This window comes from Streptomyces sp. NPDC047072, assembly GCF_040643855.1.
Classification (GTDB): Bacteria; Actinomycetota; Actinomycetes; order Streptomycetales; family Streptomycetaceae; genus Streptomyces.
In genome coordinates, this window is record NZ_JBEYVC010000082.1 from 1 (window position 1) to 43159 (window position 43159).

Genomic DNA, 43159 nt, shown 5'->3' on the forward strand with positions numbered 1-43159 from the left:
TTACGTCAAGGACGTGAGAATGGGGGAAGGGGCTCCGGTAGAGCATGCGTATAGAAATGTGAATGATGGAACCCTCGCTCTTTACGTCCCCAACCCACTTGTCGGTGTCGTCCTTCTTGTCGTCGTCCGACTCTTCGCCCTCGATCACGGGGATCAGGGAGAGCTTGCCGCGGGAGTCGATCTCGGCGATCTCGACCTGGACCTTCTGGCCCACACCGAGGACGTCCTCGACGTTCTCCACGCGCTTGCCGCCCGCGAGCTTGCGGATCTGCGAGATGTGCAGCAGACCGTCCTTGCCCGGGAGCAGCGACACGAACGCGCCGAAGGTGGTGGTCTTGACGACCGTACCCAGGTAGCGCTCGCCGACCTCCGGCATGGTCGGGTTGGCGATGCCGTTGATCGTGGTGCGGGCGGCCTCGGCGGCCGGGCCGTCGGCGGCACCGATGTAGATGGTGCCGTCGTCCTCGATCGTGATCTCGGCGCCGGTGTCCTCCTGGATCTGGTTGATCATCTTGCCCTTGGGGCCGATGACCTCACCGATCTTGTCCACGGGGATCTTGACGGTGATGATCCGCGGGGCGTTCGGGGACATCTCGTCCGGGGTGTCGATCGCTTCCATCATCACGTCGAGGATGTGGAGGCGGGCGTCACGGGCCTGCTTGAGGGCCGCGGCCAGGACGGAGGCCGGGATGCCGTCCAGCTTGGTGTCGAGCTGGAGGGCGGTGACGAACTCCTTGGTGCCGGCGACCTTGAAGTCCATGTCGCCGAAGGCGTCCTCCGCACCGAGGATGTCGGTGAGGGTGACGTAGTGCGTCTCGCCGTCGATGTCCTGGGAGATCAGGCCCATGGCGATACCGGCGACGGGGGCCTTCAGCGGCACACCGGCGTTCAGCAGCGACATGGTGGACGCGCAGACCGAGCCCATGGACGTGGAGCCGTTGGAGCTCAGCGCCTCGGAGACCTGGCGGATCGCGTAGGGGAACTCCTCGCGGGTCGGCAGGACCGGGACCAGGGCGCGCTCGGCGAGGGCGCCGTGGCCGATCTCGCGGCGCTTCGGGGAGCCGACGCGGCCGGTCTCGCCGGTGGAGTACGGCGGGAAGTTGTAGTTGTGCATGTAGCGCTTGCGGGTCACCGGGGAGAGGGTGTCCAGCTGCTGCTCCATGCGGAGCATGTTGAGGGTGGTGACGCCCAGGATCTGGGTCTCGCCACGCTCGAACACCGCGGAGCCGTGCACGCGCGGGATGGCCTCGACCTCGGCGGCGAGCGTACGGATGTCCGTGACGCCACGGCCGTCGATGCGCTTCTTCTCCTTGATCACGCGCTCGCGGACGAGCTGCTTGGTCAGGGAGCGGTACGCGGCGGAGATCTCCTTCTCGCGGCCCTCGAACTCCGGGAGGAGCTTCTCGGCGGCGAGCGCCTTGACGCGGTCCAGCTCGGACTCGCGCTCCTGCTTGCCCGCGATGGTCAGCGCGGAGGCGAGCTCCGGGCGGACGGCGGCGGAGAGCGCCTCCAGGACGTCGTCCTGGTAGTCGAGGAAGATCGGGAACTCGCCGGTCGGCTTGGCGGCCTTGGCGGCGAGGTCGGCCTGGGCCTTGCAGAGGACCTTGATGAAGGGCTTCGCGGCTTCCAGACCGGCGGCGACGACCTCCTCGGTCGGGGCCTCGGCGCCGCCCTTGACCAGCTGGATGGTCTTCTCGGTGGCCTCGGCCTCGACCATCATGATCGCGACGTCGCCGTCCTCCAGGGTGCGGCCCGCGACGACCATGTCGAAGACGGCGTCCTCGAGCTCGGAGTGCGTCGGGAAGGCGACCCACTGGCCGTTGATCAGCGCGACGCGGACGCCGCCGATCGGGCCGGAGAAGGGCAGACCGGCCAGCTGGGTGGACGCGGAGGCGGCGTTGATCGCCACGACGTCGTACAGGTGGTCGGGGTTGAGCGCCATGATGGTGGCGACGACCTGGATCTCGTTGCGCAGGCCCTTCTTGAAGGACGGGCGCAGCGGGCGGTCGATGAGGCGGCACGTGAGGATCGCGTCCTCGGAGGGCCGGCCCTCACGGCGGAAGAAGCTGCCGGGGATCTTGCCGGCGGCGTACATCCGCTCCTCGACGTCCACCGTCAGGGGGAAGAAGTCGAGCTGGTCCTTGGGGTTCTTCGAGGCGGTGGTCGCCGACAGCACCATGGTGTCGTCGTCCAGGTAGGCCACGGCGGAGCCGGCGGCCTGCTTGGCGAGGCGGCCCGTCTCGAAGCGGATGGTGCGGGTGCCGAAGGAGCCGTTGTCGATGACGGCCTCGGCGTAGTGGGTCTCGTTCTCCACTAGGTGCTCTCCGTTACTTTTCGTCTGCGTATCGTCTTTTGTCCCGATCCGCCCGTGTGGCAGGGGGACATGGGCGGAGAAGCGCTCCGTCTGGTGCGGGCCGGTCTTCGATCGAAGCACCCGGGTTCGCATTGCCCGGGGGCCACTACCGAGGACCGGCGGCGGCGAGGTGCACTTCTCCTCGTGTTACTGCGTTGTGCTACCACACTACAAAGCAGGTGTGACACTCCGCACGTTTCCGTACGTACGGCAAAGGGAGCGATCCCCGATCGTTTCGGGAACCGCTCCCTTCGTCACGTCTTACTTGGCGCCCGCCGCACCGCGGCGGATGCCGAGGCGGTCGACCAGCGTACGGAAGCGCTGGATGTCCTTCTTCGCCAGGTACTGGAGAAGGCGGCGGCGCTGACCGACGAGGATCAGCAGGCCACGACGGGAGTGGTGGTCGTGCTTGTGGGTCTTGAGGTGCTCGGTCAGGTCGGAGATCCGACGCGAGAGCATGGCGACCTGGACCTCGGGGGAGCCGGTGTCGCCCTCCTTCTGGCCGAACTCGGAGATGATCTGCTTCTTCGTAGCGGCGTCGAGCGACACGCTTACTCCTCAGGATCTGTGGTTGCCGCCGAGTGCCCCTGGTCTGCTTCTCAGGGATGCTTCCGTGACTCGGGAGGCGGAGGCCGGCGGGCGTGAACACACACGGCCGCCGACCAGGATAGCAGCCTTGTCAGCTGGTCATGCCCCGGGCGGCCGCGTACAGGTCGAGGACCGCGAGGCAGAGCGGGACCAGGGAGAGCAGGACCGCGCCCTCGCTCAGGTCGAGCATGCGGCCCCAGAAGGGGGTCACGCCCTTGCGCGGCACGATCAGGGCGATGGCCACCAGGAGCATCGCGCCGAAGGCGACCGCGGCGGCGAGCCAGACGGTGCGGATGTCCAGCGGGGCGCTGTTGTGGTTGTAGAGGAGCTCCTCCATGACGTCGGCCGGCGGGTTCAGCGCGAGGCCGAGCACCAGCAGGCTGAGCGTGACGATGCCCGAGACCATCAGGGTGACGACCTGGGAGGTGTAGAGGAACAGCCGGGCCCGCATCAGCATGGCGAGGCCGGCGGCGAGCGCCATCAGCTGGGCCCAGCCGTTGCTGGAGAAGCCGAGCACCACACCGGCGGAGGCGACCCCGCCGACCGCGCAGCCGCCGACGAGGCCGAGCAGCAGCTCGTGGCCGCGGCGGGCCTGGTCGGTGATGATCCGGAAGTCGACCGGCTCCTGCTCCTGCTGCTCGTCCGGGCGGTTGCGCTTGGCGATCTGGTCGGGCGAGCGGAAGCCGATGGGCAGCCGGGCGAAGCGGGCGGACCAGCCGGGCAGGAAGCCGATGACGGCGACCATGACGACGGCGGTGCAGGCGGCGCTCTCGCGGGGCTCGGCCTCGGTGACGATCGCGGCGAAGGTGGCGAGGACGCCGATGCCGGCGGCGAACGCGGCGGCGATGAAGGGGGCGTCGTTCTGCGGCAGCATCAGGACGAGCAGCACGGAGGCGACGAGCAGGACGGCGAAGCCGACGAGGAGGTGCAGCCGTCCGGGGCCCTCGCCCGCGTCGACGCCGAGGATTCCGGAGCCGCCGACCATCAGGTGCGGCAGCGAGGCGAGGCCGAGGGCGACGGCCGCGTGGTGGTCGTCGTAGACACGCGCGCGTACGGCGGCCAGGGCGACGAGGACGATGCCGGTGACGCCGGCGATGATGCCCGGCAGGCCGTGCATGTCGTGGCGGATCGGCTCCGAGAACCACAGCGCCAGCGCCATCATCGTCAGCAGCAGCGCCCCGGCGAGCAGGCCGACGGTGCGCATCATGCCGTCGTTCCAGCTGCGGCGGTCGGCCTCGACGGCGGCGGCCACGGCGTCCACGACGTCGTCGAAGACGGCGGGCGGCAGCGAGTCCGCGAACGGTCGCAGAAGCAAAAGTTCGCCGTCGCGTATCTGCTGCTCGGCGAGCGAGCGGCCGTCGTCGAGGACGGAGCCGTCCCTGCGCACCAGGTTGTACCCGGTGGGCGCCGTCTCCTCGGGCGTCTGACCCGACAGCCTCAGGATCTCCGGGTACACGTCAGAGAGCGGCACGTCCTCGGGGAGTGCCACATCGATCCGGCTGTTCGGTGCCGCCACCGTGACCCGGCAGAACCCGGTTGCTGAAACCGTACTCACCTGACGGTTCCCCCTCGTCCAGTACTGGTGATTTCGTCGCGGTTTGCCAGGGCGATTCCCGCTCCGCGCTTGGTTCGGTGCGTCACCCTACCGTCCCCACCCGGCATCTCCTCATCCCCTCCCGGCTCAATCGCCGCGGAGAACAGTAGGATCAACGCCCGGCTCATGGGCTGGCAGAGCCAGCGGAGTTGACGAACGTACGGGGGCCGTCACAACGGGGGCGGTTCAAGATTGCGATTGCGTGAAGGACTGGTGGATCGGTGAGCGTCGTCATCGTCAAACGCCCCCCGCGGGTGTTCCCGCCGGAGGTGCCCAGTGAGGAGGTCAGACTCGAAGCGCCTCCCGAACTGCCGCGCACCGAGGACGACAGCCTGCTGATGAACCTGCTGCCCATGCTGGGCATGGGGTCGTCGGCGGCGTTCTTCTTCATGCCGGGCGCGCAGGGTTTCATGAAGATCATGGGCATGCTGATGATGGTGTCCACCGTCGCCATGCTCGTGGCCCAGATCGTCCGGGCCCGCAAGGGACCTTCCGGCCAGATGGCCGAGGCGCGGCGCGACTACCTCAAGTACCTGGCGCAGAAGCGGCGGGAGATCCGCCGTACCGCGCACAAGCAGAGCGACGCCCAGCACTATCTGCACCCCGCGCCCGAACAGCTGTGGGCGCTGGTCGCGGAGGGCTCGCGGCTGTGGGAACGGCGGTCCACGGACCAGGACTTCGCGCAGGTGCGCATCGGCCTCGGCCCGCAGCAGCTGGCGACTCCGCTGGTCGCGCCGGACACCGCGCCGGTGGACGAGCTGGAGCCGCTGACCGCGCACGCGATGCAGCAGTTCATCGCGGGCTACGGCACGTTGGGCGAGCTGCCGCTGGCGATCGGGTTGCGCTCCTTCTACCACGTGACGATCTCCGGGGATCCCGAGACGGTCTACGGCCAGACGCGCTCCGTGGTCGGCCAGCTGGCCTCGCTGCACTCCCCCGAGGACGTGCTGATCGCGGTCGTGGCCGCGCCGGGCGCCGCGGTGGAGTGGGAGTGGACCAAGTGGCTGCCGCACATGCAGCACAAGGAGTCCGACGGCGCGGGCTCGCGCCGGATGCTCTGCCAGGACCTGGGCGAGCTGGAGGAGATGATCGCCCAGCAGCTGGAGGGCCGCCCCCGGTGGAGCCGGGACGGACAGCCGGTCCTCGACCAGCCGCACGTGGTCGTCGTCCTGGACGGCGGCGGGGTGCCCGCGGACTCGCAGCTCGCCTCCTCGGAGGGGCTGCAGGGCGTGACCATCGTCGAGGTGGTCCCCGGTGAACTGGACGAGCCGCGCGGCTCGTTGATGGTGCGGGTGTGGCCCGAGGCGATGGAGCTGGAGGCGGGCACGGGTGTCTTCACCGGCACGCCCGACGTGCTCTCGCTGGCCCAGGCGGAGTCGCTGGCCCGCCAGTTGGCGCCGCTGCGTCTCGGTGCGGCGGACGCGGACGAACCGCTCCTCGCGAACCTGGACTTCACCGACCTGATGCAGATCGGCGACGCGGGCAGCGTGGACGTCTCGCGCACCTGGCGGCCGCGCACCCTGCACGAGCGGCTGCGCGTCCCGATCGGCCTCGGCGAGAACGGCGAGCCGGTCATGCTGGACATCAAGGAGGCCTCGCAGGAGGGCATGGGCCCGCACGGCCTGTGCGTCGGCGCCACCGGTTCCGGAAAGTCGGAGCTGCTGCGCACGCTGGTGCTGGGCCTCGCGGTCACGCACTCCTCCGAGACGCTCAACTTCGTCCTCGCGGACTTCAAGGGCGGCGCCACCTTCACCGGCATGGGCTCCATGCCGCACGTCTCCGCGGTCATCACCAACCTGGCCGACGAGCTCACCCTCGTGGACCGCATGCGCGACTCCATCACCGGTGAGCTGAACCGCCGCCAGGAGCTGCTGCGGCAGACGGGCAACTACCAGAACATCACCGACTACGAGAAGGCCCGCGCGGCCGGCGCCCCGCTGGACCCGCTGCCCTCGCTCGTCCTGATCATCGACGAGTTCAGCGAACTCCTCGCCGCCAAGCCCGACTTCATCGAGATGTTCATCCAGATCGGCCGCATCGGCCGTTCGCTGGGTGTGCACATGCTGCTCGCCTCGCAGCGCCTGGAGGAGGGCAAGCTGCGCGGCCTCGACACCTTCCTGTCGTACCGCATCGGCCTCAGGACCTTCTCCGCGGCCGAGTCGCGTACGGCGATCGGGGTGCCCGACGCCTACCACCTGCCGAACGTCCCCGGCGCGGGCATCCTGAAGTACGGCACCGACACGATGGTGCAGTTCAAGGCCGCGTACGTGTCCGGCACCTACCGGCCCAACGGCCCGGTGGCGCAGGGCGGCGGGCGGATCGACCGCTCCCCCGTGCTGTTCACCGCGGCGCCGGTGCCGGTGCGGATCCTCGCCGAGCCGGAGCCGGAGACCCGGGTCAACCAGGTCGACGACGCGCTCGCCGACACCGTCCTCGACGTCATCGTCAGCCGCCTCGACGGACAGGGTCCGCCCGCCCACCAGGTGTGGCTGCCGCCGCTGGACGAGCCGTTCAGCCTCGACCAGGTGCTGCCGGTGCTGGGTGTCAGCCCGGAGCGCGGTCTGCACGCCGAGGGCTACCACGCGCAGGGCAAGCTGATCGTCCCGGTCGGTCTGGTCGACAAGCCGTTCGAGCAGCGCCGTGACGTGATGTACGCGGACCTGTCCGGGTCCGCCGGTCACGCGCTGATCGTGGGTGGTCCGCAGTCCGGCAAGTCGACGCTCGTCCGGACGATGATCACGTCGTTCGCGCTCACCCACACCCCGGCCGAAGTGCAGTTCTACGCGCTCGACTTCGGCGGTGGCGGCATGCTCGCGCTGGAGAACCTGGCCCATGTGGGCGGCGCGGCCTCCCGGTTGGACCAGGAGAAGGTGCGCCGGACGGTCGCGGAGGTGCACGGGATCCTCAACGCCCGTGAGGAGTTCTTCCGTTCCAAGAGCATCGACTCCATGAACACCTTCCGCACCCGCCGGGCCCAGGGGCACTACCCCGACCAGCAGTGGGGCGACGTCTTCCTGGTCATCGACGGCTGGGGGACGTTCAAGAACGACTACGAGATGCTCGACCCGGTCATCGCGGACATCGCCCAGCGCGGTCTCGGCTTCGGTATCCACCTGGTCATCACCGCGACCCGCTACACCGAGATGCGGCCGGCGCTGCGCGACCAGATCCTCAGCCGGCTCGAACTGCGCCTCGGTGACGCGATGGAGTCGGAGTTCGACCGCAAGCGGGCCGAGAACGTGCCGATGGGCAAGCCCGGTCGCGGTCTGTCCCCGGAGAAGCTGGACTACCTCGCCGCGACGCCCCGGATCGACGGGTCGACGGCGGTGGAGGACCTCGCCGACGGCATGGCCAACCTCGTCCAGAGCGTCAACAACGCCTGGCAGGGCCCGGCGGCGCCCAAGGTGCGGATGCTCCCGACCATGCTGCACGCCTCCGAGCTGCCCGGCGGCGGCGACTTCGGCAGCCGCGGCATCGCGGTCGGCGTCGACGAGCTCACCCTGTCCCCGGTCTTCGTGGACTTCGAGACCGACCCGCTGTTCGTCATCTACGGCGAGAGCGAGTCCGGCAAGTCCTCGCTGCTGCGGTTCATCGCCAAGCAGGTCGCGGAGCGGTACCCGGCCAACAAGGCGCTGTTCGTGGTCTCGGACTTCCGGCGCGCGCTGCTCGGCCAGGTGCCCGAGAGCCACATGTACAAGTACTGCGCCTCGGGTCCGCAGCTCCAGGAGGTCATGGAGTCGCTGGCCGGTTCGATGAGCCGCCGTATGCCGGGTCCTGACGTGACGCCGGACCAGCTGCGCAACCGGTCCTGGTACAACGAGCCGGACGCGTTCATCTTCATCGACGACTACGACCTGGTCGCGACGTCGATGGGCAACCCGATGTCGGTGCTCCTGGAGTACCTGCCGTTCGCGCGTGACCTCGGTCTGCGCATCATCCTGGCCCGCACCACCTCGGGTGCCTCCCGCTCGTCCTTCGAGCCGGTGCTCACCCGGATCAAGGAGCTGGGCGCGCAGGGCATCGTGCTGTCCGGCGATCCGTCGGAGGGGCCGGTGTTCAACAACATCAAGGCGACGCCGCAGCCGCAGGGCCGCGGGCAGTTCATCTCGCGCCGGGCCAGCGGGCAGCTGGTCCAGACGGGTTACCTGCCGGAGAGCTGAGCCGGGTACGACGGAGGGGGCGGACCGGGTTTCCGGTCCGCCCCCTCCGTACGAGGTGGGTCAAAGAGGTCGGTCGAGCAACTTCCGCAGCGGCGGGGAGAGTTCTCGTACGACGGCGCCGGCGGCCTGTGCCGCGGTCAGCTCGCCGAGATACTGGCGGGCCTGCCCCGACAGCAGCCGCTGCCGCTTGCCGAGGCGATGGCCCGCCACCCACGTCCAGACGCCGAGGACAGGCAGCAGGGCCGCCGCGAAGGCCACCGGGATGTCCTTGACCACGGCGTACCCGACCCCGACCGCACCGGCGACGACGAGGATCCAGCCCGCCTCGTCGTGCCAGCCGCCCCGGTCGGCGATCCGCTCGTACTCCTCGACCTCCGGGGGCTTCGGCGGCAGCGGTACGGCGCTCCTGGCGTCCTGCGAGGGGCCCGCGGAGAGCGCGGTGTACGACGGCAGGGGCGCCGCCTGGAGTTCGCCGCCGCCCTTGCCGGTCAGCCAGGCGGGGACGAAGCTCACGGGGGCGCCGTACGCCAGCGCCGCCGCGAGGACGTACCGGTACCCCTCCAGGAAGGGGTGGTGGAGCTTGCGTCGGCCCACGAGGTTCACGCGGACGAATCCGGCGACCGCGAGGGCCAGCACCGCGGCGGGCGGCACCACGGCGACGCCGAGGTTCTCCGGCCTGCGGTACAGGACCCACACCAGCCAGCTGAGTCCGACGGTGGCCGCCAGAGAGGCGGCCCAGACCAGCGGGCCGAGCCCGGTCCGCCGTACGGACTCCTCGTGCTCGGCCAGCTGGCGCCGTACGGCGGAGTCGTCGAAGTAGTCGTAGCCGTACGTCCGGCCGAACTCCCGTACGGCGTCGGCGAGCCGGGGCTGTGCGGACAGCGCGGCCGCGCCCACCGGCAGGAGGTCAGGGGTGTCAGTGTCCATGATGGGGCCGCCTCCTCGGGTCGGCCGCCGCTAGCCGAAGACGGAGTCGCCGGGGCCGCGGACGATTCGGGTGCAGGGGGCGACGACCTCGACGACGAGACGGCGTCGGCCCTCGATCAGCGTGACGGTGATCCGGTGGCCCGAACCGCCGTCCGCGGCCAGGGAGGCACTGCGGCCGGGGACGCCCGCGAGCTTGATCCAGCCCTGGGCCTGGAACGCCTCGTCGAGGCGTCCGACGGCGGCGGCCAGCGGGGGCTCGTCCACGTCGTCGATCTGCCACTGGTGACGGGCCGTGCATACCGAGGTCAGCCCCCGGGACCAGCAGTCCGCGCAGGCGACGGCGGAGACCGCGTTGCCCTCGTCCATCCGTCCGCGCACGCCCAGGGCGTCGAGGATCCGGCTGGAGTGGGCGTACAGCTCCTGGACGACGGCAGGGTCGGGCGTGACGTCCGGGACGGGCTGGGCCTGGGAGAGCGCGGCGGCCATCTCGGCCTCCTCCTCCGTGGCCCAGTCCAGCGTCCTGAGGATCGTCGCGAAGAGCTCCGAGTAGAGGTCCCAGTCCTGCATGCTGGGCGTGGAGAGCTCGAAGACCAGCAGGTCGGCGTCGTTGGGCAGCGGTATGTAGACCTGGATCTGACCGCGCGGCACCTCCAGGGGCTCCCCGGTGGGGGACGCCTCGGCGGTGAGCGTGAAGGGCGCGTCGCCGATCCGGACGACGGCCTGGGAGTCGCCCCGGCCACAGGGCAGGGTGCTGATCCGGACCTCGTCGTCGGGATAGGCCCGCTGGAGGGCCGAGAGCGCCTCCGTGAGGACGTCGGCGGCCGTGATGCCCTGGAGCGGGGTGCGGTAGACGGCGACGGTCGCGGTGCTGGCGCGGCCGTCCACGTCCAGGTTGCAGAAGCCCGCGTACACGGCGCCCGCGTTGCGCAGGTCGTCGATGATCGAGGCGTAGGTGACGAACATCCGGAAGCGGTCGTCCTCGGTGCCGCCGGGCAGGACCTGGCGGACCGTCTCGTAGAGCCGCTCGCCGGCCTCCTCGACGTCCTCGGTGTCCACGGGGAGTTCGTGGAAGAACGGCGGCAGGACCCAGCCGACGTGCAGGCCGGGCGTCCTGGTGACCGCGGTGGTGGTCTCGGTCATCGTGCTCAGGCCGCCAGGGTCTGGAGGAACCTGTCACCGGTGGCCGCCGGGTACGGCATCGTCGTGACTGCGGGCTGCGGCATGGGCGTGTTCGGGTTCGCCGGGGTCGGGTGGGTCGAGTACTCCGGCGTGGGCGAGGGTGCGGGTGCGGGCTGGGGCGCCGGTGCGCTGCTGCCGCCCTCGTCACCGCCGGTGATCAGGTGACCGATGCCGAAGCCGGTGGAGAAGCCCTTGACGGCACCGGTGATGAGCGACGGGTCGACGGCCTTGCCGAACTTGCCGAGGCCCCAGTTGATGATCTTCGTGCTCATGGGGTTCTTGATCTGGTTCATCATGACCTTGGCGCCCGAGGCGAGCGCGCCCGCCTCCCGGGCTCCGGTGAACAGCGCCTTCCCGCCGGAGAACAGGGCCTTGCCCGCGCCGCCCACACCGGGGATCACGCCGAGCGCGTCGAGGCCGACCTTCCACATCGGGGCGCCGCCCATCCAGTGGCCCGCCATCGCGGCACCGGCGAAGGCGACCGAGCCCGCGCCCAGGATGGCCGAGGCGACCTGGCCGCCGACCGGGATGACGTTGACCACGATGGCGGCCGCGGCGAGCGCGGCGGAGATGGTGGAGAACAGGTCCGCGTTGTCGATGAGGAAGTTCTTGAAGCCGTCCCAGGCGCCCTTGAGACCGTCCGTGATCTTGTCCCAGATGCTGATGTCCGGCGGCCTGTTGTTCGCGGCCTCGCGAATGGCCTTCTCGGCCTTGGCGGCCTGCTCCTCCCAGTACTTGCGCAGCGCCTCGCCGTTCTCGATGAGCATCTTGAGGTCGGTCGCGGCGTCCTGTGCGGCCCGGGAGGCGGAGTCGGCCTCCTCGGAGAGGGCCTTGGCCTGCTGCTCGGTGAGCTGCTGGAACTGCGCGCCCTCGATCTTGACGTTGACCCGGTCGACGTCGGCGTTCTTCTGGTCGAGCCGCTTGCGGGCCTCGACCGCGCGCTCCTCCAGGTTCTTCGCCTGGCGCTGCATGGTCTCCAGCTCGTCGTGCCAGCCGCGCAGCGCGCGGGAGCAGGCGTTCATCGACTCGTGGCCCTGCTGAAGGTACTTGGGCAGCTCGCCGACCTTCGCCTGGAACTTCTTGGCGGCCTCGCCGTCCCAGATCCCGTCGGTCTTGCCGATGTTGACCAGCATCTCGCGCATCTCGTCGAGCTCGTCGCCGACGGTCTTCACGTCGTACGCGAGCGACTCGATCGTGTGCAGGTCGCCCTTGGCCGGGTTGAACGTCAGTCCTGGCCAGCTGGGATCGTCGAACATTCCCATCGTCTTCTCCCCGTTGTGTGCGTTTGCGAGGTGGTGTGCGTCTGCGAGTCGCCGGAGCCCCGATGGCCGGAACTACGCCTGGCTGAAGCCCTTCTGAAGGTCGCGGTCCGTCGACTCGTACGACTCAAGCGTCTTCTGGAGGCCCTCGTGCAGCTGCTTCGCGCCGTCGGCGATGCGCTTGATGCCGTCGCCCCAGTCGTCCTGGAAGTCGTCACAGGCGTTGTCGAGGCCGTCGGTGCCCAGACCCTTGGGTCCCACCTTGTTGAGCCGCTCCTGAGCGCCCCGCATGCGGTCGCCCACCTGGTCCAGCCTGTTGATCAGTGTCTTCATGCGATCGGTGTCGATCTGGAAGTCCGCCATCCCCGTGCCTCCCCGTACCGTGATCGGATGACCGGCGGTCAGACTATAGGAGCGGCAACTTCCGGCCTACAGGGCGATGTTCGCTGTCGCCAATTCGTGGCAGGGACGCGACGTGGCTGGTCACGCCCGGTCCCACACATGCAGGACGGCCTGCGCGTACGCCAGGCGGGGATCCGGTCCGGTCGTGGAGAAACGGTAGACACGGCCCGTCTGGTACTCGATGGCGGCGTCCGACCCACCGTCCGCGCGCCACCGCGTCCACGTCGGGGGCTCCAGCTCCCAGGCGGCCTCCTTCTTCGCCTCGCCCTTCTCGCCGAGCAGCAGCCAGATCGCGCCCTGCGCGGCCATGACCGCCCAGCACAGGAAGTACAGCGGGGAGATCAGGACCATCACCGCCCATGCCTTACGGGTGCCCACCTCGCCGTCCAGCGGCCGGCCGCCCTGAGCGGACCGCACGCTCCAGCGCACCCGACGGGGCCAGGGCAGGAAGCGGCCGCCGCGCCGGGTGATCCGGCCGACCGGGACGCCGTCGGCGCCGTACACCTCGTAGACGCCGTCACCCACGGGCCGTACCGAGCACAGCGGTTCACCGGCCGCGCCGCCGACGGTGAACGGCGGGCGAGCCTGACGGCCGCCCTTGGGGGCGTCCTGCGGCACGTGGACGTACGCGAGCGGGTGGCCCTTCGTCGCCTCGTCCGCCGAGAGAAGGGTGACCGTCGGCTCGCCGGGCCCGACCTTGTCGTACCGCCGCAGGCGCTTGTGGTGGGAGACCTCGACGGCGGTCCTCGCGACGGGGGGCTGCGGCTGGTGCTGCTGTTGATACTGGTGTTGATAATGCGGCTGGTATTGCGGCTGGTATTGCGGCTGTCCCGGTGCCTGGCCCTGCGGGGCCCCATCCTGGCTGCTGTGGTTCATGGCCGCCCAACTGTCGATGCCGATGCCGATGACGATGACGATCGACAGACTCTCAAAGGTGGGTCGGGTGTGTCGCGGGGCGGGTGGGGGTGGACGGGCCGGCGCCGCGACGTCCACAGAACATTCACGCGACAGGGCCACCCGGAGAGGGCCGTCCCGAGGGGCCCACAACATCTCCACCAGGCCTTTTCGCGACGTCCGCGGTGTCCGGTGATCCGTGTCGGCGGGCGGCCGGCGTGCTTGTAGGGTGTCATGTGCATAACGGGGAGGCTGGGGCATGAGCGGTGGGTCACCGCTCGTGCGGACACGCTGAAGTTGATCGTCTGAGCGAAACGCTCCATTTCACTGCCGGCTTGGCGGCCATGGGCTCCCCTGTGCCCGCGCGGACACGTCCTCGTCCCGCGCGCCATCGATGTTCAGGGGGAGTGGGAGTCCATGTCGTATCCTCCGCCGCCCGGAGGGCCGGGCGGCGCGTATCCGCAAGGACAGCAGGGGCAGTACCCGCAAGGGGCGTATCCGCAAACGCCGTATCCACAGGCGCCGTATCCGTCGCAGACGCAGGGCGTGCCGGGACAGTACGGCTATCCGCCCGCCCAGGGCTGGCCCGCGCCCCCGACGTACCCGCAGCCTCCCGGCGGAGGCGGTGGCGGTGGCGGCCAGGGCAAGGGCGGGCTGAAGAAGGCCGTCATCGGCGTGGTCGTCCTCGCCGTGCTGGCCGTGCTCGGCGTCGGCGGGCTCGCCGCGTACCGGGCGCTCGGCGGCGGCGACCTGCCCACCGCGTCCGACGGCTCCCAGGGCGAACAGCTGCTCGGCTCGAAGGACATCGAGGCGCTGCTGGACGGCCGTACGGAGGCGTTGCGCGGCGGTGACGAGGACGCGTACCTCGCCCCCTTCACCGGAAAGGCGAAGGAGACCCAGAAGAACCTCTACGAGAACCTGCGGAAGATCCCGTTCGCGCAGGCCGAGTACGCGGTCCTCAAGACCAGCGGCACCAGCACCGACGAGTACGGCGACGGCGCGACCATCGCCCTCGACGTGGCGTTCGTGCACAAGATCCAGGACGTGGACGTCCGCCCGGTCTCCGAGTGGTACCGCTGGATCATCAAGCGGGAGTCGAAGGACGCCGAGCCGCGGATCACCAGGGTCGGCCCGTCCCCCGGCGCCTACGGCTCCAAGGGGTACGTCTTCTATCCGGCGCCGTGGGACCTCTACGAGGACATGCACGTCGTCAAGAAGGACCACACGCTCACCATCTCGGACAAGAAGTACGCGGCCGACACGGACCGCTTCGCGCCGTACATCGAGAAGGCGGCGAAGGACGACATCGAGATGTGGAAGGCGAACGGTCCCGAGGGCACCGAGACGCCGACCGGGTTCGTGGCGGTCCTGGAGCGGGACCGCGCGACCTACTCCTCTCTCTACGGCTCGGAGTCCGCGGAGTGGGAGGCCGGCCAGAGCGTGCCGATGCCTACCTTCAACGCCGGGTTCGCCGGGACGGAGAAGGACCTGGAGTACGGCGGTGCGCGGATCAAGATGGACATGACCGGGAGCCGGTTCACCAACGAGACGTACTGGCCCCAGCTCGTCCAGGAGATCTCGCACCACGAGTTCGCGCACGCCATCGTCCAGCCGCTGGAGGCGTCCGCGGGCGGGTTCGCCGAGGAGTCGCGGACGCGGTGGTGGGTCGTGGAGGGCTTCGCCGACTACGTCGCCTTCCGCTTCGACAGCGAGCTCGGGGCGTGGAACGTCAAGAACGACGTCACCGGCAAGGAGTTCAGCGGCACGCTGCCCGCGGATCCGGGGGTCGGCGACGAGGTCTCGACCAACTACTCGGTCAGCTATCTGGCGATCCGCTTCATCGCCGAGAAGAACGGCGAGGCCGCGGCTCTCCGCTTCGTCACCGACCACTACCGCCATCCCGACCGCCTCGACGCCCAGTTGCGCACGGCCACGGGGATGGGGGAGAGCGAGTTCCAGGCGGCCTGGGCGAGTTACGTGAGGAGCAACAGCTGATGACGACGGGAGACGGGATGCAGGGGGGTGGCGGACCCCAGGGCGGTGCCGGCGCGTATGGCGGTGGCGGCGCGTGGGGGAGCGGCTCGGGGCAGGGGGGTGGCGGGGCGCCGGGGGACGGCAGGGCGCCGGGGAACGGCGGTGTGCTGGGGAGCGGCGGTGTGTCGGGGAACGGGGTGCCGGAGAACGGGGTGCCGGGGCAGCAGCCTCCGGTTGGGTCGCCGCCGGTTCCGGGGCAGGCGCCTTCGGCCGGGCCGCCGTCGGTGCAGGGGCCGTCGCAACAACCCCTCGTCGGGTCGCCGCCGGTTCAAGGGCAGCCGTTGCAGCCCCCGTTGGGTCCACCGCCGGTCCCGGGGCCACCCCAACAGCCCCCGGTCGGGTCCGCGTCGGCGTACGGGCAGTCGCAGCCGTCCTCGCCCGTGCCCGGGTACGGGTATCCGCCGCCGGGGGCACCCGCGCCCGCGCCGGGCTACGGCTACCCGCAGCCGCCGGCTCCCCCGCAGGGACCCGCGCCGCAGCAGCACGGCTACGGATACGGCGGCGCCCCTCAGCCGACCCCGCCGGGAGGGCTGGGCGGACCGGGCGGACCGGGAGGGCCCCAGCCGGTCGGCGTGCCACCACAGAACCCGCCCGGCCCGCCACCCCACACCCCCACGCCGTACGGCACACCGCAGGGGTACGGGTTCCCGCAGCAGGCCCCGCCGCAAGGCGCCCCGCAGCAGTCGTACGGCATCCCGCAGCACCCCCAGCCCTACGGTCACGCCGGTCATGTCGGTCCCGTCGGCCCGATCGGCGCGCCCCCGCCGGGCGGCGCGCGCAAGAAGCCGGTCGGGATGGTCATCCTGCTCGTGATGGCCGTACTCGTGCTGAGCGGGGCCGGATTCGGAGCCTGGTACCTGCTCGTCGGCTCGGCGAGCAACAACGTGCTGTGGAGCGTCGCCGCCCCCAAGCGGGACGGAGACGCCAACGACGCGATCCTGGGCGCGAAGACGCGCGGCACCTGGTTCACCGACAAGGCCGTGGTCCAGACCCTGACCGACGGCGTGAAGGCGTACGACCTCGCCGGCGGCAAGCAGTTGTGGGCCACCGCGCTGCCCGGCGACAGCAGCGAGGCGTGCGTCGCGCCGGAGAACTCCTCCGGGAACGTCGGGATCGTCGCGTACGGCGAGGGGAAGGCGTGCGACCACCTCGTGGCGTACGACCTGGACACCGGCGAGGAACTCTGGAACAAGGACCTGAAGCCAGGTGACTCCACGTCCAAGGAGGACGTGTCGGTCGCGCGGGCCGGCGACGTCGTGGTCGTCAGCGCCGGCAAGGTGACGCTGGCGCTGAAGGCGGCCGACGGCTCCACGGCCTGGAACCCGGGCCGCTTCGCGACGGAGGACTGCGGCACCGGCCGGTTCACCGGCGGCAAGGCGCTGATCCGGGTCCGCGGCTGCCAGGTCAACGACTTCGACGACCCCGACTGGGGCCAGAACTGGGACGAGGTCTCCCTGATCGACCCGGCCACCGGGGAACCGCGCTGGACGTACCACCACAAGGTCCCCGAGGACAGCTTCGGCGAGATCGACGGCGGCGACGTCATCTCGACCTCCCCGATCGTCCTGATCCGGCACGGCGACGACGGGGACGCCCTCTTCTCCCTCGACGACGAGACGGGGAAGGTGCGCAGCCAGTTCTCCCCCGCCAAGCCGGCGGAGTACGTCACGACCGGCGACTCCGAGGGCGGCCCCTGGTCGGAGGCCGGCGTCTTCGGCGACACGTTCGTCATCGGGGTGTCCGAGGCGAAGGAGAAAGGGCTGCTGGTCGCCTACGACCTCGACAGCGGCAAGCAGCTCTGGAAGACCGAGCCGGTCGAGTGGCGGCACTTCTACCCGCTGCCCGCCGCGGGCGGCGACCGGATCCTCGCCTACATGACGAACAACGACAACGACAAGGGACCCGAGCTGGTCGAACTCGGCGCGAAGGACGGTGCGTTGAAGACGCTCGTCGAGTACCCGTCGGACGTCGACAAGGGGATGTCCGTGTTCGCCAGGCCCTACTGGAACGACGACCGGCTCTACGTCTCCGAGCCCAACCCGTACGTCTCCTACGGCGAGAAGGCGTACTCGCTGGCGGCGCTCCCGACGAGCGACTAGCGACGATTGGCGACTAGCGACGCGACGGTGCCCGACTCTCAAGTGAGGGTCGGGCACGGTCCGTTCGGGCGGGCACCCGGTGATTCAGACCAGGCGCAGGACAACGACCGCGACGGCACTGCCCAACGCGCACGCGAGCGCAAGGGAGTTGAGCCTGCCGCCGGGGTGGTTACGGGCGCGCAGGGCGGCCCGGACTCCGGCGGCGGCGACCACGGCCAGCGCGCCGTTCACCGCGACCATGGTGGAACTCTGACCCGGCATGGTCGCCACAGCGAGGGCGGCCAGGACGACGAGTGCGGAGAGGACGGCGAGAAGGGTCGCCGGGGTCCGGGAAGGGGCAGGTGAGGGGGTACTCGTGGCCAGGTTCTCCTGGCTGCTGTCCCCCGTGTCGTTCATCAGCATGCGCGCCAGGCTACAAGATCATCGCGATGGCGCCTCTCGACGCGAAACGCCCCCATCGCCTCCCCCTCAACTCCCTTCACAGAGCCCTCTCGTGCTCCCACGCCCCCCTCCCGATCCCACTGGTACCTTGCCTTTCCTGCGCCTTTCAGCCATCGGGGGATCCAGTGAGCCAACCGCCGTACCAGCCACCGCCACAGCCGGGTCAACCGCCGTGGCCAGGCCAGCCTGCACAGAACCCGTACAACCCGTACGCGCAACCTGTCCCTCCACAGCCGCAGCAACAGCCGTACCAGCCACCGCCGTTCCAGGCGCAGCCTCTCGGTCAACTGGCGAACGCCGGTGAGGGCGGCGGCGGAAACCCAGTCGGCGCGCTCTTCCTAGGACTCTTCGCATCAGTCCTCGTGTCGCTGCTCTACAGCGGTCTCATCGTGGCCACGTACAAGGACCAGTCCGTCACCACGGCCAACGTCCTCTACCTGGCCCACGCGCTGCTCAATGGCGCGGTCGTCGGCCTCCTCGTCGGCTCGGTGGCCCGTCGTAACGCCGGCGCGAGGATCGGCGGATCGATCATCGCGGCGCTGGGCGCGCTCTTCGGCTACACCAACGCCCTCCCACTGATCTTCGCGTGGGAACAAACCCCCAAGGCCGCCATCGACCTGTTCACCGCCGAGCCCCTCCTCCCCCTCAAGACCTGGTGGAACGACGAATCATCCGGCGGCATCGACTGGTTCTCCCCCCTGGGCCTACTGCTCGCGGCGGCCACGGCATGGGGATTGGCGTACGCGACGGGTAACAGGCACCGCCACCCCTGACGTTCGCTGTCCAAGGACGACCGGCGGCGCGCTCCGGCTGTGGGGGCGCGCCGCCGGTCGGGCGTGGGGGGCGCTCACCTGCTCGACGGTACGACTACCTCGCCGCCATGACTCTGACTGTCGCCGTCGCTCTCACCAAGGCGAGCCATCGCCTGCACGGTGAACCCGACTCCGGGGGCCAGCACACCCGCCGCCGCGACCCACCACCGCCAAGCACCACCGTCCGGGACGAGCAGCAGAGCGGCAAGACAGCCGAACGCGGCCGCGAACCCCAGGACCCCCGGCAGGGACGCGGTGACAAGCCACCCCGCCCCGAGGTCCAGCGTCCGGACCCGCCGTTCGGGGTCCGGGTCCGCGGGCTCGGCGATCCCGTCCGCTACGACCTCCTCGGCAACCCGAACCGGCACCGCCCCCGGCAACTGCCAGCCGTCGTCACTCACCAACTCGGCGAGGACGTCCCGGCCTCGACGCCGGCCAGGATCCCAGAGCAACAACCCCTGCGCACCGGCCAGCACCTCTCCGGCCACGTCAACGCCCATCTGCGAGTGAAAGGGAATCACCCGCCCACCCCCCTCCAGCACAAGTCCCCGCACCCGCCGGGTGTTCTCCCGCCGCTTCTCTTCATCAGCCGCCTCAGGACTACCGGGCGGGGGCACTTCGGTGTGCTGTCCAATACCAGTGACGGCGACTCGTAGGGTGCGCCAGGCGGGGGTGACGGTGCGGGCGGGGCGACGGATGCTCTCGGTCCGCCATGCGCCGATGAGCAGAGCGAGGGTGATCAGCGCCCAGAAGCCACCGATCACCCAGCCGTTCCCGAACTGCACTGCACGACCCGCGAGTTGACGCTCCACGTCCTCACGCTGATCGTCACCGATGGCCCCTAGCTCCGGGCGCTCCGGTACGTACGCCACGTACAGTTCGCTGCCGATCGACTTCCGCCGGTTGGTGGCCGCCTCGAATGTCGCGGGCACCGTGTCTCGTACCTTCCCCGAAGGGAGCAGGACGGTGTAGTCAGCCGTAGCGGAGGAACGAGGGCTCCAGCCCGCGTCCTCGTTCTCGATCCTCACGATGGGGCGCTTCTCGATCACTGCGCCCGCTTCGGCCAGAACGGCGCTCGTTCCGGTGCCCCGCGCGTCTGCGGCGGCAAGCGCCACCCACAGAGCCGCCAATGTGGGCACCGTGACCAACAAGCTGCTCAGTCGGCCCCAGGGCCAGCGTGCTCCGCCCAATCGCGACGGCACGGCGCCCTCGCTGTGTCCCGGAGTCGCCGAGGCGGCCTGAACAGCCCATCGATAGGTCTCGCGACGGGATCGGCCTCCCCCGAGAACCACCGCCACGCCCCACACCACGACGCATACGGCCAGCGTCGTCAGCGAACACCCCAGGACGACTGCGTGCACTGGGGTGGCTCCCAGGAACAGCGAGGCCACGATCAGCACGACAAGAGCCACCGGAGCGGCCACGGCGACGAACCTGCCGCACCGCGGAAAGTGACGGTCGCCGGTCCCTGGTTCGGCCTCGTTCCACTTACTTCTCATCCGAACGCCCCGTACTTCTGTGGATCCGGCCGCTCCCGCAGGGATCTGGCATCCTCACCCGCACTCTTCCTTGCTCCAGCGGCCGCCCCGGGCTTGTCCTTGTCCGCGTCCGCGTTGGGATTGCCGTTGACCGTGGCATCGCTGGACTTGGCAAGGTTGCCGACGGCTCCCAGACCGAAGCCGATGGGGGCATTGGTGGCCAGGTCCCCCGTGAGACTGTGGGCCCGAGACAGTGACCGGCCGTCTGTGGCCCGGTGAACTGCCGTGCTTCCCGCTCCGCCGCTGAGGCCTCCCGTCATGGCTCCGAGTGCCATCTGTGAAGCGTCGAACTGCTGCCTGTTGTGGAGGTTGTTGAGGGTATCCCCGGTCGCAGAGGAAAGGCCGCCCACCACCGTGCCGTCCACGGCCGTCGCGATCAGACCCCCGCCGAGCCGCGAAGCCAGGTGACCTGACAGGAACTGCCCGCCGAGGGCGCCGACCGCGCCGTTGACGGCGTTGTTCGCGAATTCGGGATCCTCCCCGGTAGCGAGGTTCGTGACGACTCCGGACCCCGTTCCGGCAGCCCACTGCGCTCCCAACTCGACGACCAGGCCCACCGCCTTCTTGTCTCTCACAAAGGTGCGGAGGCCCCGGAAAATACGAGCCGCGGCAGCCAACAGCCGCCCCAACTTCGTCGCCGCTTCGGCGGCTTCCGCCGCCAACCGCAGAGCGTTCGCCACCCCAGCCGCCGCCGAGAACCCGACCGTGACGAAGGACAAGAGCACGGACGCCCCGATCGAGACCCCGATCTCGAGGTAGATCTGGTGGATCTCCTCGTTGATCTCCTCGATGTTGTCGGCGGCCTCCTCCAGCCCCTTCGCCGCCCGCTCGAACAACGGCAGCGTCTCCTCGACCGCCGCCCCGATCTTCTCCCAGTGCTCACGGAACGCGTCGGCGGACTCCCCCCTCCACTCCTCCCCCAGCACCACCCGCACCTGCCGGTCGAGCGCGCCGTACGCCTCCTCCAGTTCCTCCCCGACGACCCGCCAGCCCTTGGCCGCCGCACGCAGCACGTCCGGCCGCCCGCCCGGGTTCACGACCTCGATCCCGGCCTCGTAGAGCTTCTCGGCAGCCCCCTCCCCACTCACCGCGCCCCACCACGGAACAGCTCGGCGAGCGCGTCGTCGGACGCCTCGGAGTTCCGCGCGTTGGTCTTGAGCGCCTGGCCGATCTCGTCGAAGTGACGCGCCAGGTTCCCCAACGTCGAGGCCATCTCCGCGGCCAACTCGACGTACGCGGACGTCACTTCCTCGGACTCCGTCAGAAACCCGAAGCCGTCATGGATCTGCTCGGCCCCCGTCCTCCCCTCAAAACTCCGAACCGCTCCGGCCAGGTCGTACGCCCTCGACCCGAACGCGTTCCCCAACCGGCCCAACGCCTGCGCATGTAAGAAGAAGTCACGAGACACGCGACCCTCAACCGCCCACCGCCCGAAGAGTCACGGAGCGGCACACGATGGAGGGACACGAGCCGAACCCGCCGGTGGTCACAGCCACGCATGCGGCCGCTGCGGTCTACGGAAGCGCGGCCGGTTTCCGGCATCCGTGGCGGGAAGCCGACTCCGCGGCGAAGTGCTGGAGATCGGCCCGTTCGCTCGGGGTGAGGGGCTTCGAGGTGAACCGGCGGTCGCTCTCCTCGACCGGGGTGGCGTGGTAGTACCCGATCCCCAGGGCGCCCTTGCACGTTGCCGACGCCCACGCCGTGTCGCTGTCGATCCCGGAAGGGGTGTCGTGACCCCCGTACTCGCCATCGACGACCGCGTCGGACACATCGCTGAAGGGGCCGTACGCGGCGGTGAGTTGAAGACCACCGACGAGGAGGCACTCTTCGACCGGTGACTTTCCTACGTCGGTCTCGCGCACCGTCCGCGCGGAGGTCATCCCCTCACAGGTCCCCGTGGCCTCACCTGCCGGCACGGTCCTGGCGGCGGCAGAAGGCGCGGTGAGACCGTCCGCGTCTCCCGGCTCCGACACGCACCCGGTCTTCTCCGCCGCACGCTGCGCCGTTCCGGTGACCACGCGGGCGAGCTTGAGGCGTACGGCTTCAGTGACTTCGGTGTCGTAGGGCGACCCGGCTTCGACCAGTATTCCGGTGCCCTCCTCCGGCCCCCAGTTCTTGCAGTTGAGCAGCACTGATGCGGTGGCTTCCTCGTCGTCAGTGACCATCAGGCCCTGCCAACCCGCGTTCAGTGGTGCGGGAAAGCTCTTCTGATCTCTCTGGAACGTATAGGCGCCATAGGCGCTGAGGGCGCCTGCCGAAGTCTCGACAGCGATCTCGGCGCCGCCGACTTTGCACCGCGTGGCCAGACCGGGAGGCTCCGCCACGTCGTCCGAAACGTCGAACTTCCAACTGGCCGTGTGGAATCCGAGGCCCGACAGAGTGAGCCTCGACTTCCCCACGAGATCCAGTACCGGGTCGACGGGGAGCATGCCGCTGCACACCCGGCCGACCCGGGTGGCCGGATACTGGAGCTGGAATCCGTAGAAACCGGCGCCCAGCACCGCAAGCGTCACCGCGGACCCGATCAGCCGACGCCCGCCTCTTCCCCGTAGGAAAGTCCTGTGGTTCAGACGCATGCCGTTCGTCAGCCACCCGTCCCGCTCGGGGAGGCCGAGCCGGACGGCGCCGCGGAGGGGGACGCCGAGCACTTGAACACGTCGTCATCGAGGTAGTCCGTGGCGATGGTCAGCGCGGAGACGAACGCCTTGGTCAGCGAGTCGTCGAGGTCCCGCGCCGGGGGCGGCTCCTTCACCTCGATCTCCAGCACGGCGTGCTCCTTCGTCTTCTCGCCCGGAATGGCGCAGGGCAGCGCCAGCCACGCCCGGTTCTGGTGCACATATCCCGCGGCCACCCTGACCTTGGTCCGCTCCAGGTATCCGGTCGTCGAACCGACCTTGAAGGTCTTGACGGTGGAGGGGCCCGGAGACCTGTACCTGTCGAGGTTGTCAATGGTGTCCGAGTGGAAGAGGTAGTCGATCTCCGCGGCGTGCTTCTTGCCGTAGAGGTAGCAGCTGCCGACCGCGGTCCACTTGGTGGGAGAGAACTTGTCGACGTCCTCATCGACGACACCGCTGTCGCCGGCGAGCGTCTGGAAGGCTTCTCCTTCGAGCTTGCCACCACACACCGGCTTGCTCTCGTCGCTGGTCTTCTCGTCTGAGCTGCTGCAACCTGCGGCAGCCACCACGGTGACTGCGAGCGCGATCAGGTAGCGAGTTCTCCGAGGAGCGCGGGACAACACGGCGATCACCGTCCGTTCACTGAGGAGTTCCAGGTGGCCCCCGCTGTATGCCCCGACTTCGCGGCCTGTTCCACGGAGCCGGCCAGCTGGTTGAGATCGTCCTTCGACATATGCCGCCCCGAGTTCTCGATGGCTTCCCGCACCGAGGCGGCGCTCGATTTCCCTACGGCGTTCCAGCCTTCGGCGTACTTGGTGGCCGCTTCCCCCTTGGCTTCGTCCGTGGTGTCTTTCTGAACCTGTTCCACCACCATCGCCTGGATATCCTCGACGGCCCAGCCGGCGATCGTTCCCACAATCGGTGCAGCCGTTCCCGTCGCAGCGCCCACCGCCATGCCAAGGCCACGTCCGACCCATTTGTCACCGGTAGCCACGGCGTCGTTGAAGTCCTTGTCGGAGGCGGAATGTTCTTCGAAAATGGCCTGGTTACGGGAGTCGCTGAGAAATCCCGCCACGACGCCGCCGGGATAGGTGACATTCTCCATCGCGGCAGTCAGGTTCGACGGATCGCCCTTGGCCACCTCCTGCATCCAGATGGCTGTGTTGGCCTTCGACGCCTCGGTGATCGCGACATAGGCGTCAGGGTCCCGTCCGACCGTCGAGATGAACGGCTCCAGCGTGCCCATGTCGAGGTGCGCGTCCGCCCCGAAGGGTTTGATCGTGCCCTGTTCGTTGGCGATGGCGCCCTGCACATCCGCCATGTACTCCGCCGTCATGTTCCCCAGGCTGTCGCGCATTGCGTCCCGGGGTGAGTCGCTGGCCAGGCTCGGGTCGCCGCCGATGGTGTCCACGACCTCCTTCATCAGGGCCGCGCGCTCGGGCGTGTGCTTCACCGGTGCGGCGCCCTCGTCGTCGTACGAGCGGCCGCTGGTGGCGGATTCCAGCGCGTGGCCGAGGTTGTTGTAGCCGCTGGGGTTCCCGGAGTCACCCGTGTAGCCCGGGCCCTCGGGCCAGTGCCGGTCCTTCAGCAAGTAGTCGAGGTGGTCGACCTTCTCGCCGTTGATCGTGGCGTCGGAGGTGAGGAACTCCGTGGAGGCGTCCGGGTTGTGGCCCAGGGCGTCCATGTAGCCGGCCATCGGGTCGAGCGCGCCGATGTTCGTGGAACCCAGTGAGCGTGGGTAACCCCAGTACGCGTCCGGGTTCTGGCCCGCGTTGGCGCCGTTCTTCTCCGCGGTGATCAGGGCGTCGCCGTAGTCCTGGAGGAACTCCTTGTCCCACTTGCCCTCGCTCATCAGGCTGCTGGTGAGCTGGTAGCCGCTGAGGCCGTACGGGGACTCGGACGGGTTGGCGTTGAAGTCGCGCTGGCCTGCCTTGAGGAGGTCGTTCTGGAACCTGGTGATGTCCTTGTCCGGCGCGCCCTTGTCGTCCGACGTGGTCGCCGTGCCGATCGTGGTGCCCAAGTTCGCCTTGAGCTCCTTGAGTTGGGCGAGCTGCGCCTTGGAGAGCGTGGTCCCGGCCGGCGGGCTCATGAGCTCGTTGTACTTGTTCAGGACGGTGTCCGCGCTGGTCTTCTTCACGAAGTCGCGGGAGAACTCCGGGTCGTCCTTGTTCGCGGCCAGCAGCAGGTTGAGCTTGGTGATCTCGGCCTCGCTGAGCCGGTCCTTCTTGTTCATGAGGGCGGCGGCCTGATCGGCCTCGACGGCGTCGAGAGTGGTGTAGACGCTGGTGTTGAAGCCCTGGCTGTCTCCGTTGCCATCGCGCTCCAGGGCCGCGCTGGCCGCCTCGTCGGCGGCGGTGGCCGCTGCCAGGACGTTGGTCAGCCGGGAGACGAGCGAGTCCAGCTTCTTCTTGCGCTCCTCGGCAAGTCCCGGCGTACCGGAGGCTGTTGGGCTGTCCTGGCGCGGGTCGACGTCCTCGACGCGGCCGTCGTCGTACACCTTGTAGTGGTCGCTGCGGGCTTCGTCGAGCAGGGCGTGCAACTGCTTCTGGGAGGCGGCGAATTCACCGTGCGCGTCCAGCAGCAGCTTGCCGATGCGGTCGGCCTCGGTGGCGGCGTTCTCGTACTCCGTGCGGGCCTTGCCCATGGTGACGAAGGCGGCGTCGGCGGCCTCGCCCTCCCAGTGGCCCTTGAGGTGGTTGATGACGCGCTGCTCGAACTCGCGTTGCAGCGCCTCGTACTTGGCCGGCAGTGCCTTCCAGGACGCGGCGGCGTCGGCCAGCGGGCCGAGGTCGGCCTTGTCGAGGTAGGGGATGGACACCATGTGCGACTGCTCCTAGTGACGGGGTTCGACTCGATGGGCGGCCCGGGCGGCGCGGGTGGCACGGCGGCCACGGCCCGGGCGGCGGCTCACCCGAAGGGCGTGCTGATCGAGTTCTGCCGGGCCTGCTCCTCCTGCTCGGTGCGGGTGTAGTGCCCGGTGGTGGTGTGGAGCTTGTCGCTGATGTCCTGGAGCATGCGCTTGAGGTTCGCGACCTGGTTGCCCCAACGCAGGTCCATCGTCATCAGGGAGCCGGCCGTGGACCAGGAACCCGCGTCGGGCGGTCCCGGAGCGGTGTGCTTGTTCAGACCCCTGACCGCGCTGAGCGTGTCGTCGTCGGCGGTGTTGTCGACGTTCTCGGTGTCACCGCGCAGTTCGACGAGGGCGTTGGCGGACTCGTCGAGGCGCTGCGTCTCGACGTTGGTGGTTCCGCCACCACCGCCCCCGCCGCCTTCAGCGGGCAGCGAGTTCAAGCGCGTCTGCGTACTTCCGCCGCGCTGCGGCCCATCGAAGGGAGTACTCATCCCTTGTCCCATCCCCGTTGTGAAAAGTGGCGGGCATGTCCGGGGCGCTCACGCACCCTGCGACCTAGGCGAGGACATGCCAATCAACGGGCCGAAGATACCGGATCCTCCTTTGGGTGACCGGCCATTCCGGGCCGCGGAGAACACCACCGCAATGACCACATGATCACCACACGAAGGCCCGGCGCCATCGGGGGACCTGCTCGGCGAACGCGGCCTTCATGTGGTCCACGTCCGGTTCCGCAGGACCGCCTGGGCGTAGGCGACGCGGACGTCGAGCCGCCGGGGATCGAGGTGGTAGACCTGGTTGATCCCCCGGTAGTCCAGGGCGACACCGACTCCGGCTGTACGCCACCGGGTACGTGTCGGGCCGTTCAGACCGAGGTCGCTCGTGTCTCCCTCGAACAGCGAGTACACCAGCATCCAGAGCAGAAGGAGCGACCAGGCCGGGAAGGTCAGGACGTACGCCGCCCAGGAGTACCAGCTCCCCACCCGGCCCGTGAAAGACCGGGGCGCGGGCGTCGGCACACCGTCGGGGCCCGGCGCGTCGGCAAGCCGAACCGTCCACCGGATCCGGCGCGGCCACGGCAGAAACCTGCCCGCACGACGCGTGATCCGGGCCAGGGGCGCGCCGTCGGCCGCGTACACGTCGTACGCGTCCGGCCCGGCGATCTCGACGGAACACATCGGTCCGCCGTCCTGGCCGCCGTAGACCGAGAAGGGAACGGGCGGCGGACCGCTCCCGCGCACCTCCGCCAACGGGACGTCCTCGGGTCGGGCACGCCAGAGCCGTATCGTCGACGTCGCTCTCGCCCCGGGCCGGGCTCCTCCGGGAACCGGAGTGCCCGGCCGCACCACGAAGGCGTACCGGGGATCCGGCGGCTCGATCCGGGCGTACGGCGATGAAGCGGCCCGGTCCCACGGACGCGTGGTCGGATCCGCTCCCGGCCCGGATCCGGCCTCCTCGATCGGGCCGCTCACGGACACCGCAGCCGCAGCCAGCCGGGCACTTTCGCCTCGGCGCCCTCGACCAGCACCCACCCGAACTCGCCGTGCGCGATCTCCAGGGCTCGCCGCGCGCCGAGCAGCCTGTAGTAGCAGTCGTCGACGTCGAGACGGTGCCTGCCGCCGGAGCAGGGCAGCGGGATCGGCGCCCCGGGACGCGGCGGCACGCAGTTCAGGCAGTGGTCCGCGAGGAACTGCCGGAACTCGCGCTCCTGCTCGTGCGGATCACGGATCCGCTCCAGGCGCAGCCGCTCCCTGTCGACCCAGATCCGGCGCCGCCACCTCGGCTTGCGGGCACGCCCCGTACCCGACCCCTGGACCTCCACTTCGAGGACGGCCAGCAGGAGGAGCGGGATCCGGGCGACCACCCAGACGACGGGACCCCACACCCACTGCACGCAATAACGCGTCCAGATCCGCAGCGCCGACTTGGCCGCTCTGGGCTCCCACTTCTTGGTGAATCCACTGGTCATGCTGCTCATCCGAATGCCTCCAGCCCTCGATGGGCCAGATCCTTGTACTTCTCGTATTTGCCGTGCACCTCGTCGGAGAAAGCCGTCTCCGCCGATTCCACGAACTTGTATCCGCGGTAGGCGGTCTCGGCTCCACGCGAAACCCACGAGGTGGGGTCTATGAAGGTCTTGCCGTTCTCGCCCAGCTTCACGGCGTCCGCCAGACCAGGGATCTTACCCAGCGGAGTATGGTCGATGATTTTCGGGAAGAGATGCTCGTCCGCCCATTTGACGGGACTGGTCAGCGGCCTCTCGTATCGTGTGGCGTCACCGAAGACCCGCTCCGTGGCCATCGCCAGCCGGTCCTTGACGGAATCGGCCGTGACCCGGTATACCGCTTTACCTTCACCGAACATGCCCAGGAACTTCTTCGACTCCAGGAACACTTCGGCGTTCTTGGCCTTCCCCGCGATCTCCGCTATGCGCTCGGTCGCCTTGAAGGAATCGGCCCCGATCTCAACGCCCTTGAAGGCTCCTACGGCGACCTTGCCGCCCTTGATGAGATCGCCGAACGGTACGAATCCCGCGATGTCGAGGCCGATGTCGAGCCAGGAGCCCTTCTGCGCGCCGGCCGCCCAGCCCGCCGCGTGGAAACCGAGCGCCCCGGCGTTCAGGATCCGGCCCGCGATCTCGAAGACCACAGCGCCGATGACCGTCTCGGAGAACACGATGGCCAGCACATCGCACGCGGCGGCGGCCATCCCCAGCCAGTCACCGATCTTGTAGATCGTGTCGGCGTGCTTCTGGATCCACTCCCAGATGTCCCCGGCCAGGTCCTTGATCCTGTCGCCGAGCCCGTCGAGCGCGTCCATGAACCGGTCGAAGAGACCGGGTTTGTCCGGGGCACCCTCCGCGGCCCTGCGGATGGCTTCGGCGGCGGCCCGGGCCGCCTCCTCGTGGTCGCTCAGCAACTGCTGGGCCTTCTTGATGACGGCGTTCAACTCGCCGGTGGCCTCGTCGACCCGCCCGACCGCGTGATCGAGCCGCCGCTGGGCGTTGTCCAGTGCCGCCTCGGTGTCGAAGGTCTTCCCCGCGAGGAGGAGGTCGGGGTTGGCCTGCGCCTCCTCGAGCAGACGGCGGGCCTCCTCGGCCTCCCGCTCGTACCGCGCGGCGAGCGTCTGGAAGTCGGTGAGCCGGGAGTGCCACCGGTTCAGGGCCTGCGCGGCATCGATCAGCGAACTGTGGCCGTCGGCAAGGTACTTCGGCAGCTCCCCGACCTTCTTGGCGAAGCCGGACGCCGCGTCGCCCTCCCACACGCCGTCGGACTTCCCGACCTTGGTGAGCGTGCCGTGGACGTCGTTCAACTGGTTGCCCACCCTGCCGAGGGTGGTGACCAGCTGCTCCACCGACGCCGGCACACCTGGTGCCGGATCGAAGCCGAGCGCGTCGTACGTCTGTGTGCTCATCGTGTACGTCCTCCTCGACGCGGTCAGCCGAACGGGGTGGGGGTGGGGGTGGTGGCCGCGGCGGGGAGGGGCGCGCGGTCGCCTGGCCGCGCCCCGTCCTCGTCACCGCCGTCGTTGCCGTCGAGGTCGTCGTTTTTGAATACGACGGTGTCGGCGATGTCGGCCAGGACTGCCTGGTACGTGTACAGGTCCTGGACGTCGGCGGTGCTGAGCGACATCAGGAGGACCCGGTCCTCCGCGGGGAAGGGCACCCAGATCTCCGTACGCACCGAGAATCTTTCCTGCTCGCCCTCCGGCAGCTCCCAGACCGAACGGGTGCCTGCCACGTGTACGACGGCGGGTCCGGCCGGCAGCCGAACGGGCAGCACGTCTCCCCCGTCCTGGCCGCGCGCCAGCGTCTCTGCGATACCGGCCGCCGCGAGCATGGGATCCGGGTTGTCGAGGTCCTGGACGCTGACGAGCAGGGTGCAGCGGCTGACCCGCTCGGGTGGCTCAGTGCCGTCGGCGGTGCCGCCGACGGGGAAGATTCCGATCGCGCTGTAGACGGCCCCCTCGGCCGCCAGGTGCTGCGCGTTCGCCCCGTACAGGGCGGCGGTGAGCAGGCGCAGGGGCTCCCGCTCCTCCTGGTCACCCCAGTAGTCATGGGCGAACGCGGCCATGTCGGCGTCGAAGGCGGGGCCTTCGGTGGCCAGGCCGAGGGGGATCTGGTGGAACTCCGACTGCACCTGGAAGTGGAACGCCGGTGGGGTGGATGTCCTGGGGGCGGGGTCCGATGTCGGCGGGGTCGGTATGGAGGGGTCCGGTGCGGTGGGGTCCGGTGTGGAGGGGTCCGGTGTGGAGGTCACTTCCCGTCAGCCTTCCCCGACGGGGTGAACGCCTGGGCGATCTGCTCCTCGAGAGTCTCGTAGACCTTCCGGGACTCCGAGAGACCGTCGGTGACACCGGACGTGGCGTCGGCGATGAGCCCGATCCCGTAGCCCCACCTGTCCTGGAACTCGTCGCAGGCCGCCTCCAGGTCGGCGTAGCCCGAACCCTTGGGACCGATGTCCTTGAGCTGCTTCATCGCCGAACGCATGTCGTCGGCGGACTCCCCGAGCTGCGTCACGAGCCGCGCGAGCGCCTCCAACTCGACCTTGTAATAGCCGGGCATCCTTGTTGTGCTCCCCGTTGCTGTCGCGTGTCGGCACCTGGGCCGAAGAAACAGCTGGCGATGGTACCGATGAGGTCACCCGGCACCGCACGCGCCCCGGCATGGACACAGCGTCTTCACGCGAGACGGCGGCCCGGACGCGAGGTCTGCCCGGCAGACACCCGGCAGACCTTGCGCCGACCACGAGACGCGGTGATCACGATCTGCCGTGATCACGACCGAGGACGACTACTCCTTCGGGGCTTCCACGACCGAGCCGGAGGGCGCCTGCGCGTCCACCGTCGTACCGAAGTCGGAGTACGCGATGTCCGGCATGTCGTCGCGGGTGCTGTCCTCCTTGAAGAAGTACGGCTTGCCCGTGGTCGCCACATACCAGGTGACCGACTCCCCGTTCGACGCCAGGACGACGGACACCGCCGGCTGACCGTCCACGGTGGTGACCTTCCCCTTGGTCACCTTGGTGTCCGCGTCGAGCTTGTCGGGCGCGGTCAACTGCTCCTGGTGGCACCAGCTGCCGAGCTTCTGCATCAGCACGTTGCTCGTCGTCCCGTGGAGCCACTTGTCGGTGGAGAGCAGCTTCTCGCCGAGCGCCTCGTTCATCCCGTCGGCGAACTTCGAGTCGGGCTTGGCCCAGACCTCGGCACCCTTGCGAACGACCTGGAAGGAGCCGCTCTTGGCCACGTCGACGGTACCGACGCACCCCGTGGCGGAGAGCCGCAGGTCGCTGGTCGCGCCCGCACGGGACATCTTCTCGTGGAAGGACCCCGCCTCGGCGTTGGTCTTCGTCCCCGTGTCGTAAATCTCCTTGGCGGAGAGCTTCTCGACGCCGTTCGGCTCGGCGGCGGGGCTGGCTTTCGCACTCGCCGACGAACCGTCGGCCCCACTCGCGGACTTCACGGCGTCGCTCTGGCAAGCCGCGAGAGACACCACTGCGGCGGCGGAGAAGACCGCGATGGCAGCGCGCCGGAAGGAAAGGACGTGCGTGTGCACAAATACCCCCGTGGTATTCGGTTGCGGGCAATCTTTCATGATCATTCAATCAGCGAACGGGGGCCCGCCCGCACCCGACCGTCACGCCCTGTGAAGGACCGTCAACTCCCGTCAGCCAACCGTCGACACAGCCGGCACTAGGCCCAGAGCGCCTGGACAAACCCGGAACGACAGCTCGGTGGGGCCGCCACAGCCACCTACCCTCACGAAGATTTCACATCACCCATCACGGAAATCCACTGCATACGGGGCGCCCTCCCCGAAACAGTGCCGTGCGCCAACCCCTCACAGTTCTCGGCACGCTGCAACTCGAACTATGTCCGTGAGAGAGAACGCACGACAGAAAACACTCAGGGTCTACGCGAACGCAGTCTGCGACAGCGAGCCGAGAACTAAGCGCACTGCTCTGCACCCAGCACACAGCGACGGCATGGACACAGGTGCCCATGCCGCCAGCCGGCCACGTTCAAAGAACGTGCCACCTCCTACCCGTCGCTACTGCTGGGGCGGCCACTGGCCCGGAGGCGGGGTGGGCTGCTGGTAGGGGTTCTGCTGAGGTTGAGCGGCCTGCTGGTACGGGTTCTGCTGAGGCGGAAACGGCTGCTGCCCGTACTGCGGGTACGCGGCCGGCCCACCAGGCCCACCGCTCCCGTTCTTGTTGCGCCGCGACAGCTTCACGATCAGGAGAACGATGAGACCAACGACGACCAGAGCGACGACACCGAGGGCAACGAAGAAGAGCATTTGCTTTTGGTTTGCCTTTTCAGTTTCGCCAGAAGACTCGCTATCAGAATTTCCGGAACTTGGAGCTGAGGAGGTTCCAGAAATGGACTGCGGAACTTTCAGTGGCCCGTACTTCGAACCTGCCGGGATATTTTCAGTCAGTGCAGCAAACGGGCGAATAGCACCATAGCCATACTTCTGATCCGGTAGGGAAGTACCTTTCACAGAGGAAGGAAGAACAGCAGTCTTGACAAGACGATTCGCGATCTGCCCGGCCGTCAAATCAGGATACTTCGATCGCAAGAGAGCAGCCGCAGCAGATACGAAAGCAGTCGAGTTTGAAGTTCCATCCCCGATGCGCAGCCGATTCCCCGGCGACCCTGCTCCCACAATGCGTGTAGCAGGCGCATTCAGCATGACCTCTGGTCCGTAGTTTGAGTTCGCCCAGTGCTCACCAGACTTGTCCACACCGCCGACCGCCACAACACCAGCAGCATTCGCAGGAAACGGCAGATCGGGGCCGATTCCATCATTTCCTGCCCCCGCCACAATCAACACATCTTTATTGAGAGCATAATCGATGGCAGCAAGATCTTCAGGGGATGCGCTATTCTCGTACTGAGTGGTCACGAGGGTCATGGAGATGTTAATGACCTTCGCCCCGTGATCGACCGCATAACGAATCTCGTCGGCGAAGCCAGAACCATCTGAAATATTAACACGAATGGGGAGAATTTTGGCCTCTGGGGCAAGACCCATGACACCATCAGCTCCGCCCGCACCATGCCCGTGACCGGCGATAATGGAGGCCATCTCGGTTCCATGATCTTCACCGTCTGGCGAGGCATCATCGTCGTCATCGACGAAGTCTTTGCCCTTGAGGACGTTACCCTTCAGATCCTCGTGCGCGGCATTGACCCCATTATCAATAACTGCAACCGTTACACCTTTCCCCTTGGAAATCTTCCAGACGGATTCGGCTTGCAGCGCGTCCAATGCCCACTGATCGCGTCTGGTCTGATCCGCGGAAGCAGCGGGAGCCGCTGCGAAGATCAACGCGCCAGTCACAGCCGTAGCACTCAAGGCACGCACCGTTCGCGTAAAGGCCATCCCGTCTTTCCTCTCCGGTTACCACACGTGGGCGTGACCCGAAGGCCACGCCCACGCATCCTGTCACGAGCCCATGAGCGTCAAACGACTACTCGATGACGCGCGGCGCCGCATTCGTCTGCGGGGCCCAGGTCTCCTCGTCCTCGATCAGGTAGTCGGGACGCTCGCCCTCGCGCTGCTCTTCGTCCTCCGGGCGACCCTTTCGGCCTCCAGGAGCGCCGACCATTCCTCCCTTGCGGACGGCGTTGGCTCCCCGGCCTGCGGCGCCGCGGCTGCCGTGCAGGCCCGAGCCGCCGGCCGTACCCCTGCCTGCGCCTCCTGCGCCGGCCTTGGGTGTGCCACCGACCACGCCGCCACGCGATGCGCCACTGGCACGCGCGGCACCGGCCCTGGCGCTACCCGCGCCGCCTACGCCTCCGGCACCTGTGCGTCCTGCCATGCCCGCGGCTCCAGCGCGGGCGGCGCCAGCTCCAGCGGCAGCACCGCCAACCGCGCCTCCTACGAAGCCTGCGCCACCACCGAAGCCTCCACCGGCAGCGGCTCCGCCGCCAACCGTGCCAGTGCCGCCCATTGAGGGCGCTCCGGTTCGACCACCAGAAATACCGTCAATCGCAGTGCCAACCTGAGGTTGCGCGGTGGTCGGCTTGTGTCCGCCACCTGTAATGCCTGACGGCGGAGTTACAGACTTCGCAGAGCCAATCGGGGTCGCCTGTCCTGTGCGAGCTGTGCCTGTGGCTACACGCTGCGGACTTCGCGTCGCGCTCTCCGTCGGTACAACCACGGGTGCTGGTGCCACGCCACCCGGATCCCCGGGATAGTCCTCATCTTGGCTGACCTGCTTGCCCTTTTGCCAAGTCCCCATCTCCGCAGCCCGGCTGTTATAAGCCGCCCCCAGCGCCTCCATCTTCACGGCCATGCGGAGTTGTGCCTCGCGGCCCTCCGACAGGCTGCCCGCGTTGTTGTCGAGGGCCTCCTGGGAGCCGGCGCCGCTCTTCAGGGCGTTGTTCGCGCCCGAGTCGTCGCGGTCGCCCATGTTGCCGATGTAGTCGAGTGCGCTGGAGACCTTGCCCGGCTTCTCCATCGCCAGGACCTCGGGCTTGATCTCGTCGAGCTTCGCGGCGGCGCCCCGGAGGGACACCGATGTGTTGTCGGCGTACTTGGAGCTGTCGGTGATCTTCTTGCTGATCACCTGCGCCCGCGCCTTGAACAACTCCGCGCTCTCGCCTTCCCAGTGGGCGAGGACGTGCTGGACAGCCGTCTCGAGGCTCTCCTTGATCCCGCCGCTTCCGACGAGGTCCTTGCTAAGTGCCGTCCAGGCGTCCGCGACCCTCCGTACGGTTCCCGGGTCGGCGTCGCGGACCATGGCCTTCATCTGGTCCATGTCGTAGTCGAGCCCGAACGGCGTGGTGTGCTTCGCCGAAATGCACTGATTCGGCGCGACGTACTCGAAGTCGTCGATGTCCTTGTCGCCCATGTCTACATCCCCCTCATATCCACGAAGCAGGACACCTCGTCACTTCCTGTTGAACGCCGCATAGTTCTCCGCCTCAGCATCGCTGTATGCGTCATGCGTCTTCTTCGTCTTCGTCCCGAAGTCGTCCAGCACCTCTTCCAGGTGCGCGACGATCTCGTAGAGACGTTCCTTCATCGCTTCGTGCGCGTCGTACAGCGCCTTGGCCTCGCCGAAGCCCGTCCCGAGCGCACCCTGCGGCAGATACGTATTGCCCATGCAACTCGTCTTCGACGTGGTCATGTCCTTGATCACGCCGTTCAGCTTCGTGATCGTCCCCTCGATCTCGCTCAGATCGACCTTGTACTGCTCAGCCATACTCAGCTCCCCGTTGACTCCACGTTGTTACCCACACCCTGCTTGCGGCGCCAGTCGCTCAGTACTCGGCCGCCCCCGAACAACAGAAGCACCACAGCGAACCCGGCGGCAACCACGTACAACGCGTAGCGCTCGGTGCGTTGTTGTGGTGTTTCTCCCAGGATCAGCGTCGCGGCCTGGACGTTCGCGGCGTCGCCCGCCGCGTTGACCGGGTCGGCCTTGGGGCCGTCCGCGGACGGGGGCGTCGTGTCGTCGTTGACCGCGGCGGCCGGGTCGATGACGCCCCAGCCCACGAAGTCGTCGCGGCCCGGCTTCGCGCGGTCCGCGGTCTGCTCGATCTGGGTGATGACCTGCTTGTACGCCCAGTCGGGGTGCTTCGCGCGGATCAGGGCCGCGACACCCGAGACGTACGGCGCGGCGAAACTCGTGCCCTGGTCGACGCACTGTCCGCCCACGGGGACCGTGGAGACCATGTCGATGCCCGGGGCCGCGACGCCCACGAAGTCGCCCGACTGGGAGAAGGGGGCGCGGGCGTTGTTGCGGTCGGAGGCGGCGACCGCGAGGACACCGGGGTAGGCCGCGGGGTACGTCTTCTCGCTCTTGCCGTCGGCGCCGTTGTTGCCGGCCGCGGCGACGATCAGGACGTCCTTGTCCTGGGCGTACTTCACGGCGCTCAGGAAGGCCGCGTCGACGTCCGCCGGCATCTTCGACGCCGTGTCCTGCGAGATGTTGATGATGTCCGCGCCGTTGTCGGCCGCCCACCTGATCGCCTTGATCATCGTGCCGACATTGCCGCTGCCCTGGTCGTCGTTCTGGCGGATCGGGATGATCGTGGCCTCCGGGGCGAGTCCCACGAAGCCGGTGCCGTCGAGCTTGCGGGCCGCGATGATGCCCGCCACCTTCGTGCCGTGGCCCACCGTGGGGTCGGTCTTGCCGTTGCCGCCCTTGTGCAGGTAGTCCGTGCCGTCCGCCACCGCGCCCTTGAGCTGGGCGTTGACGATGTCGACGCCGGTGTCGATGACGGCGACCTTGACGCCCTTGCCCTTGGTGTTCTGCCAGAGCTGGTCCAGGACGATGCGCTGCAGCGACCAGGGCGTGCCCTTGATGAGGTCGGACGGGAACGAGCAGCTGGTGTTGTCGACCTTGAAGCGCACGTCGTCGTCGGAGGAGTCGGAGAAGTCGGAGGAGTCCGCGGAGTCGGCCAGGACGGTCCGCACCCGCTCCTCGGACGCCGCCACAGCCACGCCCGCGCCGGGAAAGCCAGGCGCCATGCCCGCCAAGGGCAACCCACAGGCCAGCACGGCCAACGCGGCACTCCCCGCGGCGGCTCGACGCCCAAGATCCCGACACCCAACACCCCGGCGCCCAACACCCGCACGCACAGCGCGCGATGCCCCCGATCCCACTGCTTCCGTCCTCCCGTTGTGTTTCCGCACGGAACGCACGGACCGGAAAATCCGTACGCCCCGTCAACCGCCGATGGGGGCGAGCGCGCTCAACGCGCACCCGCCCCCATCAAGCGATCACGTCAGCCGTTCCAGATGGAGGCGTTCTTCGACTCGGTCGCCTGGTAGTTCTGCGCGGCGCCGTCGAGGGCCTTGGCGATGGCCTCCAGCGTCTGCTGCATGGAGGCGGCGCGCTGGTCCCACTCGGCCTGCTTGGCGCGGTAGGCCTCCTGCGCCGAGCCTTCCCAAGTGGTGGCGATCTGGCGGACGTTGCCCTCCAGGTCGTCCAGCTGCTGGCGGATCCGGCCCGCGGTGCTGCGCACGTCCTGCGCGGCCTGGGAGATCGTGGCGAAATTGACGAGAATCTGCCCGGACATCTCTTCTATGTCTCCTCAGATGTGTGGATGGTCGGTCTCGGCCGTGCGCCGTGGCGCACGGGGCCGGTCATCCGAACGGGGACTGGGCCGCGATGTTCTGGATGGACGCGTGCTGCTCCTCTTCCGAAGCCGCGTAGGCCTTGGTGCTCTGGTCGATCGCTTCCTTGATGTCCATCAGGATCTGGTTGATCTTGGTGGCATCCTGGTTGACCTGGTTCTGCAGGTTGTTGTACGCGGTGGCAGCCGAGCCCTTCCAGCCGCCCGTGATCGTGTCGATCACGGTCTGCAGCCGGCGGATCTCGGACTGGATCGAGGAGCTGACCGTGGAGATCTGGCCGCTGAAGCGGACCATGCTCTCCTCGGTCATGGTGAACTGCTGTCCAGCCATCTGTTGTCCCCCATGAGACGTAGGTGTTGTGACTGGACCAGACCAGGCGCATCACCACCGAAGGGCGGCAGGCGTATCCAATCTGATCCGGTTCCACTCTAGTCGCATCCACCGACAGAACGAACATCAGATGCGTCCTGTAGCTGGATCGCGATGAACTCAACTCACCTTTTTCACAAGTGCGTTTGTTCAGTGAGAAACGAAAGTCGCAGCGCGGCCGTCGCCGGTTTTACGACCCCTGCGCCTGCTCGGCGTTGCCGCTGCTGAGTTCCGGACCGGCGGCCAGCAGGTCGGCCCACGCCGCAGGCACCGAGACGGGGCGGATCTTGCCGTAACCGAGGCGCACCTGCGAGCTGTTGGTCTGCTGCTGTCCGTCGGTGTCGGCCTTCTCGCCGCCCGTGACCTCGCTGTCGTTGCGGGCGGGGATGGAGTACCGCAGGCCGGTGTCGGTCACCAGGAAGGTGCTGCCGCCGCCCGCGTCGGTGCCCGTGACCCGCTTGAAGAGCAGGCCGCTGCCGGGCGAGACGTAGGTGCGCGAACCGCTCTGGGAGACGTCCTTCGGGTAGTCCTTGCCGGTCCAGACCGTCATCAGCGGCAGACCGGTCTGGTCGTTCTTCTGCCCGCCGTGCCACACGCTGCAGGAGACCTTGTCCCCGCCCTGCTCCCAGTACTTGTTGGACTGGGTCACCGGCTCCCTGGGCCACTTCATCTCCGACATCCATTCACCGTCCGCCGGGTGGATGGAGTTGAACTGCACATTCATCGGCTTCGGGTCGGCGCCGCCGTACACGGAATTGATCCATGTGCTGCGCAACCACATCTGGGCGGTGAAGTCCGAAATGGGCTGGATCTTGTCCTTCAGGACGATGTACTTCTGCCGCCCGGCACCCGAATCGGCTTCGAGGACCATGCCCACCTTGCCGAGGGTGGGGCCGAGGGAGTCGACCTGCGCCGCGGCTCCGGCGTCCTTCAGCTCGGGGAACTGGAGGCTTCCCACGACGTTCAGCGTCTTGACGAAGTCCGCGCTGACCTTCTGCGGCTCCGCACCGTCGCCGAACACCGCGCGCTCGATGTCCTGCGCGGTGTTGCTGTCGCCGTTGAGCCGCCACAGGTCGCCGCCGATGAGGTAGGCGTTCCCGTCCGAGGTCACCATGTAGCGGGGGCCGAACCCGATGGTCGGGTCCGTCGGTCCCTCGACGTACAGGACCTTCTTCGAGCTCAGCTGCCCGCTGTTCTCCAACAGCTTCTTGTTGTCGCTCTTGTCCAGCACGTACGTCGCGCTGACCGGCTGCTTGTCCTGCCCCGGCGCCTCGCACAGCGCCCACGTCTTGGCCGTCTTCGCGTCGTCCGCCGAGGGCAGCCGGTCGGGGGCGAAGGGGATGCCCACGGTCGCGCCCATCGGGTACTTGCTGTTGTCGAGGACCGATTCCTTGACCTTGAGGACCTGGGGGTTCTCGCCGTTCAGCAGCAGCTTGGCGGAGGCCATGTTGAGCACGGGGTGCAGGCTGGCCTTGCCGTCGCCCTTGGTCTTCACCAGCACGTAACGCGTCGTCGACTCGCTGCCGACCAGGATGTTCTTGCCCTGTTCGTCCCAGCCCTTGGGCGCGGTCGGGCTGAGCATGCCCCACGCCCCGAACCCGATGAGCACCAGCGCCGCCACCCCGAGACTCGGCAGGACGGTCTTGAGGGGACGCGGCGCGGCCTCCTCCGAACCGTGCGGAGACGGCTGCAGAAACGCCGCCACCGTGCGCCTGCGCGCGAACGAGTAGGCGTTCAGCTCATCCCGACGTGTCGCCATCGTTGGGTCAACTCCCCGTTTTTTTCGCTTTTTTTCCGAATGCGGCCGGATGCGGAATTCCCCCGGAGCCGCCCGCAGCAATGGGACGTGCGGGGCGTTTGCTCTTGCAGGGGCCTCTACTATGCCGTGTGACGATCGCACCGTACGGTACGGGGTACGGTGATGCGCCGCCAGGTCATGTCGCGGCCAGACAATGCAAAGGGGTTGTACGGGGGATGAGTACTGCGACCAGGTCGCGGCGTCGGGACGGCGGCCGCCGTACACCACAGGGAACGGACGGAAACGGGGCACCGGCACAGCGGTCCGCGGCCCCCGCCCGGGTGGGCCCCGTCTCACCGTCCCTCGCCAGACGTCCCGGCAGCATCGGCCCCATCCGGGTCCAGCAGCTGGTCGGGTTCGAGCTGGCCGCCGCCGTGATCCTGATCGGCTGGCTGCTGCGCCCCATCGGCTTCACCGTCGGCATCGTGTTGGCCGTCCCGCTGGTGCTGGCCGGACTGCTGCGCCGGCGCGGCCGCCCGCTGCCCGAGTGGTTCACCACCGCCCGCGCCCTGCGCGAGCGCCGCAAGCGCAACTCCGAGCCCGTGCCGCCCGGTACCGACCCCGGCTTCGCGCCGGCCGTCGAGTGCGACCCGGCGCTGCGCACCTACAGCTTCCAGGACCGCCGCCAGCGCGAGATCGGCATGCTCGGCGACGGCACCTTCCTCACCGCGCTCGTCCAGGTGCAGGCCGCCGACACCCCGCTGCGGCCGGCCCACGGCAGCGGCGACATCCCCCTCGACCTGATCCACGGGCTCCTTGAGGTGGACGACATCCGGCTGGCCTCCGTCCAGATCGTCCAGCACACCCAGCCCGCGCCCGCCCCGCACCTGCCCCCGCAGGCGATGGCGGTCCGCTCCTACGGCCCCCTCCAGGCGCAGAGCATGACCCCGGGCCTGCGGCTGACCTGGGTCGCGCTCAAGCTCGACCCGGAGCTGTGCCCGGAGGCCGTCCAGGCCCGCGGCGGCGGTATGGAAGGGGCCCGGCGCGCGCTGCTGCGCACCGCCGACCACCTGGCCAGCCGGCTCATGGGCGCCGGTCTGCAGGCCAAGGTGCTCAGCGAGTCGGACATCAACGCGGCCATCGCGACCTCCAGTTGTGTCAATCCGCTCGCCACGACCGGCGGTGCCGCCCTGGACGGCAGCCGTTCGGGGCGTCGTACGGCGGAGTCGTCCCGGACCTGGCGCTGCGACGACCGGCTGCACACGACGTACTGGGTCTCCCGGTGGCCCCAACTGGGCGCCGGCGGAACGTCGTTCCCGCGGCTGGTCGGTGCGCTGACCTCGGCGCCGACGCTCGCCAGCACCTTCTCCCTGACCATCAGCAAGCGGCGCGGCAGCACCCTGGCGCTGTCCGGGCACGTCCGTCTGACCGGTCGCGGTGAGAACGAACTGGGCGAGGCCGCCCAGCACTTGGAGCGGGCCGCGGCCGCCTTCAAGACCGGTCTGGTGCGGCTCGACCGTGAGCAGCTGCCCGGAGTCCTCGCCACTCTGCCGCTGGGAGGTACCCGCTGATGTCCGCTCCCACCGTTCCCGCCTCCGGCCGTTCCGGCTTCGGGTCCTCGGCGCCTGGGCTGCCCGGACAGCGGCCCGGTCATCTCCCGCGCAGCCCCGAACCGGCCCGGCAGGGCCCCGAGCGCTCGCTGCGCACCGCCTTCGGTCTGCTCGGTCCGCGGCGCGAGCGTCATCTCGTGGACGCCGACGTGCTGGACCGTATGACGCTGCCGCTCGGCGACGACGGCGTGATCCTCGGCATCGACCCCGACAACCAGCCGGCGGTGCTCGGGCTGTGCCGGCCGAGCCGGCTCGACGTGGTGCTCGTGGGCGGCACCTGGATGGCCCAGGTCATCGCGCTGAGGGCGGCGGCGATCGGCGCGCGCGTGGCCGTCGAGACCGCCCGTCCGCAGCTGTGGGCGCCGATGGCGCAGGCGGCCGGCGGCGGCCAGCAGTGCGTGACGGTGCACCAGGTGGGGCGGATCGCCCCGCAGGGCCCGTCCCCCGCGAGCCCGGTGCTCATCATCCGCGACCTCGGCATCCGCCCGCCGCGCAGCCGTCTCACCACGGCGCCCTGGCAGTCGGTGCTGACCCTGCTCCCCTATCTCGGCCCCACCGCGCCGCGGCTGCTCGGCAACGCCGATGTCGTCGGGGTACAGCGGATCTCCCCGCAGGAGTCCGAGATCGTCGGCAAGACGATGCGGCTCGGGCAGAGCGACAGCCAGTCGCTGCCGTCCCTCGCCGACAACGTGGCGCTGTGGTGCACACAGAAGAGCAGGCAGTACGTGATGACCCAGCCCACCGACGCGGAGACCGGTCTGCTCGGGGCGCCCCGCCGGATGGACTGAGCGCGAGCGCGCATGGTACGGCCAACACGGCGTCACCGCAGGCGATTTCGTGAGCGGACGGCTACAGCGTGCGACCCTTCGCAGGCCAAGTAAGGTGAACCCGCACGAGGTTCGCTCACCAGAAAGGGCCCTGACCATGGCTGACTCGGGCAACGGCGCCAAGGAGACTCCTGAGGAGATCAAGGCGCGAAAGGCCAGAGAACGGGACGAGTTGTACGGTCTGGACATCTCGGGCGTCGAGTGGCACAGCGCTCCCGGCACCGAGGAGCACGAGGAGCGCGTCGAGATCGCGTACCTGCCGGACGGCGCCGTGGCCATGCGCTCCTCGCTGGACCCGGAGACCGTGCTGCGCTACACCGAGGCGGAGTGGCGCGCGTTCGTACTCGGCGCCCGCGACGGCGAGTTCGACCTGGAACCCGCCGCACAGGACGAAGGATCCGCGGCCCAGTAGCCGTACCTCGGTCGAGACGCGGCACAGCGCTCCGGGTTCAGCGGAACACGACGACGGCCGTGGGGCGGCGGGACGGTGCGCGAAAGCGCACAGTGGACGGGCCTGCCCTGCCGACCCCTACGGCGTTTACGCTTGAGACGGGTGCGACGTCAGAACCCACGGGTGGGTTGTTCGCGTCCAGGGACACCGGACGCATCGGACAACAGCAACGGCCGCGCCCAGCCCGGCACTTGAGTGCCTCTACGGCACAGAAGTGCTCGACCACACCAGGAGGAATTGTGCAAAGCGATCGGGACGGGCTGCGCGCGGGCTGGACCACGCCCAGCGATGACCAGTCCGACGCGGAGTCCGCCGTCGAGATGACGGGCGAGTTCACCATCGACTACGCCGCACCCGCCTGGTACACGCAGAACGCGGCGGCCGAGGCGCAGGCGGCGACCGCGCCTCCCGCTCCCGAACCGGTCGCACCTCCGGCGGCCCCCGCGCCCGCCCCCGCACAACCCGGTCCCGCCGTGCCGCCCCCGCCGCCGTGGTCGGGCGCGCCCGACCGGCCGACGCCCCCGCAGAGCAGTTACCCCCCGCCGCAGCCGCCCGTACAGCAGGGCTACGGCTACCCGCAGCAGGCCCCGCAGCCACCGCAGGCCGGTTACGGCTACCCCCAGCCGCCCGCTCCGCAGAGTGGTTACGGCTATCCCCAGCCGCCGACGCCTCCGGCCCCGGAGAGCGGCTACGGCTATCCCCAGCCGCCTGCTCCGCCCGCGCCCCAGCCTCCGGCGCCGCCGACCGGTTACGGCTACCCACAGCAGGCAGCCCCACCGGCACCGACCCCGCCCGCACCCCCGGCACCGACCCCGGCACCCCCCGGCCCGCCGACCGCGGCCACCACCCCGCCGGGTCCGCCCGCCGCACCCACTCCACCCACCGCGCCGACCCCGCCCGGTCCGCCCGCGGCACCCACTCCTCCGGGCCCGCCCGCGGCACCCGTTCCCCCGGCGAACGACAGCACCCCGGCCACGGCTCCCGACGCGCCCTCCCCGAGCACCGCCCCGGCGAGCGACGCACCGGAAGCCACCACCACGGACACGTCGTCCACCGACCCCGAGCCCACGTCCGCCGACCCGCGCGCCACCGACGAGCCCACGTCCCCGGACGAGGCCGCCGCCGCGCCCGACGCGGCCCAGGCCCAGGCCCAGCAGACGGCGGCCACGGACGCGAACACCCCGGACAGCACAGGCGCAGGCACCGCCACCGAGCCCGCCCCCCCCCCCCGCGGCGCCCGAGCCCCCCCCCCCCCCCCCCCCCCCCCCCCCCCCCCCCCCCCCCCCCCCCCCCCCCCCCCCCCCCCCCCCCGCCCCCCGCCCC

The 43159-nt window shown here is 69.1% G+C and carries 36 protein-coding genes and 2 pseudogenes; 8 read left to right on the forward strand and 30 right to left on the reverse strand.

Annotated features, from left to right (window positions below; all coding sequences use genetic code 11):
* Positions 1–97: 97 nt before the first annotated feature.
* From ABZ896_RS29605 to eccD, 3 genes and pseudogenes are all read right to left on the reverse strand, one after another.
* Positions 98–2314 (reverse strand): annotated as a pseudogene (locus tag ABZ896_RS29605) (polyribonucleotide nucleotidyltransferase); the annotation flags it as partial.
* A 300-nt stretch (positions 2315–2614) separates the two neighbouring features.
* Positions 2615–2902: a 30S ribosomal protein S15 gene (gene rpsO, locus ABZ896_RS29610; RefSeq protein ID WP_028802543.1), complete on the reverse strand. Its 288-nt coding sequence runs from the start codon at positions 2900–2902 to the stop codon at positions 2615–2617.
* A 130-nt stretch (positions 2903–3032) separates the two neighbouring features.
* Complete coding sequence (eccD, locus tag ABZ896_RS29615) at positions 3033–4496, reverse strand: type VII secretion integral membrane protein EccD (protein WP_360935751.1); 1464 nt, start codon at positions 4494–4496, stop codon at positions 3033–3035.
* A gap of 260 nt (positions 4497–4756) precedes the next feature.
* On the opposite strand from eccD, the gene eccCa reads away from it, so the two are divergent.
* Positions 4757–8695, forward strand: coding sequence for a type VII secretion protein EccCa (gene eccCa, locus ABZ896_RS29620; RefSeq protein ID WP_360935754.1), 3939 nt, complete (start codon positions 4757–4759; stop codon positions 8693–8695).
* Between the two features lie 60 nt (positions 8696–8755).
* Here eccCa and ABZ896_RS29625 read toward each other — a convergent pair whose 3' ends face one another.
* The 5 genes from ABZ896_RS29625 to ABZ896_RS29645 form a co-directional block, all read right to left on the reverse strand.
* Positions 8756–9622 (reverse strand): hypothetical protein, encoded by an 867-nt coding sequence (locus ABZ896_RS29625; protein WP_360935757.1) that lies wholly within the window; start codon positions 9620–9622, stop codon positions 8756–8758.
* 30 nt (positions 9623–9652) lie between these two features.
* On the reverse strand, positions 9653–10762 hold the full coding sequence (locus ABZ896_RS29630) for a hypothetical protein (RefSeq protein WP_360935760.1): 1110 nt from the start codon (positions 10760–10762) through the stop codon (positions 9653–9655).
* A gap of 5 nt (positions 10763–10767) precedes the next feature.
* Positions 10768–12063, reverse strand: a complete 1296-nt coding sequence (locus tag ABZ896_RS29635; protein ID WP_360935763.1) for a putative T7SS-secreted protein — start codon at positions 12061–12063, stop codon at positions 10768–10770.
* A gap of 72 nt (positions 12064–12135) precedes the next feature.
* A complete protein-coding gene (locus ABZ896_RS29640; RefSeq protein WP_360935766.1) occupies positions 12136–12423 on the reverse strand; it encodes a hypothetical protein in 288 nt (95 codons plus the stop codon).
* Between the two features lie 120 nt (positions 12424–12543).
* Complete coding sequence (locus ABZ896_RS29645) at positions 12544–13338, reverse strand: hypothetical protein (protein ID WP_360935769.1); 795 nt, start codon at positions 13336–13338, stop codon at positions 12544–12546.
* Between the two features lie 435 nt (positions 13339–13773).
* Here ABZ896_RS29645 and ABZ896_RS29650 point away from each other — a divergent pair, with 435 nt between their 5' ends.
* Entirely contained in the window at positions 13774–15351 is a 1578-nt protein-coding gene (locus ABZ896_RS29650; protein WP_360935772.1) for a hypothetical protein, read from the forward strand.
* 419 nt (positions 15352–15770) lie between these two features.
* Positions 15771–17489 (forward strand): PQQ-binding-like beta-propeller repeat protein, encoded by a 1719-nt coding sequence (locus ABZ896_RS29655; RefSeq protein WP_360935775.1) that lies wholly within the window; start codon positions 15771–15773, stop codon positions 17487–17489.
* Positions 17490–17573: 84 nt separating this feature from the next.
* On the opposite strand, the gene ABZ896_RS29660 is transcribed toward ABZ896_RS29655, so the two are convergent.
* Positions 17574–17891 (reverse strand): hypothetical protein, encoded by a 318-nt coding sequence (locus ABZ896_RS29660; protein ID WP_360935778.1) that lies wholly within the window; start codon positions 17889–17891, stop codon positions 17574–17576.
* A gap of 401 nt (positions 17892–18292) precedes the next feature.
* Here ABZ896_RS29660 and ABZ896_RS29665 point away from each other — a divergent pair, with 401 nt between their 5' ends.
* Positions 18293–18703, forward strand: coding sequence for a hypothetical protein (locus ABZ896_RS29665; RefSeq protein WP_360935781.1), 411 nt, complete (start codon positions 18293–18295; stop codon positions 18701–18703).
* Positions 18704–18777: 74 nt separating this feature from the next.
* On the opposite strand, the gene ABZ896_RS29670 is transcribed toward ABZ896_RS29665, so the two are convergent.
* The 20 genes from ABZ896_RS29670 to eccB all read right to left on the reverse strand — a co-directional run bounded on the left by ABZ896_RS29670 (position 18778) and on the right by eccB (position 38969).
* Positions 18778–19770, reverse strand: a complete 993-nt coding sequence (locus tag ABZ896_RS29670; protein WP_360935784.1) for a hypothetical protein — start codon at positions 19768–19770, stop codon at positions 18778–18780.
* A gap of 467 nt (positions 19771–20237) precedes the next feature.
* Positions 20238–21368 carry a WXG100 family type VII secretion target gene (locus tag ABZ896_RS29675; protein ID WP_360935787.1) on the reverse strand — a complete coding sequence of 377 codons (1131 nt, stop codon included), beginning with the start codon at positions 21366–21368 and terminating at the stop codon, positions 20238–20240.
* Positions 21365–21526, reverse strand: coding sequence for a hypothetical protein (locus ABZ896_RS29680; protein WP_360935790.1), 162 nt, complete (start codon positions 21524–21526; stop codon positions 21365–21367). The genes ABZ896_RS29675 and ABZ896_RS29680 overlap by 4 nt, the downstream gene beginning before the upstream one ends.
* 268 nt (positions 21527–21794) lie before the next feature.
* Positions 21795–22793, reverse strand: coding sequence for a hypothetical protein (locus tag ABZ896_RS29685; RefSeq protein WP_360935793.1), 999 nt, complete (start codon positions 22791–22793; stop codon positions 21795–21797).
* A 71-nt stretch (positions 22794–22864) separates the two neighbouring features.
* Positions 22865–23461: a hypothetical protein gene (locus tag ABZ896_RS29690; protein ID WP_360935796.1), complete on the reverse strand. Its 597-nt coding sequence runs from the start codon at positions 23459–23461 to the stop codon at positions 22865–22867.
* A gap of 62 nt (positions 23462–23523) precedes the next feature.
* Positions 23524–25716, reverse strand: coding sequence for a DUF6571 family protein (locus tag ABZ896_RS29695; RefSeq protein WP_360935799.1), 2193 nt, complete (start codon positions 25714–25716; stop codon positions 23524–23526).
* An 86-nt stretch (positions 25717–25802) separates the two neighbouring features.
* Complete coding sequence (locus ABZ896_RS29700; RefSeq protein ID WP_360935802.1) at positions 25803–26186, reverse strand: hypothetical protein; 384 nt, start codon at positions 26184–26186, stop codon at positions 25803–25805.
* A 270-nt stretch (positions 26187–26456) separates the two neighbouring features.
* Complete coding sequence (locus tag ABZ896_RS29705) at positions 26457–26996, reverse strand: hypothetical protein (RefSeq protein ID WP_360935805.1); 540 nt, start codon at positions 26994–26996, stop codon at positions 26457–26459.
* 218 nt (positions 26997–27214) lie between these two features.
* A complete protein-coding gene (locus ABZ896_RS29710; RefSeq protein WP_360935807.1) occupies positions 27215–27715 on the reverse strand; it encodes a hypothetical protein in 501 nt (166 codons plus the stop codon).
* Between the two features lie 5 nt (positions 27716–27720).
* The gene (locus tag ABZ896_RS29715; protein ID WP_360935810.1) at positions 27721–29160 is read right to left on the reverse strand and encodes a putative T7SS-secreted protein; all 1440 of its coding nucleotides are present in this window, start codon (positions 29158–29160) and stop codon (positions 27721–27723) included.
* Positions 29161–29183: 23 nt separating this feature from the next.
* Complete coding sequence (locus ABZ896_RS29720; RefSeq protein ID WP_360935813.1) at positions 29184–30005, reverse strand: hypothetical protein; 822 nt, start codon at positions 30003–30005, stop codon at positions 29184–29186.
* The gene (locus ABZ896_RS29725) at positions 30002–30310 is read right to left on the reverse strand and encodes a hypothetical protein (protein ID WP_360935816.1); all 309 of its coding nucleotides are present in this window, start codon (positions 30308–30310) and stop codon (positions 30002–30004) included. Before ABZ896_RS29725 ends, ABZ896_RS29720 begins: the two co-directional genes overlap by 4 nt.
* A 228-nt stretch (positions 30311–30538) precedes the next feature.
* A complete protein-coding gene (locus ABZ896_RS29730; RefSeq protein WP_360935819.1) occupies positions 30539–31207 on the reverse strand; it encodes a hypothetical protein in 669 nt (222 codons plus the stop codon).
* A gap of 588 nt (positions 31208–31795) precedes the next feature.
* Positions 31796–33019 carry a type VII secretion-associated serine protease mycosin gene (mycP, locus tag ABZ896_RS29735; protein WP_360935822.1) on the reverse strand — a complete coding sequence of 408 codons (1224 nt, stop codon included), beginning with the start codon at positions 33017–33019 and terminating at the stop codon, positions 31796–31798.
* Between the two features lie 202 nt (positions 33020–33221).
* Positions 33222–34607, reverse strand: coding sequence for a hypothetical protein (locus tag ABZ896_RS29740; RefSeq protein WP_360935825.1), 1386 nt, complete (start codon positions 34605–34607; stop codon positions 33222–33224).
* A 39-nt stretch (positions 34608–34646) separates the two neighbouring features.
* Positions 34647–34961: a hypothetical protein gene (locus ABZ896_RS29745; RefSeq protein ID WP_360935828.1), complete on the reverse strand. Its 315-nt coding sequence runs from the start codon at positions 34959–34961 to the stop codon at positions 34647–34649.
* Between the two features lie 2 nt (positions 34962–34963).
* Positions 34964–36232: a type VII secretion-associated serine protease mycosin gene (gene mycP, locus ABZ896_RS29750; RefSeq protein WP_360935831.1), complete on the reverse strand. Its 1269-nt coding sequence runs from the start codon at positions 36230–36232 to the stop codon at positions 34964–34966.
* A 257-nt stretch (positions 36233–36489) separates the two neighbouring features.
* The gene (locus ABZ896_RS29755; protein ID WP_360935834.1) at positions 36490–36783 is read right to left on the reverse strand and encodes a WXG100 family type VII secretion target; all 294 of its coding nucleotides are present in this window, start codon (positions 36781–36783) and stop codon (positions 36490–36492) included.
* Between the two features lie 67 nt (positions 36784–36850).
* The gene (locus ABZ896_RS29760; RefSeq protein ID WP_360935837.1) at positions 36851–37171 is read right to left on the reverse strand and encodes a WXG100 family type VII secretion target; all 321 of its coding nucleotides are present in this window, start codon (positions 37169–37171) and stop codon (positions 36851–36853) included.
* A 229-nt stretch (positions 37172–37400) separates the two neighbouring features.
* On the reverse strand, positions 37401–38969 hold the full coding sequence (gene eccB, locus ABZ896_RS29765; protein WP_360935840.1) for a type VII secretion protein EccB: 1569 nt from the start codon (positions 38967–38969) through the stop codon (positions 37401–37403).
* Positions 38970–39184: 215 nt separating this feature from the next.
* Here eccB and eccE point away from each other — a divergent pair, with 215 nt between their 5' ends.
* The 4 genes and pseudogenes from eccE to ABZ896_RS29785 form a co-directional block, all read left to right on the forward strand.
* A complete protein-coding gene (eccE, locus tag ABZ896_RS29770; protein ID WP_360935843.1) occupies positions 39185–40519 on the forward strand; it encodes a type VII secretion protein EccE in 1335 nt (444 codons plus the stop codon).
* Complete coding sequence (locus ABZ896_RS29775) at positions 40519–41346, forward strand: hypothetical protein (RefSeq protein ID WP_360935846.1); 828 nt, start codon at positions 40519–40521, stop codon at positions 41344–41346. The genes eccE and ABZ896_RS29775 overlap by 1 nt, the downstream gene beginning before the upstream one ends.
* 136 nt (positions 41347–41482) lie before the next feature.
* Complete coding sequence (locus tag ABZ896_RS29780) at positions 41483–41797, forward strand: DUF397 domain-containing protein (protein ID WP_360935849.1); 315 nt, start codon at positions 41483–41485, stop codon at positions 41795–41797.
* 278 nt (positions 41798–42075) lie between these two features.
* Positions 42076–42204 (forward strand): annotated as a pseudogene (locus ABZ896_RS29785) (SCO5717 family growth-regulating ATPase); the annotation flags it as partial.
* A gap of 386 nt (positions 42205–42590) precedes the next feature.
* Here ABZ896_RS29785 and ABZ896_RS29790 read toward each other — a convergent pair.
* Complete coding sequence (locus ABZ896_RS29790; RefSeq protein ID WP_360935852.1) at positions 42591–43016, reverse strand: hypothetical protein; 426 nt, start codon at positions 43014–43016, stop codon at positions 42591–42593.
* Positions 43017–43159: the final 143 nt, after the last annotated feature.

Excerpts from the sequence above, each read along its gene's own strand:
- ABZ896_RS29625 (WP_360935757.1), bottom strand. The coding sequence starts at position 9,622 with ATGGACACTGACACCCCTGACCTCCTGCCGGTGGGCGCGGCCGCGCTG.
- ABZ896_RS29630 (WP_360935760.1), bottom strand. The coding sequence starts at position 10,762 with ATGACCGAGACCACCACCGCGGTCACCAGGACGCCCGGCCTGCACGTC.
- ABZ896_RS29635 (WP_360935763.1), bottom strand. The coding sequence starts at position 12,063 with ATGGGAATGTTCGACGATCCCAGCTGGCCAGGACTGACGTTCAACCCG.
- ABZ896_RS29640 (WP_360935766.1), bottom strand. The coding sequence starts at position 12,423 with ATGGCGGACTTCCAGATCGACACCGATCGCATGAAGACACTGATCAAC.
- ABZ896_RS29645 (WP_360935769.1), bottom strand. The coding sequence starts at position 13,338 with ATGAACCACAGCAGCCAGGATGGGGCCCCGCAGGGCCAGGCACCGGGA.
- ABZ896_RS29650 (WP_360935772.1), top strand. The coding sequence starts at position 13,774 with ATGTCGTATCCTCCGCCGCCCGGAGGGCCGGGCGGCGCGTATCCGCAA.
- ABZ896_RS29660 (WP_360935778.1), bottom strand. The coding sequence starts at position 17,891 with ATGCTGATGAACGACACGGGGGACAGCAGCCAGGAGAACCTGGCCACG.
- ABZ896_RS29695 (WP_360935799.1), bottom strand. The coding sequence starts at position 25,716 with ATGGTGTCCATCCCCTACCTCGACAAGGCCGACCTCGGCCCGCTGGCC.
- ABZ896_RS29710 (WP_360935807.1), bottom strand. The coding sequence starts at position 27,715 with ATGACCAGTGGATTCACCAAGAAGTGGGAGCCCAGAGCGGCCAAGTCG.
- ABZ896_RS29715 (WP_360935810.1), bottom strand. The coding sequence starts at position 29,160 with ATGAGCACACAGACGTACGACGCGCTCGGCTTCGATCCGGCACCAGGT.
- ABZ896_RS29725 (WP_360935816.1), bottom strand. The coding sequence starts at position 30,310 with ATGCCCGGCTATTACAAGGTCGAGTTGGAGGCGCTCGCGCGGCTCGTG.
- ABZ896_RS29740 (WP_360935825.1), bottom strand. The coding sequence starts at position 34,607 with ATGGGCGACAAGGACATCGACGACTTCGAGTACGTCGCGCCGAATCAG.
- ABZ896_RS29745 (WP_360935828.1), bottom strand. The coding sequence starts at position 34,961 with ATGGCTGAGCAGTACAAGGTCGATCTGAGCGAGATCGAGGGGACGATC.
- mycP (WP_360935831.1), bottom strand. The coding sequence starts at position 36,232 with ATGGCGCCTGGCTTTCCCGGCGCGGGCGTGGCTGTGGCGGCGTCCGAG.
- ABZ896_RS29755 (WP_360935834.1), bottom strand. The coding sequence starts at position 36,783 with ATGTCCGGGCAGATTCTCGTCAATTTCGCCACGATCTCCCAGGCCGCG.
- ABZ896_RS29760 (WP_360935837.1), bottom strand. The coding sequence starts at position 37,171 with ATGGCTGGACAGCAGTTCACCATGACCGAGGAGAGCATGGTCCGCTTC.
- eccB (WP_360935840.1), bottom strand. The coding sequence starts at position 38,969 with ATGGCGACACGTCGGGATGAGCTGAACGCCTACTCGTTCGCGCGCAGG.
- eccE (WP_360935843.1), top strand. The coding sequence starts at position 39,185 with ATGAGTACTGCGACCAGGTCGCGGCGTCGGGACGGCGGCCGCCGTACA.
- ABZ896_RS29775 (WP_360935846.1), top strand. The coding sequence starts at position 40,519 with ATGTCCGCTCCCACCGTTCCCGCCTCCGGCCGTTCCGGCTTCGGGTCC.
- ABZ896_RS29780 (WP_360935849.1), top strand. The coding sequence starts at position 41,483 with ATGGCTGACTCGGGCAACGGCGCCAAGGAGACTCCTGAGGAGATCAAG.